This window comes from Streptomyces sp. CB02056 (assembly GCF_001905545.1).
Taxonomy (GTDB): Bacteria; Actinomycetota; Actinomycetes; order Streptomycetales; family Streptomycetaceae; genus Kitasatospora.
Genome location: NZ_LIPD01000010.1, coordinates 282,245 through 338,140 on the forward strand (window position 1 = coordinate 282,245; position 55,896 = coordinate 338,140).

At 73.7% G+C, this 55,896-nt stretch carries 45 protein-coding genes (1 of these 45 running past the window's edge); 26 read left to right on the forward strand and 19 right to left on the reverse strand.

Going from position 1 to position 55,896, the window contains the following annotated elements; all coding sequences use genetic code 11:
- From AMK13_RS28215 to AMK13_RS28235, 5 genes are all read left to right on the forward strand, one after another.
- Nucleotides 1–263: the 3' portion of a hypothetical protein gene (locus tag AMK13_RS28215; RefSeq protein WP_074004610.1), read on the forward strand. Its footprint begins 187 nt before the window's first position; 263 of the gene's 450 nt are visible here — the last part of the coding sequence; its start codon lies off the left edge, out of view; its stop codon occupies nucleotides 261–263.
- Between the two features lie 209 nt (nucleotides 264–472).
- Nucleotides 473–1,987, forward strand: a complete 1,515-nt coding sequence (locus AMK13_RS28220; protein ID WP_198959444.1) for a TIGR02677 family protein — start codon at nucleotides 473–475, stop codon at nucleotides 1,985–1,987.
- Between the two features lie 19 nt (nucleotides 1,988–2,006).
- Nucleotides 2,007–3,221: a TIGR02678 family protein gene (locus tag AMK13_RS28225; protein ID WP_049649843.1), complete on the forward strand. Its 1,215-nt coding sequence runs from the start codon at nucleotides 2,007–2,009 to the stop codon at nucleotides 3,219–3,221.
- Nucleotides 3,222–3,237: 16 nt separating this feature from the next.
- Nucleotides 3,238–7,323, forward strand: coding sequence for a TIGR02680 family protein (locus AMK13_RS28230; protein ID WP_074004612.1), 4,086 nt, complete (start codon nucleotides 3,238–3,240; stop codon nucleotides 7,321–7,323).
- A complete protein-coding gene (locus tag AMK13_RS28235) occupies nucleotides 7,320–8,546 on the forward strand; it encodes a TIGR02679 family protein (protein ID WP_074004613.1) in 1,227 nt (408 codons plus the stop codon). Before AMK13_RS28230 ends, AMK13_RS28235 begins: the two co-directional genes overlap by 4 nt.
- Before the next feature lie 124 nt (nucleotides 8,547–8,670).
- Here the strand turns inward: AMK13_RS28235 and AMK13_RS28240 are convergent, their stop codons facing one another.
- From AMK13_RS28240 to AMK13_RS28250, 3 genes are all read right to left on the reverse strand, one after another.
- Entirely contained in the window at nucleotides 8,671–9,897 is a 1,227-nt protein-coding gene (locus tag AMK13_RS28240) for an alpha/beta hydrolase (protein ID WP_074004614.1), read from the reverse strand.
- Between the two features lie 258 nt (nucleotides 9,898–10,155).
- The gene (locus AMK13_RS28245) at nucleotides 10,156–10,830 is read right to left on the reverse strand and encodes a response regulator (RefSeq protein ID WP_074004615.1); all 675 of its coding nucleotides are present in this window, start codon (nucleotides 10,828–10,830) and stop codon (nucleotides 10,156–10,158) included.
- Nucleotides 10,827–12,077 (reverse strand): sensor histidine kinase, encoded by a 1,251-nt coding sequence (locus tag AMK13_RS28250; protein WP_074004616.1) that lies wholly within the window; start codon nucleotides 12,075–12,077, stop codon nucleotides 10,827–10,829. The genes AMK13_RS28245 and AMK13_RS28250 overlap by 4 nt, the downstream gene beginning before the upstream one ends.
- A gap of 867 nt (nucleotides 12,078–12,944) precedes the next feature.
- Between AMK13_RS28250 and AMK13_RS46070 the strand changes: the two genes are divergently transcribed.
- On the forward strand, nucleotides 12,945–17,069 hold the full coding sequence (locus AMK13_RS46070) for a DUF7507 domain-containing protein (protein WP_074004617.1): 4,125 nt from the start codon (nucleotides 12,945–12,947) through the stop codon (nucleotides 17,067–17,069).
- A gap of 86 nt (nucleotides 17,070–17,155) precedes the next feature.
- Here the strand turns inward: AMK13_RS46070 and AMK13_RS28260 are convergent, their stop codons facing one another.
- The 3 genes from AMK13_RS28260 to AMK13_RS46475 form a co-directional block, all read right to left on the reverse strand.
- Complete coding sequence (locus AMK13_RS28260; protein ID WP_074004618.1) at nucleotides 17,156–18,346, reverse strand: CapA family protein; 1,191 nt, start codon at nucleotides 18,344–18,346, stop codon at nucleotides 17,156–17,158.
- Nucleotides 18,347–18,550: 204 nt separating this feature from the next.
- On the reverse strand, nucleotides 18,551–19,606 hold the full coding sequence (locus tag AMK13_RS28265; protein ID WP_107418868.1) for a YncE family protein: 1,056 nt from the start codon (nucleotides 19,604–19,606) through the stop codon (nucleotides 18,551–18,553).
- 378 nt (nucleotides 19,607–19,984) lie between these two features.
- Nucleotides 19,985–20,116, reverse strand: a complete 132-nt coding sequence (locus tag AMK13_RS46475) for a hypothetical protein (protein ID WP_375875341.1) — start codon at nucleotides 20,114–20,116, stop codon at nucleotides 19,985–19,987.
- Between the two features lie 517 nt (nucleotides 20,117–20,633).
- Between AMK13_RS46475 and AMK13_RS28275 the strand changes: the two genes are divergently transcribed.
- A complete protein-coding gene (locus AMK13_RS28275) occupies nucleotides 20,634–20,837 on the forward strand; it encodes a cold-shock protein (RefSeq protein ID WP_049649849.1) in 204 nt (67 codons plus the stop codon).
- A 15-nt stretch (nucleotides 20,838–20,852) separates the two neighbouring features.
- Here the strand turns inward: AMK13_RS28275 and AMK13_RS28280 are convergent, their stop codons facing one another.
- Nucleotides 20,853–21,797 (reverse strand): helix-turn-helix domain-containing protein, encoded by a 945-nt coding sequence (locus tag AMK13_RS28280; protein WP_079272536.1) that lies wholly within the window; start codon nucleotides 21,795–21,797, stop codon nucleotides 20,853–20,855.
- Between the two features lie 186 nt (nucleotides 21,798–21,983).
- Between AMK13_RS28280 and AMK13_RS28285 the strand changes: the two genes are divergently transcribed.
- Together AMK13_RS28285 and AMK13_RS28290 are read left to right on the forward strand one after the other, a co-directional pair.
- Nucleotides 21,984–22,946, forward strand: coding sequence for an MBL fold metallo-hydrolase (locus AMK13_RS28285; protein ID WP_074004621.1), 963 nt, complete (start codon nucleotides 21,984–21,986; stop codon nucleotides 22,944–22,946).
- Nucleotides 22,947–23,049: 103 nt separating this feature from the next.
- Nucleotides 23,050–24,492 carry a carboxylesterase/lipase family protein gene (locus AMK13_RS28290; protein ID WP_074004622.1) on the forward strand — a complete coding sequence of 481 codons (1,443 nt, stop codon included), beginning with the start codon at nucleotides 23,050–23,052 and terminating at the stop codon, nucleotides 24,490–24,492.
- Nucleotides 24,493–24,598: 106 nt separating this feature from the next.
- Here the strand turns inward: AMK13_RS28290 and AMK13_RS28295 are convergent, their stop codons facing one another.
- The 6 genes from AMK13_RS28295 to AMK13_RS28320 form a co-directional block, all read right to left on the reverse strand.
- Nucleotides 24,599–25,726, reverse strand: coding sequence for an NADH:flavin oxidoreductase (locus AMK13_RS28295; protein WP_074004623.1), 1,128 nt, complete (start codon nucleotides 25,724–25,726; stop codon nucleotides 24,599–24,601).
- 181 nt (nucleotides 25,727–25,907) lie between these two features.
- A complete protein-coding gene (locus AMK13_RS28300) occupies nucleotides 25,908–26,612 on the reverse strand; it encodes a cytochrome P450 (protein WP_074004624.1) in 705 nt (234 codons plus the stop codon).
- Nucleotides 26,543–26,944 carry a cytochrome P450 gene (locus AMK13_RS45250; protein ID WP_074004625.1) on the reverse strand — a complete coding sequence of 134 codons (402 nt, stop codon included), beginning with the start codon at nucleotides 26,942–26,944 and terminating at the stop codon, nucleotides 26,543–26,545. The genes AMK13_RS28300 and AMK13_RS45250 overlap by 70 nt, the downstream gene beginning before the upstream one ends.
- Before the next feature lie 193 nt (nucleotides 26,945–27,137).
- The gene (locus tag AMK13_RS28310; protein WP_074004626.1) at nucleotides 27,138–28,847 is read right to left on the reverse strand and encodes an urease subunit alpha; all 1,710 of its coding nucleotides are present in this window, start codon (nucleotides 28,845–28,847) and stop codon (nucleotides 27,138–27,140) included.
- Nucleotides 28,844–29,611, reverse strand: coding sequence for an urease subunit gamma (gene ureA, locus AMK13_RS28315; protein ID WP_079272537.1), 768 nt, complete (start codon nucleotides 29,609–29,611; stop codon nucleotides 28,844–28,846). Before ureA ends, AMK13_RS28310 begins: the two co-directional genes overlap by 4 nt.
- Before the next feature lie 37 nt (nucleotides 29,612–29,648).
- Nucleotides 29,649–30,854, reverse strand: a complete 1,206-nt coding sequence (locus AMK13_RS28320) for an agmatine deiminase family protein (RefSeq protein WP_074004627.1) — start codon at nucleotides 30,852–30,854, stop codon at nucleotides 29,649–29,651.
- A gap of 264 nt (nucleotides 30,855–31,118) precedes the next feature.
- Here AMK13_RS28320 and tatA point away from each other — a divergent pair, with 264 nt between their 5' ends.
- Nucleotides 31,119–31,439, forward strand: coding sequence for a Sec-independent protein translocase subunit TatA (tatA, locus tag AMK13_RS28325; protein WP_074004628.1), 321 nt, complete (start codon nucleotides 31,119–31,121; stop codon nucleotides 31,437–31,439).
- 79 nt (nucleotides 31,440–31,518) lie between these two features.
- On the opposite strand, the gene AMK13_RS44220 is transcribed toward tatA, so the two are convergent.
- On the reverse strand, nucleotides 31,519–33,258 hold the full coding sequence (locus AMK13_RS44220; RefSeq protein WP_074004629.1) for a serine/threonine-protein kinase: 1,740 nt from the start codon (nucleotides 33,256–33,258) through the stop codon (nucleotides 31,519–31,521).
- Between the two features lie 233 nt (nucleotides 33,259–33,491).
- Nucleotides 33,492–34,067, reverse strand: a complete 576-nt coding sequence (locus AMK13_RS28335; RefSeq protein ID WP_074004630.1) for a TetR/AcrR family transcriptional regulator — start codon at nucleotides 34,065–34,067, stop codon at nucleotides 33,492–33,494.
- Between the two features lie 256 nt (nucleotides 34,068–34,323).
- Here AMK13_RS28335 and AMK13_RS28340 point away from each other — a divergent pair, with 256 nt between their 5' ends.
- From AMK13_RS28340 to AMK13_RS28375, 8 genes are all read left to right on the forward strand, one after another.
- Nucleotides 34,324–35,328 (forward strand): agmatine deiminase family protein, encoded by a 1,005-nt coding sequence (locus AMK13_RS28340; protein WP_241853060.1) that lies wholly within the window; start codon nucleotides 34,324–34,326, stop codon nucleotides 35,326–35,328.
- Between the two features lie 30 nt (nucleotides 35,329–35,358).
- Nucleotides 35,359–37,008 carry an ABC transporter substrate-binding protein gene (locus AMK13_RS28345; RefSeq protein ID WP_074004632.1) on the forward strand — a complete coding sequence of 550 codons (1,650 nt, stop codon included), beginning with the start codon at nucleotides 35,359–35,361 and terminating at the stop codon, nucleotides 37,006–37,008.
- Nucleotides 37,005–37,964 carry an ABC transporter permease gene (locus tag AMK13_RS28350; RefSeq protein WP_079272556.1) on the forward strand — a complete coding sequence of 320 codons (960 nt, stop codon included), beginning with the start codon at nucleotides 37,005–37,007 and terminating at the stop codon, nucleotides 37,962–37,964. The genes AMK13_RS28345 and AMK13_RS28350 overlap by 4 nt, the downstream gene beginning before the upstream one ends.
- A complete protein-coding gene (locus AMK13_RS28355) occupies nucleotides 37,961–38,815 on the forward strand; it encodes an ABC transporter permease (protein WP_074004633.1) in 855 nt (284 codons plus the stop codon). Before AMK13_RS28350 ends, AMK13_RS28355 begins: the two co-directional genes overlap by 4 nt.
- On the forward strand, nucleotides 38,812–39,855 hold the full coding sequence (locus AMK13_RS28360) for an ABC transporter ATP-binding protein (protein ID WP_079272539.1): 1,044 nt from the start codon (nucleotides 38,812–38,814) through the stop codon (nucleotides 39,853–39,855). The genes AMK13_RS28355 and AMK13_RS28360 overlap by 4 nt, the downstream gene beginning before the upstream one ends.
- Nucleotides 39,848–40,645: an ABC transporter ATP-binding protein gene (locus AMK13_RS28365; RefSeq protein WP_074004634.1), complete on the forward strand. Its 798-nt coding sequence runs from the start codon at nucleotides 39,848–39,850 to the stop codon at nucleotides 40,643–40,645. Before AMK13_RS28360 ends, AMK13_RS28365 begins: the two co-directional genes overlap by 8 nt.
- A gap of 122 nt (nucleotides 40,646–40,767) precedes the next feature.
- Complete coding sequence (locus AMK13_RS28370; RefSeq protein ID WP_074004635.1) at nucleotides 40,768–41,691, forward strand: DUF4436 family protein; 924 nt, start codon at nucleotides 40,768–40,770, stop codon at nucleotides 41,689–41,691.
- Between the two features lie 127 nt (nucleotides 41,692–41,818).
- A complete protein-coding gene (locus tag AMK13_RS28375; protein WP_074004636.1) occupies nucleotides 41,819–43,000 on the forward strand; it encodes an agmatine deiminase family protein in 1,182 nt (393 codons plus the stop codon).
- 23 nt (nucleotides 43,001–43,023) lie between these two features.
- On the opposite strand, the gene AMK13_RS28380 is transcribed toward AMK13_RS28375, so the two are convergent.
- Complete coding sequence (locus tag AMK13_RS28380; protein ID WP_158077750.1) at nucleotides 43,024–43,680, reverse strand: TetR/AcrR family transcriptional regulator; 657 nt, start codon at nucleotides 43,678–43,680, stop codon at nucleotides 43,024–43,026.
- Between the two features lie 142 nt (nucleotides 43,681–43,822).
- Between AMK13_RS28380 and AMK13_RS28385 the strand changes: the two genes are divergently transcribed.
- Nucleotides 43,823–45,001: an agmatine deiminase family protein gene (locus tag AMK13_RS28385; RefSeq protein WP_074004638.1), complete on the forward strand. Its 1,179-nt coding sequence runs from the start codon at nucleotides 43,823–43,825 to the stop codon at nucleotides 44,999–45,001.
- A gap of 87 nt (nucleotides 45,002–45,088) precedes the next feature.
- Here the strand turns inward: AMK13_RS28385 and AMK13_RS28390 are convergent, their stop codons facing one another.
- From AMK13_RS28390 to AMK13_RS28400, 3 genes are all read right to left on the reverse strand, one after another.
- Nucleotides 45,089–46,252, reverse strand: a complete 1,164-nt coding sequence (locus AMK13_RS28390) for an agmatine deiminase family protein (protein WP_074004639.1) — start codon at nucleotides 46,250–46,252, stop codon at nucleotides 45,089–45,091.
- Nucleotides 46,253–46,311: 59 nt separating this feature from the next.
- Nucleotides 46,312–47,349, reverse strand: coding sequence for an agmatine deiminase family protein (locus AMK13_RS28395; RefSeq protein WP_074004640.1), 1,038 nt, complete (start codon nucleotides 47,347–47,349; stop codon nucleotides 46,312–46,314).
- Between the two features lie 227 nt (nucleotides 47,350–47,576).
- A complete protein-coding gene (locus tag AMK13_RS28400) occupies nucleotides 47,577–48,155 on the reverse strand; it encodes a TetR/AcrR family transcriptional regulator (protein ID WP_049650856.1) in 579 nt (192 codons plus the stop codon).
- 144 nt (nucleotides 48,156–48,299) lie between these two features.
- On the opposite strand from AMK13_RS28400, the gene AMK13_RS28405 reads away from it, so the two are divergent.
- From AMK13_RS28405 to AMK13_RS28435, 7 genes are all read left to right on the forward strand, one after another.
- Nucleotides 48,300–48,860, forward strand: a complete 561-nt coding sequence (locus AMK13_RS28405) for an RNA polymerase sigma factor (RefSeq protein WP_181970890.1) — start codon at nucleotides 48,300–48,302, stop codon at nucleotides 48,858–48,860.
- Nucleotides 48,857–49,684, forward strand: a complete 828-nt coding sequence (locus AMK13_RS28410; RefSeq protein ID WP_074004641.1) for a zf-HC2 domain-containing protein — start codon at nucleotides 48,857–48,859, stop codon at nucleotides 49,682–49,684. Before AMK13_RS28405 ends, AMK13_RS28410 begins: the two co-directional genes overlap by 4 nt.
- Nucleotides 49,685–49,725: 41 nt before the next feature.
- Nucleotides 49,726–50,535 carry an ABC transporter ATP-binding protein gene (locus AMK13_RS28415; RefSeq protein ID WP_107418869.1) on the forward strand — a complete coding sequence of 270 codons (810 nt, stop codon included), beginning with the start codon at nucleotides 49,726–49,728 and terminating at the stop codon, nucleotides 50,533–50,535.
- A complete protein-coding gene (locus AMK13_RS28420; RefSeq protein ID WP_074004643.1) occupies nucleotides 50,532–51,932 on the forward strand; it encodes a hypothetical protein in 1,401 nt (466 codons plus the stop codon). The genes AMK13_RS28415 and AMK13_RS28420 overlap by 4 nt, the downstream gene beginning before the upstream one ends.
- Nucleotides 51,929–52,519, forward strand: coding sequence for a hypothetical protein (locus tag AMK13_RS28425; RefSeq protein ID WP_074004644.1), 591 nt, complete (start codon nucleotides 51,929–51,931; stop codon nucleotides 52,517–52,519). Before AMK13_RS28420 ends, AMK13_RS28425 begins: the two co-directional genes overlap by 4 nt.
- Nucleotides 52,520–52,736: 217 nt before the next feature.
- The gene (locus AMK13_RS28430; RefSeq protein ID WP_143204651.1) at nucleotides 52,737–54,107 is read left to right on the forward strand and encodes a (5-formylfuran-3-yl)methyl phosphate synthase; all 1,371 of its coding nucleotides are present in this window, start codon (nucleotides 52,737–52,739) and stop codon (nucleotides 54,105–54,107) included.
- 146 nt (nucleotides 54,108–54,253) lie between these two features.
- A complete protein-coding gene (locus tag AMK13_RS28435) occupies nucleotides 54,254–55,243 on the forward strand; it encodes a phospholipase D (RefSeq protein WP_049650863.1) in 990 nt (329 codons plus the stop codon).
- The last annotated feature ends 653 nt before the right edge of the window (nucleotides 55,244–55,896 follow it).

The window sequence follows — 55,896 nt, forward strand, 5'->3', positions numbered from 1 at the left end:
AACTGCTCGTTCTCCTCGGCCTGCTCGGTGCCCTGGTGCCCGGACACGAGGACCGCGCCGACGGTGTGGTGGCCGACCTCGGCGACGGCGAGCGGGCCAAGGGGGTCATGTCGCTCGTACCGCCGGAGGTCGCTTCCGATCCGGCCCGCCTGCGGGACATGCGCGACCGGCTTGACGCCGCCGAGGGCCGGCGGGCGAGCGACCGCGCGACGGTCGAGGGAATCGCGGAGGTGAGCGGGATGGCGGGGACGGAAGAGAACTGATCCGAGCGCGTTCAGCTCTGTGAAACCTCACCGGCGGTTGCCGGAGCCGGGACACAGGCCTCCCCGGAGGCCCGGGCGCACCTGCACCAGCTGTACCTGCCGCACGCGACCTGGCCGGTCGACAACCGCGTCGTCGGGCGTCGGCGCGTCCGCGTACTGTGGTGCCCGGAAGACGGGGAGGGCAGCCGTTGCGCAGGGTGCCGCCGGAGATGTTCCGGTTCACGACGGGGGAGAAGGCCGAACTCTACGGTGCGATCCTTCAGGCCTTCGGAGCGGCCAACGAGCGGCTGGAGACCGCGCTCGGGCTGGACGAGGTCCGCACCCGGCTGCGGACGGTGGGCTGGCTCGACGCGGTCCATGACGACGACCTCCAGGAGGCGCTGCGCAAGCTCAGGGAGTGGCAGCTGCTGGACGTCGTCCAGAACCACGCGGAGAACTACCGCACCGCCGAGGAGTACGAGCGCCGCAACCTCCAGTACTCGCTGACCCGACGCGGTGAGGCCGCGTCCGCCGGGGTCGAGCACGCCCTGTTCGTCCTCGCCTCGACGGGGGCGCTCCAGACGGCGGTGCTGGAGGCGATCACGGACCGGCTCGACGAGCTGTACGTCCTGCTGGGCGACTCCGCGTCCTCGGACCGTCGGGTCTTCACCACGCTGCAGGAGCTGGAGGGCCACCTGGAGGCGCTGCTGGCCAACACCAAGGCGTTCAACGGCGAGTTGCAGCGCCTGCTGCGCGCCGAAGGTGCGGACCTGGCGACCTTCCGCGAGGTGAAGGCCGCGACGGTGGCCTATCTCCAGGAGTTCCTCGTCAACCTCGACCAGCGGGGCCAGGCGGTCGCCACCGCCGTCGAGCGTGTGGAGCGGCTCGGGGTGAGCCTGCTGCACGCGCGGGCGCTGCGGGGCGCCGAGCTGCCGCCGGTCGCCGACGGCGATCCCGCGCCGGCCTGGCTGGAGCGGCGCCGGGCGCGCTGGGAGGGGCTCCGGTCCTGGTTCCGGCCGGCCGACGGGGCACGGCCCCGCGTGGAGCAGCTGCACGACGTGGCGCGGCGGGCGATCGTGACGCTCCTTCAGGTTCTCGACCGGATCACCGAGTCACGGCGCCGCTCCTCCAGCGCCGTCCAGGACTTCCGGGAGCTGGCCCGCTGGTTCGCCGCCGCGCCCACCGAGGACGACCTGCACCGCCTCTGGTCGGCCGCCTTCGGTCTGGGGTCGGCCCGTCACGCCCATCTCGCCCACCCCGACCCGGAGTTGGTGCCCTCCTCGGGCAGCTGGGCCGAGACCCCGCCGGTGGAGGTCTCGGCGCTGCTGCGCACCAGCGGCCGCACCGAGCGGTTCACCCGCACCGGGAAGGTGCGCGACATCGGAGGCATCAAGGCGGCCCGGGCCGAGCGGGCCCGGAAGGAGCGGGCCGAACTCGAAGCGGCCTGGGACGTTCTGGGAACCGACGGCCCGGTGCGGCTCTCCGACCTGCACGTGCTGGACCACACCGTCTTCGAGCGGCTGCTCGACCTCCTCGGCCGGGCGCTGGCCGTACGACCGGACGCCGGCGGGGCACGTCGGGCGGTCACCTCGGACGGCCGCGTGGAGATCGTGCTCCGGCCTTCTCCCGAGGGCGGACGGGCCGTCCTGCGGACCTCCCACGGCCGGTTCGAAGGGCCCGACTACCTGGTGGAGATCCGGAGCCCGAGCGCACTGCGGGCGGTCGTCCGGGAGGACAGCGCATGAACACCACCAGGAGCGGCACATGAGCACCCTCGCCAACCAGCTGGTCCTGGCCGAGCGGCAGGACATAGCCCGAGGCATCAGACTGCTCCTCGGCCTGCCGCTGATCACCGAGCGTGGTGACCCGCCCGCCTTCGAGCTGATCCGCCGCCGTCAGGATCCGCTGACGAAGTGGTTCGACTACAACTGCGGCTGGCAGCTGGTGGTGGAGCCGCGCCTGGGGTATGCGCGTCTGCTCAAGATCCGGACCGTGCCCGACGCCTCGCGCCCCGCCCGTCGGCTGCGGTCCGGCAAGGCCCCGTTCGACCGCCGCCGTTACACGCTGCTGTGCGTCGTCGCGGCCGAGCTGCTTCCGGTCCCGGTCACGACGGTCGGCCTGCTCGCCGACCGGGTCGTCCACGCCTGTGCCACCGACGAGGCACTGCCGCCCTTCGACACGGCGAGCAGGTCCGAGCGCATGGCGTTCGTGGACGTGCTCAAGCTGTTGGAGGCCTACGGCGCGCTCCTCACCGTGGACGGCGTCACGGAGAGCTTCGTCGACTCGGCGAAGGCCAAGGTCCTCTACCGCGTGGACGCCACCGTCCTGATGCGCCTGCTCGCCGCGCCCGTCGGCCCGTCCCGGCTGGCCGTTCCGGCGCAGGACGTGCCGCTGCGCTTCGAGGAACTCCTGCGGGGCACGGTGCGCGAGAGCCGGTACGGCGGGGCCGACGCCTCCGACGCGCAGCGCAACCTCCGGCTCCGGCACTCGGTGCTCCGGCGGCTCCTCGACGATCCCGTCCTGCACCACGACGAACTCGGCGCCGACGAACTGGCCTACCTGGCCTCACCGACGGGGCGCCAGATCGTCAAGCGCGCCGCCGAGCAGGGCGGCTTCGTGCTGGAGGAACGGGCCGACGGCCTGCTGCTCGTGGACCCGGAGGCCATCGCCACCGACAGCCGCTTCCCGGACGACTCCGCGACGGCCCGCGTCGCCGCCCTGCTCCTGCTGGAACCGCTGACGGCAGCCCCGGACGGGCTGACACCGGAACAGCTCGAGGCCGAGGCGAACACGCTGCTGCGGCGCTTCCCGCGGTGGGCGAAGGGCTACCAGTCCGAGGACGGCGCCCAGCGGCTCACGGCCGACGCCCTTCGTGTCCTCGACGACTTCGGCCTGGCCCGCCGGATCGGCGACCGCACCGTTCCCCGGCCCGCGGCGTTCCGGTACCGCACCACCGTGACCGACGGTCCCGCAACCTGACCAGGGAAGACCTCCGATGACCGTGACACAGCCACCGCAGAGCCCCGTGCCCCCGACGGCGGCCGCAGCCGTGCGATGGCGGCCCGCCAGGGCGGGCATCCTCAACGTCTGGCGCTACTACGACGAGACCTTCACCTTCCACAAGGGCCGGCTGCTCCTGCGGGGGCAGAACGGCACCGGCAAGTCGAAGGCGCTGGAGGTGCTCCTGCCGTTCCTGTTCGACGCGAGCCTGCGACCCAACCGGCTGTCCACCTTCGGCGGCTCCGAGCGCACCATGCACTGGAACCTGATGGGGGAGGGCACCACGGGCAAGACCCGTGTCGGGTACGTGTGGCTGGAGTTCGTCCGCGGTGACGGCGATCCCGGGTGGTTCACCTGCGGCGCCAGGCTCCAGGCCAGCGTGCACACCCCCGGTGTCACCGTCGACTACTTCACCACCGGCGCGCGGATCGACCGCCCAGGCGGTCTCTCCCTGGTCAACGACGCGGGCCAGCCGCTCACCCGCGCCGCCCTGGCCGATGCCCTGCACGGCCGGGGCGAGTTGCACGGGGCACCCACCGACTACCGCAACACGGTCCGCAGCACGCTCTTCCCCGGGCTGAGCGAGCAGCGCTTCGACGCCCTGATCACCGCGCTGCTCCAGCTCCGCACCCCCAAGCTCTCGGAGCGCCTGGATCCGTCGCTGCTGTCCTCGCTGCTCTCGCGGGCGCTGCCCCCGCTCGGCCAGGGCGAGATCACCGAACTGGCCGAGGGTTTCGAGCGCCTCGACCGCCAGCGCGAACACCTGAAGACACTGGACGACGAGGTGGCCGCGGCCACCGCCGTCGCGAACCAGCAACGCGGCTACGCCCAGCGCGTCCTGCGTGCCGGAGCAGCCGGTCTCATCTCCGCGACGACCGAGATGGACAACCTCGCCCGCCTCGCGAGGGAGAGCGGGGAGGCGCACGCGGGAGCCGTGCGTGAGCGCGACGAGAGCAACCGGACGCAACAGGAACTCGAACACGGGCGGCAGGAGATCGAGGGCGCCATCGAGGGGCTGCTCGACTCCGAGGTCTACCGGCAGGGGCAGGAGCTCGACCAGCTCCGTCGTAGGAGCGAGCAGGCCGACCAGACCGCCGCCCGGGCCCGTACCGCCGCCGACCGGAAGGTTCGGGCGGCCGACGAGGACGCGGGGCGTGCCGACGATGCGCGGCTGCGTTCCGAACAGCGGGCCGAACAGACCCGGGCCGCTCGCGAGGAGGCACGTGGCGCGGCGCGGCGAGCAGCCATGGAGTCCGTCTGCGCCGAGGTGCAGACGGTGCTCGGCACCGCACCGGGTCCGTCGGGGGAGAACGAGGAGCAGGGGCGTACGGCGCGCCGTCTGCTGCGCGGTGCGGTCGTCTCGCGGCACCACCAGATCGCCGACGTCCGAGCCGCCGTCGAGCGCCACGAGCGGTCCCTCGCGGGCCGGACGACGGCGGAGCAGCACCTCGATTCGGCGCGCGAACGGCTGACCGGGGCGACCGCGAAGCGCGAGGGGAACGCCCGCGCCTACCAGGCCGCCGTCGACGCCCACGCCGCCCTGTTGCGTCGTTGGGCGAGGGAGGACTGCGCGGAACTCTCGATCGACGACGCCGAGGAACTCGCGTCCCGTGCCGCCGTCGAGACTGATGTCCTCGTGCTGGTCGAAGCCGCGGCCCGGGCGGCGGAGAGCTCCATCACCGCCGACGAGACGACCGCCCGCGCCGGCCGGGACGACGCCCGCGCCGGGCGTGACCGGGTCCTCCGGGAACTGGAACGCATCGCGGCCGCGGCCGATCTCCCGCCGGTTCCACCACGGACTCGCACGGCCGACCGGTCGGTCCTGCCGGGGGCGCCACTGTGGCGTCTGCTGGCCTTCCGGCCGGACGTTCCGCCCGCCGATCAGGCCGGCGTCGAAGCGGCCCTCGAAGCGGCCGGCCTGCTCGACGCCTGGATGACCCCCGACGGCGGTCTCGTCGTCGCAGGGCACGACGTCCTGGCCGATCCGGCAGCGGCCGCGCCCGCACCCGGCCCCTCGCTGCTCGACGTCCTGGCTCCGGAACCCGACGGCCCGGTGCCGCCCGCCCGGGTGCGGCGGCTGCTTGCCGGTGTCGCCTACGGCCCCGCACTGACGACGGACCACCCGGCCGTCGTGGGCGCCGACGGAAGCTGGCGGCTGGCGATGGCGGTCGGCTCCTGGGCCAAGGAGGAGTCCAGCCACATCGGCGCCGCGGCCCGGGAACGCGCCAGGCAGCGGCGGATCGCGGAACTCACCACCGAACTGGCCGAGGCCGACACCGCCGTCGTCGGCTACGAGACGCGGCTGCACGCCCTCGCCGACCGCCGGACGCGCCTCGAAGCCGACCTCCGCTCCCGGCCGCACCACCGGGACGTGGAGGAGGCCAAGGGCGGCTGGGACCGGGCCGAGTCCCAAGTGGGCGCTCGGGAGGACGCCGTGCGGGAGGCCGTCGAACAGCTCGCGCGGCAGGAGAAGGCGGTCGCGGACGCGCTGCGCACACTCGCCGTCGCCTCCGCCGAGCATGCCCTGCCGACCGAACGCGCCGCCCTGGACAAGACCGCCGCGGCCGTCGAAGCGCTGCGCGAACAGGCCGACGTCTGGCTCGACGCCCATCTCGCCTGGATAGCCGCCCACCAGGCCTGGAACTCCGCGCGCGGCCATGCCGAGGCATCGAGGGGGGCTGCGACCGAGGGCCTGGCGGAGGCCGAGACCGCCGAGGCCGCCGCCCGCGGGCTCCGCTCCACGCTCCGGGCGGTCGAGAGCACCGTCGGTGAGGACTACCGCGAAGTGGCCGCCCGCATCAGTGACTTCCGGAAGTCCCTCGACCGCGTTCGCCGCGACCTCGAATCCGGCACCCAGGCACTTCTCGCGCTCGAAGGCCGCATCGGCGCGCTCGGCGCCACCGCGGCCCAGGACGAGGCCCTGCACGACAGGGCCGTCGAGGCCCGGAACGAGGCCGCCCATGGCTTCCGGCGCCTGTGCGTCCTCGGATTCCCCGAGGACGCGGGCCTCGGGCTCGTCCTCACCTCCGCGGACGGCACCCGCGCCACCCTCGAAGCGGCGCGCGAGACCGCTGCCGCGTGGCCCGACCTGCCGCACGGCACCAGGAACCTCGGTGACTCCCTGAACCGTCTCTCCGAGGCCGTCCACCGAGCCCGCCAGAGCCTCAGCAGCCGCGCTGACCTCGAGCTCGAAGCGGAGGAGGACGTCCAGGTCCTCACCGCCACCGTCGACGGCATCCGGGTCGGCGCGACCGGCCTCCTCGTCATCCTCACCGGTGAGCGTGACCGCGGTCAGGACGACATCACCGCAGCCGAACGCGGCCTCTTCGACCGGACCCTCACCGGCGACACGCGCCGCCACCTCGCCTCCCGGATCCGTCAGGCCGGTGAACTCGTCGAGCGGATGAACGGCCACCTCGAAGGGATCCGCACTGCCTCACGGGTGGCCGTCCGTCTGGTGTGGCAGATCCACCCCGACCTGCCCGCCGGTACCCGGACGGCCCGTGAGCTGCTGCTCAAGGACCCGGCGCGGATCACCGAAGCCGACCGCGAGGCCCTCCACGCCTTCTTCCGGGGCCGGATCGAGGAAGCGAAGACCCGCAACACGGCGGCGACCTGGGAGGAGCAGCTCGCCGAGGTCCTCGACTACACGGCCTGGCACCAGTTCGTCGTCAAACTGGACCGCGCCAACGGCTCCGGGTGGCAGCTGCTCACCAAGAAGCTCCACGGCGCGCTCTCGGGCGGCGAGAAGGCCATCGCCCTCCACCTGCCGCTGTTCGCCGCCGTGGCCGCCCATTACGAGGCGGTGCCGGAGTCTCCGCGGCTGATCCTGCTCGACGAGGTCTTCGTCGGCGTCGACACCGTCAACCGCGGGCAGGTCTTCGGCCTCCTCGCGGCACTCGACCTCGACCTGGTGCTCACCTCGGACCACGAATGGTGCACCTACCGGGAGCTCTCCGGCATCGCCGTCCACCAGTTGATCACCGGAGGTGACGGCGACGACGCCGTCACCAGTGCCCGTTTCACCTGGACGGGCACCGACCTGCTGCCCGACGAAGCCGACACGGAAGAACCGGCATGACGGACCGCCACCCCCTCGACCTCCCCGAGCTCCGACCCCTGTGGTCGGCCGTTCACGGCCGTCTCTCGACCGGTCGCCCCGTCAGCCGGGTACGGTCCGGACCACTCGACGAGGCGGGCCGGGAGGCACTGGCCGACCTCCTCGGGCTCGACCGGCTCCCCGGCGCCGAACCGACGATCCCCCTCGCCGGGCTCGACAGTGCCGTGCTGGACGCCTGCGGCCGACCCGTCCGGGACGTGGTGACCGCGATCCTCGGCCCGATCCACGACCGGGCCGCCGAGCGCCACCACAGGACCGGCCAACGCGAGGCCCTGTGGGCGTGGTTGGCCGGCCACGAGGTGGTCACCGTCCAGCCGGCCCTGCTGGACTGGGTCGGCCACCTGCGGGCCGGCGGCCTCGTCGACGGCTCTCCCGACCGGACCCGAGGCCTGCTGACCGCCGCGCTGACCGTCCTTCACGCACTCCCAGCCGACGGTGAGCCACTACCGGTCCTCGCCGCCCGTCTCCTCGACGGCGACTCCCACGCCCTCGACGACGGGACCCGGCTGTCCTCGCTCGTCCTGCGTGCGCTGGCGGTGCTGTACGGCACCGACATGCCAGACGCCGCCGAGGGACGACGCGCGCTGTGGAGCCGAGCCGGCGTGGCCGACGACGAGCTGTCCGCCGCCGTGCTCGCCGCGGGTCTCCGCCCCGTGGGAGAAGGGCCGGTTGCCATGATCTCCCGCATCTGCGCCGGAGCCGGCCACCCCGTCAGCCTCACCCTCGCCCAACTGCGCACACCCGGTGAGTTCACCGGTCCCGCAGGACCCGTGCACATCACCGAGAACCCCAGCGTGCTCGCTCTGGCCCTGCGCCGCTTCGGCTCGCACTGCCCGCCGCTGGTCTGTACCTCCGGCTGGCCCAACACCGCCGTGATCCACCTGCTGCGCCGACTCGCCGACGACGGCGCGTCCCTGCACTACCACGGCGACTTCGACGGCGAGGGCATCCGCATCGCGGCGCACGTCATGGCCAGAACCGGTGCCGCACCCTGGCGGATGACAGCCGACGACTACCGGGCCGCCGCACCGCGGGTTCCCTTCGGCCCTGACCCGGGTCGCTTGACGCCGGCGCCGTGGGACCGCTCGCTCATCGACTCCATGACCGAGTCGCGCACCGCAGTGGTCGAGGAAGTGGTTGCCGATCTCCTCCTCGACGACTTGGCAGCGCACCTGCACGGATAGGACGACGGCCCGTCCGACGGGCCGAGGGCTACCACCGGCGCTTCGGCCTCGTCCATGCCGGTCGAGCGGGCCGGGGCTCCCCGCCGGCCGGCGGGGAGCCCCGGGGCCAACGCGGTCAACGCGGTCAGCGCGGGTCGGCGAGGAGGAAGTCGAGCAGGATCCGGCGGCTCGTCTGGGAGGTGAGACTGCCGTACACGTCGTCGAAGGCGTGGTCGGCGAAGGGCAGTTCCTCCACCTCGACGTCGACGCCCTGCTTCCTCAGCGCGTCGCCGAGGGCGGTGACGGTCTCGGGGCGGGCGCTGCGGTCGCGGTCCCCGACGACGAGTAGGGTGCGGGGCAGGCCGGGGCGGACGTCGGAGGTGGGGGACACCTCGCGGTAGCGGTCCGGGTACTGCTGCGGGGTGCCGCCGGTGTACATCTGCGCCGCCTCGCGGGTGCCGGCCACGTCGTCCGCCCACATCTGCGCGACGTCGGTGCCGGGGTAGAAGCCGATCACGGAGGCCGGGGGCGCGGGGGTGGCGCCCTCGACGGCCTTGATGGTGCCGTTGTGGAGGCGGTAGGCGGTGTTCATCGCCAGGGTGCCGCCCGCCGACATGCCGCCGAGCGAGATCCGCGCGCCGTCGACGCCGTACGCGTCGGCGTTGCGCTGCACCCAGCCCATGGCGGAGAGGAGGTCCTGCGGGGCCTTGTCCCAGGTGGGACGGTCGGGACCGGCCAGGCGGTAGTCGACGGCGAAGACGGCGACGCCGTGGTCGGCGAGCCAGCGGCCGGTGCCGCGCAGGTCGCTCCTGTCGAAGGTGTGGAAGCCGCCGGCGTGGGCGAGCACGACGGCCGGGGTCCGCTGGCCCGGGACCTTCGCGGGCAGGTACGCGTCCACCCGCAGCGGCTCGCCCTCGGGGCTCGCGAACGTCTCGGTCGTGTCCGGCTTCGCCGCGGGGTAGCCGAGTTCGGTGAACACCTGGCCCAGGGAGACGTCGGCGCCGGCCTCCCGGGCGGCCTGGAACTGGATGCCGCCGATGACCAGCGCGCCCACGGTGCACAGCGTCGAGACCACGGTGACCACGCGTCCCCAGCGCACCAGGCCGGCCCGCCAGGCCAGCGCGGCCAGGCCGGCGGCGACGAGGGCCAGCAGGGCGATGTGGAACGGGTACTGCCCGCCCAGCACCGGGCCGATCACGCCCGCCTTGGGTATCGAGGGGACGTACGCGCCGAGCACGACGGCGGCGGCCAGGAACGCGAGGAACGACGCCAGGACGGCGGAGGCGGCCCGCAGGATCCGGACGGGCCGTCCGGGACGGGCAGGCCGGGCGGGCCGTCCGGGCGACGCGGCGGAGCTTCGGGGTGTGGTCATGGCTGTACTCCTGCGATGGTGCGCGGGACGGTCGCCGCCGCCCGCGGAACGTGTCGGGAGCCGCGAGGCCCTCGCCACCGCACACGGGGGAGGCGAGGACCGGCTCGTACGAGAACGCTAGGAATCCGGCACCCGCACGGGCCTCCCACCACGGAGCCATTTCCCGGAGCGGCTCTCAGGTAGGGGTCGGACGGGGACGTCCGGGCCGGTGCCGCCGCACCACGGCGGGATCACCACCGAGGGATCACGGACGCGGGATCACAGACCGGTGCGGCCGGGAACGACCAGTCCCGTCTCGTAGGCGAGGACGGCGGCCTGGGTGCGGTCCCGCAACTGGAGCTTCTGCAGGATGCTGCCCATGTGCGTCTTGACGGTCTGCTCGGCGACGACGAGTTCGGCGGCGATCTCCGCGTTGGACAGGCCCCGGGCCACCAGCGTGAGCACCTCGGTCTCGCGGTTGGTGAGGATGTCGATCCGCACCCGGGCGGACGGCTTCGCCGAGCCGCCCAGCCGGGCGAACTCCTCGATGAGCCGCTTGGTGAGCCCGGGTGACAACAGCGCGTCCCCGGCGGCCACGACGCGTACCGCCTCGGCCAGTTGGACCCCGGAGGCGTCCTTGAGGAGGAACCCGCCGGCGCCGGCGCGCAGCGCCTCGTACACGTACTCGTCGAGGTCGAAGGTGGTCAGGACGAGGACCCTGGTCGACAGGCCGGCCTGCCCGGTGATCCGGCGGGTGGCCTCGATGCCGTTCAGCCCGGGCATCCGGATGTCCATCACGATCACGTCGGGGCGCAGCTCCTCGGCCTTGGCCACCGCGTCCAGGCCGTCCACGGCGGTCGCGATCACCTCGATGCCGGGCTGGGCGCCGAGGAGCACCGAGAAGGCCTCACGGACCATCGCCTGGTCGTCGGCGATCATCACTCGGATCGTCATGCGGTCTGTTCCCTGTCTGTCCGGACGGCCGGGGCGGCGGGCACCGGCAGCAGCGCGGCGACCTCGTAGCCGCCGTCGGGGGCGGGGCCGGCGGAGAACTCCCCGCCGAGCATCGCGGCACGTTCGCGCATGCCCAGGAGGCCGTGCCCGGCTCCCGGCGAGGGCCCGGCGGCCGAGGTGCCGGGCCCGTTGCGGATCCGCAGCCGCAGGGCGGTTTCGGTGTACGCCAGCTCGACGCGGGCCGAGCCGCCCGGGGCGTGGCGCAGCGTGTTGCTGAGCGCCTCCTGCACGATGCGGTAGGCCGACAGCTCCACGCCCTCGGGCAGCGGGCGGCGTGTCCCGGAGACCACCGCCCGCACGTCGAGCCCGGCCGCGCGCACCCCGGCGAGCAGGTCGTCGAGCCGCTCCAGGGTGGGCTGCGGAGCCTCGGGAGCACGCCCGCCGGGGTGGTCCTCGGACCGCAGCACGCCGAGGAGGCGGCGCAGCTCGGTCAGTCCCTCCAGGGCGCCCGCGCGGATGTCGGCCAGCGCCGCGACGAGTTCCCGGGGCGGGGCCGCGACCCGGTACGGCGCGGCCTCGGCCTGGATGGAGATGACGGACATGTGGTGGGCGACCACGTCGTGCAACTCGCGCGCGATACGGGCGCGCTCCTCCAGGACGGTGCGGTGCGCCCGTTCCTGGGCGAGGGCCCGCTCCTGCTCCGCGAGCCGGACGCGGACCTCCCGCGTCCGGCGCACCCCGGTCGCGGCGGCCGCGACGAGGGCGAACAGCACCAGCACGATCACCGTGAAGTACCAGGGCCCGATCCGCCCGCCCGCCAGCTGCAGACCCAGCAGCAGCGCGGTGCTCAGCCCCACCGTCTCGGCCGTCACCCGCGGCGGGTTGCGCAGCGCGACCAGGAACGACAGTCCGGCCTGCACGGCCCACGCCCATCCCGTGTAGGGCGCGAATGGCGGGTACAGCGAGAAGACCGGCAGCGTCACCAGCGAGAGCCACCAGGCCGGCAGCGGTCGGCGCAGCGCCGGTACGAGAAGCGCGGCGTGGAGCATCCCGAGCGGCCGCAGCGGGATGTCCTCGGTGGCGGAGACGGCCGCGAAGACCGCCACCATGACGACCGCACCGTGCGGCAGCCACCTCAGCGGTCCCGGCCCGCTCATGGGCGGCATGGGCTGCGGGGCCAGGGTGAACAGATCCTTCCGCACGGTGCGCAGCGCCGCGCGCACCGGCCGCCGCCCAGTCCTGTCCATGCGGACAGTATTGTCCGGTTCGTCCACCGGACGGCCGCGGCCGGGGTGCTCAGCGGTTCGGACGCTCACGGTGCCTTCCTCGGCCGGGGTGCATTCGGTCACCAGGCTACGGAGCGGACCGGCCGACCGGCCTCCCGCTGCGGAGCCGTCCTCGGCCTGGCTCTCAGGTATGAGGCGGCACCCGCGCCGACCGCGCCCGCCGGTGCCGAAGGCCGCCGGACACCGGGAAGCGGGGCAACCCCGTGGGCGCGGACCAGACGTGGCGCCCTACCGGGCGGCGGCTCCCCGTCTCCGGTAGGGCATGCGACTGATTTCCCGGCCCTTCCGCGTCTGCCTGTCGGGCGTGTGCCCGTCGGCGGGTGAGCGTGGGGCCGTCGTGACTCATCGACCGATCGACGTTCCAGGGGCCACCCGGTCCGATCGGCCGGGACGGAGGGCTGGTTCGCCATGGTTCGGACGTGGTCGGAATTTCGACGGAGACGGTGCGCGCCCTTCGTGGCCGCACTGCTGACCTGGGGACTGGTGGCGCTGGCCGCGCCGCCGGTGGCCGCGGCCGATCCGGGCCCGGCCGACCGGACACCCGCGGCTGCCCGGGCCGCGTCGCCCGCGCCGGTTGCGCAGGCTTCGCCGCAGACGGTCCCGGCCGCGTTGCCCGCGTCCGTGCCGCCGACGGTTCCGTCCGCGTCGTCCGCGTCGCCCGCGGCCGTGTCTCCCGCGTCCGTGCCGCCGACCGTTCCGGCCGTGTCTCCCGCGTCCGCGTCTCCGGCGTCCGTGCCGCAGGCGGTTCCGTCCGTGCCGTCCGCGTCCGTGTCCCCCGCGTCCGCGCCGGTGGCACCGCGGACGGATCGCGCCGCGGACGTCGTCGACGTGACGACCAACATCGCCGGGCCGACCAGCGGGTACGCGGGCCAGGAGTTTACCTACACGGTGACCATGAGCAACAACACGCTGACCGCGGCCGACGGAGCGCCGTTCACCGTGACGCTGCCGGCCGCCGCGACGCATGTGGCGGCGAGCTGCTCGGCCGCCGCCGGTGCCGCCTGCCCCGGCTCGCTGGCCGTGTCGGACAGCCAGGTCTCGGGCACGGCGGTGAGCCTGCCGCACCTCGGGGTGCTGACGCTGACCGTGACCGGCCGCTTCGGCGCCCCCTCGCCGTCGTCGGTGACGGCGTCCTCCCACATCGACCCGCCGCCGGGGGCCACGGACTCGGACCCGAGCTCCAACGACAGCTCGGTCAGCACGACGATCAGCAACCAGATGAGCCTGCGGGTCACCAAGTCCCAGTCGGCGACCACGATCCTGCCGGGCCAGCCGAACACCTACACGGTGACGTTCGGCAACGAGGGCAGGGGCTGGGCGGACGGCTCGACGATCCGCGACTACATGAGCGCGTCGAAGTCGCTGTACACGTCGTACGCCGTGCACATCGTGTCCTGCGACGGCACCGGCGGTGCGAGCTGCCCGTCGTTCATCACGGACACCACGGCCAACAACAGCACCATGATCTTCTCCGGCGTGATCGGTGCGTTCCCGCCGGGCGCGACGCTGACGGTGGTGATGACGGTGGACCCGTCCGGTCCGGTGCCGGCATGCTCCTCGTCACAGACCGCCGACATCGTCGGCAACACCGCCAACATCTTCGCGCCGAACGGTGTGACCAACACCCTGTCCAACCAGGCGTACGTCTCGGCGACCGGCCTCACCCCGGGCCAGTGCCCGCAGACGAACATCTCCGTCACCAAGACGCAGAGCAACCCGCAGATCCTGCCGGGCATGCCCAACACGTACACGGTCACCTACCAGAACAACGGCCCGATCGCGGCGGACGGCGCGACCATCCGCGACTACCTGACCTCGTTGAACCAGTACTTCACCTCCTACGCCGTGCACATCGTGTCCTGTGACGGCACCGGTGGGGTGAGCTGCCCGTCGTTCGTCCAGGACACCACGGCCGGCAACAACACGATGGTCTACTCCGGAGCGTTGGGAGCGTTCCCGCCCGGAGCCAAGCTGACCATCGTCATGACGGTCGACCCGTCGGGTACGCCCACCACGTGCAGCAGCAATCCGACGGCCGACATCGTCGGCAACACCGCACAGCTGTTCACCGTCTCCCCCCTGGTCAACACCGGCAACAACACGGCGACGACCAGCGCGACCGGGCTGACACCCGAGCCCTGTCCGCGGACGAGCATCTCCGTCACCAAGACGCAGGCGAACACGGTGATCCTGCCGGGCAAGCCCAACACGTACACGATCACGTACGAGAACAGGGGCCCGAACCCGGCGGACGGGTCCTTGATCCGGGACTACCTCAGTTCGTCGACGACCCTCTTCCGCTCGTACGCCGTGCACATCGTGTCCTGCGACGGCACCGGAGGCGCGTCCTGCCCGTCGTTCATCACCGACACCACGATCGCCTACAACGCGCCGGTCTACTCCGGCACGGTGGGCGCGTTCCCGCCCGGTGCCAGGCTGACCGTCGTCCTGACCCTGGACCCGGCCGACCCGACCCCGTTGGCGGCCTGCCCGAGCACCGCGACGATCGTCGCCAACAACGCGGACTTCTTCGTCGCGTCGCCGCTGGTCAACACCGGCAACAGCTCCGCCTCCACCACGGCGACGGCTCCGTGCGCGGACATCGCCGTCAACAAGGCGGTGGAGCCGGCCGCGGTGCAGGCCGGGCAGGCCGTCACCTACACGATCAAGGTCTCCAACGCGTCACCGCAGACGGCGAGGTCGGTGGAGTTCTCCGACCCGCTGCCCCCGGCCACCGCCTTCGAGTACGGCTCGGCGACCTGCGTGGCGAACTCCGCCGCCTCGGCGTGCGGCCCGGTGGTGTTCGACCCGGCGACCCGCACCGTGACGTCCACGATCCCGCAGATCAGCGGCGGCGGGGACTACGTCACCATCACCGTCACCGGCACCGCCGGACCGGTCCCCGGCACCTACCCCAACACCGCGACGGCCCGGTCCTCCACTGGCCCCGACGCGTTCCTCGACGCCATCCCCGCCTCGAACGAGAGCACCGTCTCGCTCCAGGTCTTCAACACGGCCTCCACCATCACCGTCGTCAAGCAGCTCACGGGCCTGCCCGCCGGCGGCCTGCCGTCGCCGCTCACCTTCAGCGGAACGGTCACCTGCGGTACCCAGGAACCGCAGACCTGGTCGGTCACCGTCCCGGCCGGAGCGACCGCCGCCACCGCCGCGCCGCTCGCCTTCTACGACGGCCAGCGGTGCACCATCACCGAGAACCCGCCGCCGACCCCGCCCGGCGGCCTGCACTACACCGGCCCGACGGTGATCAACCCCTCCGTCATCGACAGCCTCGGACCGCAGGCCGACCAGCGGGTCGTCAGCTCCACCCCGCTGGGCACCAACGCCGAACTGAGCCTCAGCAAGCAGGTCGACCGGGCCACCGCGACCACCGGAGACACCGTCACCTACACCTACGAGGTCGCCAACACCGGCACCGTCCCGGTCACCGGCGTGACGGTCGACGAGAGCGTCTTCACGGGCAGCGGCACCAAACCCGTCCCCATCTGCCGGAGCACCGACCTCGCCCCCGCCGCCACCACGACCTGCACGGCCACCTACACCGTCACCGCGCAGGACGTGACCGCCGGATCGATCACCAACACCGCCACCGCGACGGCCACCGCGGCCACCGGACCGGACCCGGTGAGCAACGAGGCCACCGCCACCGTGCGCACCGTCACCGCGCCCGGCGTCACGCTCGCCAAGAGCGTCACCCCGGGCACCGTCGACCGGGCCGGCACCGCCGTGTCCTACTCCTTCACCGTCACCAACACCGGTGGCGTCCCCCTCACCGACGTGCACGTCGACGAGACCGCGTTCACCGGCTCCGGCGGCGCGCCACTGGTCGACTGCCCGGCCGCCGCGCTCACCCTGGCACCGGGCGGCTCCGTGGTCTGCACCGCCGCCTACACCACCACCCAGGCCGACATCGACGCCGGCCGGATCACCAACGCCGCCACCGCCACCGGCCGGGCGCCCGCCGGGTTCGACAGCCCCGTCTCCGCCGAGGCCCGCGCCACCGTCACCGCACCAGCCGCTCCCGCGCTCACCCTCACCAAGACCGCGGGCCCCGCCGACACGCCGCTGGCCGAAGGCGCCACGGTGACCTACCGGTTCCTCGCCACCAACACCGGCAACGTCACCCTCACCGGACTCGACGTCCAGGAGACCGCGTTCGACGGCCACGGCACCCCGCCCACCGCCTCCTGCCCGCCCGAGGCCGGCTCCGTCGCCCCGGGCGTCGCCATCGCCTGCACCGCCACCTACACCGTCACCGCGGCCGACGTCGACGCCGGCCGGATCACCAACACCGCCACCGCGAGCGCCACCGACCCCGGCGGCCGGACCGTGCGCGCCGAAGCCGCCACCGCCGTCTTCCCGGCCCGGGCCACCCCGGCCCTGACCCTGGTGAAGACCGCTTCCCCGGCCGTCGTCCACCAGGCGGGCGACACCGTCCACTACACCTTCACCACCACCAACACCGGCAACGTCGCCCTCACCGACGTGACCGTGACCGAAACCGCGTTCGACGGCCACGGCACCCCGCTGACACCCGACTGCCCGCCGGCCGACACCGCCCGACTGCTCCCCGGCGGGCAGGTGACCTGCACCGCTGACTACACCGTCACCGAGGACGACCTGCGGGAGAACCTGATCGAGAACACCGCGACCGCCTCCGGCCACGCGCCCGGCGGTGCGACCGTCACCTCGCCCGAGTCGACCGCCCAGGTGGCCGTGGAGCCGACCGGCGCCGTCCCGCCCGCACCGCCGACTCCGCCGAAGCCCGGCCCGCACCACCCCCGGCCGCACCACCCCCGGCCGCACCACCCCGGGCCGCACCACCCCGAACTCGCGCAGTCCGGCACGGCCACCGTGTCCGTGCTCGGGTACGCGGCACTGATCCTGCTCGCCGGAACCTCCCTGGTCCTGTCGGTGAGAAGGCGCCGCCGCTGACGACGGCCGTCCCGCAGGCCACGGCGCCCGCCCCGTTCCGGGGCGGGCGCCGTCGTTTCGCCGTCACCGTCGGACCCGCCGTCCCTTCAGGGGGCCATGGTGAGCCCGGCCGAGGCGCCGTCGCGGCTCAGGACGACCGACCGGATGTGGTCGAGGGCCCGGGTGTAGTCGGCGCGGTCCGGGGCGTGGCGGAGGGCCTCGGTCAGGTCGAGGACCCGGTAGGGCGGGCCGAGGTCGGTCAGCTGCGGGAGGAACTCGGCCTTGGTGACGGTCCATCGTTGCCCGGGCCCGGGCGGCGGGGAGAAGGTGAAGCGGGCGATCGAGCTCCAGTTCCCCCGGGGGTCCTCCGCGCCGGTGGGGTTGAACATGTGGCCGGCGAGCTGGTCGCCCATGCCGTAGACCGTCCAGGTGTCGTTGATCTTCTCGTAGGCCTGCGGGATGTGAGCGTGGGTGCCGAGGACCAGGTCGATGTCGGGCCGGCCGGGGCTCTGCTCGGCGGCCAGGTCGCGGGCGAGCGCGAGCTGCCGCTCGTCCGGGGTGTCCTGCCACTCGGTGCCCCAGTGGAGGCTCACCACCACGATGTCCGCGCCGCGCTCGCGGGCGGCCCGGGCGTCGGTGAGGATCCGCTCCCGGTCGATGAGGTTGACCGCCCAGGGCCGGTCCTTCGGCAGGGGGATGCCGTTGGTGCCGTAGGTGTAGGCGAGCTGGGCCACCGTGGCGCCGCCCGCCGTGAGCGTCGTGGGGCTGCCCGCCTCGTCGGCGCTGCGCGCGGAGCCCGTGTGCTTCAGGCCGACGGCGTCCATGGCGTCGAGCGTGCGCCGGATGCCGTCCGGGCCGCCGTCGAGCGTGTGGTTGGAGGCGGTGTCGCAGGAGGTGTAGCCGGTGTCCTTGAGCGCCTGGGCGACCTGGGGTGGCGAGATGAACGACGGGTAGCCGGTGAACGGCCCGCCGTCGGCGCCGTACACCGTCTCCATGTGGCAGATGGCCAGGTCGGCGGCGCTGATGACGGGTTTGACCCCGGCGAGCATCCGGGTGAAGTCGTAACCGCTGCCCCCGGCGTCCTCCCTGGCCTGCTGGATGATCTCCGTGTGCGGCAGGACGTCCCCGGTCGCGACGAGGGTGAACGCCCGCGGCCCCGCCGGGGTGGGCGCGGCCGGGGAGCTCGGATCGCGGGGGGTCGACGGCGCGGGCTGCCGTTCCTGCGGTGACCCGCAGCCGGTGAGGGAGAGCAGCAGGGCGGTGGCGGCTGTGAGGATCTCTCGGCAGGCAAATCGCATGGTCGGCTCGTCCCACGATCGGCGGGTATGACGAATCCGACTATGCGAGTCGTGGACGGGCCGCCGTGGAACCCGCGCCCTGGGATCACCCGACGGGGCCACCGACCCGTCGGCGGGCACGGACGGGCGCGGAGGGGCGCGGACGGGCGTGGACGGGCGGGTGCGCGGGGTGGCGCGGGGCCGCGCACCCGCTCGGCGGGCGGGTCAGAAGGTGACGGCCTTCAGGTAGCTGCTTTCGCCGCGCGGACCGGCCAGGTAGAGGGTGTGGCCGTCGGGGCCGAGGGCGGCGGTGCCGACGCCGTCCAGGCCGAAGCCGGTGAGGTCGGCGGCCGGGAGGGCGGTGTTGGTGGCGGTGTCGTAGGCCAGCACGGTGGCGGAGGGCTTCCAGCCGTCCTTGAGGACGAACAGGCGGCCGCCGTCCGGGGAGACCGCCACCAGGTGGGTGTCGGCGGAGGTGGCCGGGCCACCGAGGGTGAAGGCGGTGCGGGACGTGTCGGTGAACGGGTCGAGCTCGTAGCCGGAGCCCTGGGCGGCCCGGCTGCCGAGGGCGTAGAGGCGGGTGCCCTCCGGGGAGGCGGTGACCTCGGTCGCGGCGGCGAGCGGCTGGACGGTGCGGGTGACGGTCGGGACGGGAGAGGTCAGGTCGAGGTGGACGACGCCCGCGCCGGTGGCGACGTAGGCGTCGGCGCCGCCGTTGTGGAGGGCGATCCCGTCGACGTCGGGGTCGCCCAGCGGGACGGCGCCGGTGAAGGAACGGGTGAAGGTGTCGAAGACCAGCACCCGGCCGGGGCCGGCGGTGCCCTGCTGGGTCACGAACACCCGGGAGCCGTCGGCGCTGACGGCGAGTGCGCGCGGGCGGTCGACGGGCGTGCGGGACAGCACGGTGTTCGTGGCGAGGTCGACGACCAGCAGCTGCTCGGCGGCGAGGACGTAGATCCGGTTGCCGTCGGGGCTGAGGGCGGGCCGGCCGGCGGTGCCGTCCTGGCTGAGCAGGGTCTGCGCCACGACCGTGCGGGTGCGGGTGTCGACGGTGCGCAGGAGGGTGGGGTAGCCGGTGCCGACGTGGTCCTCGGCGACGACGTAGGCGCGGTTGCCGTCGGAGCTGACGGCGATGCCGAGCGCCCGCCAGCCGACGGCGGTGTCGGCGGTGTGGGCGGTGCCGGTGGTGCCGGCCGTGGCGCCGGCCGGCACGGCGCACAGGAGCGTGACTGATGCCGCGAGGGCGGTGGTCCAACGAGCCGTACCCGTAAGCGAGTTCATGGAGATCTCCCCGGACGGTGTCCTCGCGCTGTGCGAGGCGTGGACACGCTACGGGGGAGGGGAGGGCGCGTGGACGGGGCGTGGAGGAGTTGACCGGATCGGTATTGGTCTAGTCCAAAATCCGAAGCCGTCCGCGGGGCCGTGCGGGTGGCCGGGGCCGCCGGGTGGCCGCGTCACGGGTGCGGGCGCGGGTGCGGGTGCGGTGCGGACAGGGCGCGGGCATGGCCCGGGCGTGGTGCGGAACCGGGCTGCGGGCCGGGCGCGTCGACGCATCACGAAACGCCTGGCGTCCGGCCGGGTGGCCGGACCCAGGTGAGCGGCCGATCGGGCTCCGGCATGCGCCCCGGAGCGGTGACGGTAGGGCCGCGGGTGTGCCGGTCAGAGTGTGAACAAGGCGGCGTACGGTGGGGCGATCCGCTCCTGTCGGGTGCCGAAGTCGACGAGGACGGCCGCGTAGGCTCCGTCCTCCACCGCGAGGACGCGGCCGAGACCATACTTGTCGTGGCTCACGCGGTCGCCCACCGCGAATAGCTTGGGCGGTGCGTCGGGCCGGGGTTTGAAGGGGCTGGTGGGCAGGGGGCGTCGGACTGCCGGTGTTTTCCTCATCCCGGTCAGTATGCTCCGAAAATCGACGGAACGGGCCGTTCCGGAGGGTGTGAATCCGTTGCCGGGTGTCCCCGGGGCGACTCGCCCCCTGGGCGTGGCGAAAAAATCATGACCGGGGCGGCGCGGGGTCCGGTGTCGCCAACTCTGGTGCGGGAATCGATCGTTGCTGTCGCTTTCGGGGTGAGACGGTCGTGCCCGGGAGGGCGGGAAAAAAATAGACGAGTGAAAATCCGCGCCGGCGGGCCGGAGTCTGCTAAGCTCTTCTTAGTTGCAGTTGTGGTTCCCATGAACTTTGTGTGCGCCTGCTTATTGTTGCGGGCGCATTTTTTGTTTTACCGGCTCTTTCCGGCGGGTTCTCATCGCGGCGACTCGAATGTCTGCATGGTGCAGACTTCGCACAGTCTCTCGAAGGAGATTTCTCATGGCTACTGGCACCGTGAAGTGGTTCAACGCGGAAAAGGGCTTCGGCTTCATCGAGCAGGAGGGCGGCGGCGCTGACGTGTTCGCCCACTACTCGAACATCGTCGCCCAGGGCTTCCGCGAGCTGCTCGAGGGTCAGAAGGTCGAGTTCGACGTCACGCAGGGCCAGAAGGGCCCGCAGGCCGAGAACATCCGCCCGCTGTAATTTCCCTGCCGCGCTTTAGCCCGGCAGACAGGGGCCCGCACCGTGCGTCACGCACGGTGCGGGCCCTTTGCCGTTCCGGGGCGGACCGCTGCTCCGCGGAACCCCGCCGCCGACGCCGGCCCGGGCGAGGAGGGCGAGGGCCGCCTCGGAGGGGGAGCCGGCGGGGGCGGTGCAGACGACGAGCACCTGATCGGGTGAGCGGGCGATCGACAGCATCTGCTGCGTCACGGTGAGCGCGCCGACGACGGGGTGGTGCAGCCGGTAGGAGCGGGTGTCGCACGGCGCCACCCGGTGGTCGCCCCACAGCGCGACGAACTCCGGGCTCTTCATGGTCAGTTCGCCGATCAGCTCGGCCAGCAGCGGGTCCTCGGGGTGCCTGCCGACGGTGGCGCGCAGGCTGCCGACCACCGTGCGCGCCTTGTGCTGCCAGTCCGTGTACAGCTCCCGGGTGTGCCCGTCCAGGAACAGCATCCGGCTCAGGTTCGGGCGTCGCGCCGGGTCGTCCGGGCCGTGGAAGTCCACGTGGCCGGCCAGCAGGGCGTGCCCGAGGGCGTTCCAGGCCAGCACGTCCGTACGGCGGCCGAGCACCACGGCCGGGACGCCGTCGACCGCGCGGAGCAGGTCGCGGGTCTCGTCCGCCAGCCGCTCGGGTCGCGGTCGGCGCACCCGGGGGGTGTGGCGGGCGGCGACGGCGAGCCGGTCGAGGTGCTCGCGCTCGTGGTCGCCGAGCAGGAGCGCGCGGGCGATCGCGTCGAGCACCTCGGCCGACGCCCCGCGGGACAGGCCCTGCTCCAGCCGGGTGTAGTACGAGACGCTGACGCCCGCCAGCTGGGCCACCTCCTCGCGCCGGAGCCCGGCCACCCGACGGCGGGGCCCGAGTTCGCGCAGGCCGACGTCCTCGGGGTGCAGCCGCGTCCGTCGGGCTCTGAGGAAGGTGCCGAGCGGGCCGGGTCCGTTCATGCCCCCCAGTATTCGGCGCCCGGAGCGGTCCCAGCCACACCCTGTGAGGGGTAGGACGGGCCGGGGTAGGACGAGCGGGGGCTGGTCGGTGCCGCTCGGAGGGGCCAGGCTCGGTCCCGACCGGAAACGGTCGGGAGCGGTCGGCGGACGGTCGACCGCGTGCCCCGGACCCGAGGAGGGGAGCCCATGCGGCGGAACCCGGAGCAGATCACCATCGGTGACGTCACCGTCACCCGGATCAAGGAGTTCTACGGCTCGGCCGGGCTGTCCCCGGGCCGGTTCTTCCCGGACGGCCCGAACGGCGCCGACGGCCCGGACAGCACGGCCGCTCCCGACGGCCACGACGGCTCGTGGGAGCGGCACCGCGACTGGCTGGCGCCCGACTTCTGGGACCCGGCGACGGACGAGTGCCGTACCGCGGTCCAGTCCTGGCTGCTGCGCAGCGAGGGGCGCACGATCCTGGTCGACACCGGGGCGGGCAACCACAAGGACCGGCCCCACGCGCCGGTCTGGAACCACCTGGACACGGACTACCTCGACAACCTCGCCGCCGCCGGGGTGCGGCCCGAGGACGTCGACCTCGTCGTCAACACCCACCTGCACGTCGACCACGTCGGCTGGAACACCCGCCTCGACGGCCGGACCTGGGTGCCGACCTTCCCCAACGCCCGGTACCTGATGACCCGGCGGGACTTCGAGTTCTGGGACCCGGCCAACGGGCACCGCAGCGTGCTCGGCCGCGGGAACCAGAACGTCTTCGAGGACAGCGTCGCGCCGGTCCACCGGGCGGGACTGACGCGGCTGTGGGAGGGCACGTACCGGATCGACCGGAACCTGCGGCTCGACCTCGCGCCCGGGCACACCCCCGGCTCGTCCGTGCTCACCCTGGAGTCCGGCGGTGAGCAGGCCCTGTTCGTCGGGGACCTGGTGCACAGCCCGTTCCAGATCGCCGAACCGGACACCAACTCCTGCTTCTGCGAGGACCCGGCGCTGTCCCGCGCCACCCGGCACCGGCTGCTCGGCCAGGCCGCCGAGCGCCGTGCGCTGCTCTTCCCGGCGCACTTCGGCGGCCGGGGCGCGGTGGAGGTCGCGCGCAACGGGTCGAAGTTCGCGATCAGGGAGTGGGCGGGCTTCTCCCGCATCTCCTGATGATCCGGTCATCCGCCTGATCCGCCGACGCGCCCGCTCCGCCGGTACGTCGGCCCCAGCACCGCCAGAGAGCTCCAGAACCGTCAGAGAGGAATCGTTTCCCATGCCCCGACAGGCAGATCCGGTCGTCGAAACCCCGGCAGGAGCCGTGCGCGGCGTCCGGGACGGCTCCGGCGAGCGTTACCGCGCCCTGCCGTACGCGGCGGCACCGACCGGCGCCGGCCGCTTCGCCCCGCCCGTACCGCACCCGGGCTGGTCCGGCGTCCGCGACGGCACGCGGCCCTCGCCGACGGCCCCGCAGCCGGTCCGCGCCTTCGACCGGCTCGACGTGAGCCCCTACTTCGGGCCCGGCTGGGCGCCCGGTGCGGAGTACCTGACCGTCGACGTCCACACGCCCGCGGCCGACGGCGGCAGGCGCCCGGTCATGGTGTTCGTGCACGGCGGCGGGTTCATCACCGGCTCGAACCGCGCCGCCCTCTACGACGGCGGCGCGTTCGCCCGCGACGGCGTCGTCCTGGTGACGGTGAACTACCGCCTCGGCATCCCCGGGTTCCTCGACCTGCCGGGCGCCCCGGCCAACCGGGGGCTGCTCGACGTGCTCGCCGCACTCGGCTGGGTGCGGGACACGATCGCGGCGTTCGGCGGCGACCCGGGGAACGTCACCGTCTTCGGGGAGTCCGCGGGCGCGACGCTGGTCTGCGCGCTGCTGGCGGCGCCGGAGGCCGACGGGCTGTTCCGGCGGGCGATCGTGCAGAGCGGCAGCGGCACCGGCGCGTTCACCCCGGAGCAGGCGGGGCGGGTCACCGCCGTCGCGGCCGCCGCGCTGGGCGTCGAAGCGACCGCCGCGGCGTTCTCCCCGATCCCGGACGAGCGGTTGCTGACGGTCCTGCCCGCGCTGCTCGGCCTCGACCTGCGGACGGACACCGCCACCGACCCGCTGGTCGGGCTCAGCCCGCTCGGCCTCGTCCTGCCGGTCCAGCCCGCGGACGCCCTCGCGGACGGACCGGCCCACGATGTCGACCTGCTCATCGGCACCAACACCGAGGAGGCGAACCTCTACCTCGTGCCGGAGGGGGAGCTGGAGTCCACCACGGAGGCCGGCCTCCACGCCGTCGCCGCCGGACTGCTGGCGGATCCGGCGGCCGTCCTCCCTGCCCTGCGGGCGGCGCGGCCGGGCGCCACGCCGGGCGAACTCCGCTCCGCCGTGCTCGCGCACGCCCTGTTCGAGGCCGGGACGACGCGCATGGCGGAGGCCCACGCCCGGATCTCGGGCGGCCGCCGCACGTACCGCTACTCGTTCGGGTACCGCTCGACGGCCCTGGACGGGCGGCTCGGCGCCGCCCACACCGTCGAGCTGCCCTTCGTGTTCGACCTCGCCGACGAGCCCTGGCTGCACGGGGACACCGGCCTGCTCGGCCCCGACCCCGCCCCGGCCGGACTCGCCGCCCGGGTGCACGGCACCTGGGTCGCCTTCGCCGGGACCGGGGACCCGGGCTGGGCCGCCTACGACCCGCGGCAGCCCGTGGCGGAGGCCCTCGGCGGCTGAGCGGGGCACGGAGGTCCGACCACCTGTAGCCAGCCCGCCCGCCGACCCGACCGGGCCCGGCCCGCACCGCGAGCGCAGCGGTACGGGCCCGGTCGGCCCGTGGCGGTCAGCTCAGGGTGCGGCTCGCGGCGGCGTCGTACGGGAGCAGGTCGGCGAAGCGGCCGGAGAGGACCTTGGCGGCCCACTGCGGGTCCTGGAGGAGGGCGCGGCCGACGGCGACCAGGTCGAACTCGTCGCGCTCCAGCCGGTCGAGCAGGTTGTCGAGGCCCTGGACCCCGGAGCCCTGGCCCGCGAAGGCGCGCATGAAGTCGCCGTCGAGGCCGACCGAGCCGACGGTGATGGCGGGGCGGCCGGTGAGCTTCCTGGTCCAGCCGGCCAGGTTGAGGTCCGAGTCGTCGAACTCGGGGACCCAGTAGCGGCGGGTCGAGGCGTGGAAGGCGTCGACGCCGGCCTCCGCGAGCGGGGTGAGGATCGCCTCCAGTTCCTGCGGGGTCTCGGCGAGGCGGGCGTCGTAGTTCTCCAGCTTCCACTGCGAGTAGCGGAAGATCACCGGGAAACCGGGGGAGACGGCCTCGCGTACGGCGGCGACGAGCTCGGTGGTGAACCTCGTCCGGGCGACCGGGTCGCCGCCGTAGGCGTCGGTGCGGCGGTTGGTGCCGGCCCACAGGAACTGGTCGAGCAGGTAGCCGTGGGCGCCGTGCAGCTCGACGCCGTCGAAGCCGATCCGCTCGGCGGCCGCGGCGGCCTCGGCGAACGCCCCGATGACGGCGTCGAGGTCGGCCCGCGTCATCGCCCGCCCCGTTCCCTCGGTGCCGTCCAGCCGTATGCCGGACGGGCCGATGGCGGGGGCGTCGGCGAACGGCGGGTCGCCCTGCTTGCGCGCCATGCCGATGTGCCAGAGCTGCGGCACGATGGTGCCGCCCGCCGCGTGGACGTCCTCGGCGACGCGGGCCCACCCGGCCAGCTGCTCCTCGCCGTGGAAGCGCGGGATGGCGTCGCTCTGGCCGGCGGACTCGTGGCCGACGTACGTCCCCTCGGTGACGATCAGGCCGACGCCCGCGGCGGCGCGGCGGGCGTAGTACGAGCGCACGTCCTCGCCGGGCACGCCGCCCGGGGAGAACGAGCGCGTCATCGGCGCCATCACGATCCGGTTGGGCACGGTCAGCCCGTTGATCGTGACGGGCCGGGACAGGAGGTCGGCCGCGCGGGAGGCGGCGGGCTCGGTGACGGTCATGAGGATTCCTCGCGGTCGGCGGTGGCGGTGGCGGGCGCCAGGGCGGTGACGGTGATCGTTCGCCCGTGCCAACCGCCTTGGCGGCTCCCGCATTTCACCGTCCGCGCGAAGTCCGCTGTGATCCGCGCCACGGTCCGCCGCGGGCCCCGGGACGGGGTCTCTCGACGGCTCCCGGCACCGGTCAGGGCCCGGCCGGGCGGTTCCCGGACGGGTCCGTGCGCGGTTCCGCCGTCATCAGGAGGTTCTCGGGACGGTTGGTGCTGGTCATGACGCCCCGTACCCGCGCTCCCGGGACGGGCGCCAGCCGCCAGCGGCCCGCGATAGCCGCGACCACGGTCATCATCTCGGTGCGGGCGAAGGACTCGCCGATGCACAGGTGGCTGCCGGCGCCGAAGGGGACGAACGCGCCGCGCGGGACGGGGGGCCGGTCGGGCAGCCAGTGGTCGGGGTCGAACCGCAGGGGGTGGGGGAAGTAGCGAGGGTTCCGGTGGAGGATCAGGGCGCTGAAGATGAACTCGGTGCCTCGGGGGAGGCGGTAGCCGCCGAGTTCGACGTCGGTGGTCGCGCGGCGGATCGTGATGCCGCCGGGGTTGCGGACGCGCAGCGCCTCGTCGACGACGCGGCGCGTGTACTCCAGCCGGGCCAGCCGCTCGGGGCCGAGGGGAAGGGCGACGTGGTCCCGCAGTTCCTGGTGGAGCCGCTGGTCGACGAGCGGGTGCCGGCCCAGCTCGTGGAAGAGCCAGGCGAGCCCGCCTGCGGCGGTCTCCGTGCCGGCGACCAGCAGGGTGATGAGTTCGTCGTGGAGCTGGCGGTCGGTCATGGCCTCGCCGCTGTCGGCGTCCCGGGCCTGGAGGAGCGTCGACAGCAGGTCCGGCCGCTCGCCCATGTCGTCGGTGTTGTCGGAGGTGGAGGGGGCCCTGGGAGGTGGAGGGGGCCCTGGGAGGTGGCCAGTCCGTTCCCGAGGTAGGGGCGGAGCTTGTCGAAGGAGCGGCCCTTGGCGAAGCTCGCCGCGTCGGTGACCAGTACGCGGTGGACCAGCTCCGGGCTGGTCAGTACGTAGCTCGGCTTCGGGCCGAGGTGGGCGGCCACGATCCGGTCGTAGGCGGTGAGGCTGCCGAGGAACTCCAGCGGACGCCGCCACAGTTCCAGGGCGTGGCCGATCAGCGGGAGCCGCCCGGGAGCGACGGGAGGGGCCGGCGGACGGCTGGCGGTGGGCATCGTCGTTCCTCCGGTGCGGGGTCGGGACACAGTCTGCGGCCCGGTGCACCTCCTGCGAACCCTTCGCGCCGGGGCGCGCTGGTGGACTGCGCGGCGCACGGGGCCGGAGGCCGGCTCGCCCCGGTGGGCCGCGCGCGGACCGGCGAGGAGTCCACCGGCCCGCCCCGGTCGACGGGCAGAGGAATCAGAGGAATCAGAGGAAGTACAGGCGGTTCAGCGGGACCTCCTCGGCGGGGTCGGACCGCAGGGGGGTGCCGTCGAGGGTGACGAGGCCTTCGCGCGGGTCGACGAGGACCTCGCCGAGGCGGCTGTTGCGGACCATGTCGCCCGGGCCGATGCCGCGGGTGTGGCGGACGGCGACGCGGCGTCGGCGGGTGGTCATGGTGTCGTACGGGCGGGCGTGGGTGCCGGACTCGGCGGCGGCGCGGCTGGTGAAGGCGACGGAGAGGTCCGCGGGGGTGGCGCCGTGGGCGCCGAACAGGGGCCCCATGACGAGGGGTTGGCAGGTCTCGGTTGCGGCGTTGGGGTCGCCGGTGACGCCGTAGGCGGGGAAGCCCGCCTTGAGGACCAGCTGGGGCTTGGCGCCGAAGGACGCCGGGCGCCACAGGACGAGGTCGGCGAGTTTCCCGACCTCGATCGAGCCGACCTCGTGGGAGAGGCCGTGGGCGATGGCCGGGTTGATGGTGAGCTTGGCGATGTAGCGCAGCACGCGCTGGTTGTCGTCGTCCGGGCCGTCGCCCTCCAGCGGGCCGCGTTCGGCCTTCATCTTGCCCGCCACCGCGAAGGTGCGGCGCACCGTCTCGCCGGCCCGGCCCATGCCCTGGGCGTCGGAGGAGGTGATGCCGATGGCCCCGAGGTCGTGCAGCACGTCCTCGGCGCCCATGGTGCCGGCCCGGATGCGGTCGCGGGCCATCGCGGCGTCGCCGGGCAGGTCGGTCTTGAGCCCGTGGACGGAGACGATCATGCCGTAGTGCTCGGCGACCGCGTCCCGGCCGAAGGGGAGGGTGGGGTTGGTGGAGGAGCCGATGACGTTCGGCACGCCCGCCATCTTGAGGACGTTGGGGACGTGTCCGCCGCCGCAGCCCTCGATGTGGAAGGCGTGGATGGTCCGGCCTTCGAGGACCTTCAGGGTGTCCTCGACCGAGAGGCACTCGTTCAACCCGTCGGTGTGCAGGGCCACTTGGACGTCGTGGGCCTCGGCGACGGACAGCGCGGTGTCCAGGGCGCGGGTGTGCGCGCCCATGTCCTCGTGCACCTTGAAGCCGCAGGCTCCGCCCTCGGCGAGGGCCTCGACGAGCGGGGCGGGGTGGGAGGACGAACCGCGGCCCAGGAAGCCGATGTTGACGGGCCAGGCGTCGAAGGAGTTGAAGGCGTGCCGCAGCGCCCAGGGCGAGTTGACGCCGACGCCCCAGACCGGGCCGAACTCCTGGCCGATGATGGTGGTGACGCCGGAGGCCAGCGAGGCCTCCATGATCCGCGGGGACATCAGGTGCACGTGGGTGTCGATGGCGCCGGCGGTGACGATCAGGCCCTCGCCGGAGACGATGGCCGTCCCGGTGCCGACCACCACGTCCACGCCGTCCAGGGTGTCCGGGTTGCCGGCCCGCCCGATCGAGGCGATCCGGCCCTCCCGGATGCCGATCGAGGTCTTGCGGATGCCCTGGATCGCGTCGATCACCAGGACGTTGCTGATCACCACGTCGCAGGTGTCCCGGACGGCGGCGGCCTTGAGGTGCAGGCCGTCCCGGGCGGTCTTGCCGAAGCCGGCCAGGAACTCGTCGCCCGGCCGCTGGGAGTCGGACTCGACCCGGACGACCAGGCCGCTGTCGCCGAGCCGGACCCGGTCCCCGGCGCGCGGGCCGTGCACGGCCGTGTACTCGGACGCGTCGATGCTGCTGCTCACGGGTGCTGCTCCTGTCCTTCGCCGCTTGTTCCTGCGCCGGCCGCTCCGCCGTCGACCGTTCCCGCGCCGGCCAGTCCTTCGTCGGCCGCTCCGAGGTAGCCCTGTTCGGCGGCCCGGCGCAGCGCCTCGCGCCGCACCCGGGGCGAGTCCAGCGGCCCGTCGACCAGCCCGGCGAAGCCGATCGCGACCCGCTCGCCGCCGATCGGCACCAGGCCGACCTCGACGGTGGCGCCCGGGTCGAAGCGCACCGAGGAGCCAGCCGGCACGGCCAGGTGCATCCCGTAGGCGGCGGCCCGGTCGAAGGCCAGCCGCGGGTTGGCCTCGAAGAAGTGGAAGTGCGAGGTGACCGAGACCGGTACGCCGGAGGTGTTGCGCACGGCGAGGGTGCGGACGGGTTCCGGTCCGGTCGCGGCGTCGCCGTCGGTGAGGACGGCGCCGGGTGCGGCCTCGCCGAGGGCGCCGCCGCCGAACGGGTCGGCGATGACGGCGAGCCGGGTGCCGTCCTCGAACACGGCCTCGACGTGGATCTCGGTGACGAGGTCCGCCACGCCGGGCAGGACGTCGGCGGGGGAGAGGACGGAGCGGCCGCGCGCGACGGCCTCGGCCAGGCGCAGCCCGTCGCGGGCGGCCTCGCAGACGGTGTCCGAGACGAGCGCGGTGGCCTCGGGGACGTTGAGCCGCAGGCCGCGGGCGCGGCGGGCGCGGGCGAGTTCGGCTGCTGTGAAGATCAGCAGCCGGTCGCGTTCGGTGGGGGTCAGCTGCACGGGGGTTCCCTTCTCCCTCGGTGCGGGGCGGCGGGGGTCAGCCGGCCGGCTGGTCGTGGGTGGAGCAGTGGATGCCGCCCCCGCCGGAGGCGATGGTGTCGATCTTCACGGGGACGATCTCGCGGTCCGGGAACTGCTCCCGGAAGACCTCCTGGGCGTGGCCGTCGGCCTTGGCGTCGCCGAAGAGCGGCAGGTAGACGCCCTTGTTGCCGATGTAGAAGTTCATGTACGAGGAGACGAAGGCGTCGCCGCGGCCGGTGATCCGGTCCGGGTCGGGCTGGCCGATCTCGACGACCTTGAGCTTCCCGCCGGTCGCGTCGGTGGCCTCGGCGAGGACGGTGCGGGCCTGGTCGGCGGAGCGGGACCAGACGTCGGGCGGGGTGCCGGGGAAGGCGCGGTCCAGGAAGACGACGCCGGGGGCGGCGAAGCGGGCGAGGCAGTCGACGTGGGCGTCGGTGATGTCCTTGCCCTTGACGCCCGCCAGCCAGATCACCTTGGTGAGGCCCAGCGTCCGCTTGAGCTCCGCCTCGACCTCGTCGCGGGTGCGGCCCGGGTTGCGGTTGTCGTTGACCACGGAGCTCTCGGTGACCAGCAGGGTGCCCTGGCCGTCGGTCTCGAAGGAGCCGCCCTCGGCGGTGAGCGGGGTCTCCAGCCGCTCGATCCCGTACTTCTCCAGGACGGTGCGGGCGATCCGGGCGTCGTTGGCGTGCTCCTGCTTCCCGCCCCAGCCGCTGAAGTTGAAGTCGACGCCCTTGACCTTTCCGCCCTCCTCGACGAAGACCGGCAAGGTGTCGCGGGCCCACAGGTCGTCCACCGGGACGGCGAGCAGCTCGACGTCCGAGCCGCAGGCGTTGCGGGCCGAGGCCTCCTGGCCGGGGCGGACGAGCAGGACCACCGGTTCGCGCTGTCCGATGGCCCGGGCCACGGTGGCGATGTCCCTGCGGACGGCGCCGAGCTGCTCGCCCCAGACGTTCTCGGAGGCGGGCCAGGCCATGAAGGTCCGCTCGTGCTTCTCCCACTCGCCGCCGAGCCGCCGGCCGCGGGCGGGGGCGGGCGCGGGGGTGGGATCGGAGGCGGGCGCCGGGGGCTGCGCGGCGGGCTGTCCGGGGGTGCCGGAGGCCGGGGCCGCGGGGCCGGCCGGCTCGTCGCCGGCGGTGGCGCAGGCCGTCGCGCCGAGGGCGATCGCACCGGCTCCGGCGAGGGAGCGCAGCACCGTGCGGCGGGCGAGGGGGGACTGGGACACGGTGGACTCCGGTGGGGCTGGGGGGTGGATCCGGCGCGGCGGGGAGGGCGGGCTCCGGGGGAGCGGCCCACGCGGCGATGGTCGGCGGCGGACGAGGAGGTCGTCCGGGAGGACGAGGTCGGTCGGCAGCGCCGGGACCGACTCTCGCATTGACTGAAAAATCAGTCAAGCTTTACGGTGAAGTCACCCAAACCACCCCGAGACGACCGGGGGCGCCGTACGAGCGGCCCAGGTCACGACGATGAAAGGCCGGGTGAGGCGGCGATGCTGCGCAATGGTCTGGAGCCCTGGCACGTGCTGGTCACGGTGGCCGTGCTGGTGCTGCTGTTCGGCTCCAAGAAGCTGCCCGAGATGGCGCGCGGACTGGGGAAGTCGATGCGGATCCTGAAGTCCGAGACGGCGGCCCTGCGGGAGGACGGGGCGCCCGGCGGGGCGGTCACCGAGCCGCCGGGTGGAGCAACCGCGGGTTCGCCCGGCGGAGCGACGGCCGGTTCACCTGGCGGAGCGACGCCGGGTGTGCCCGGTGGAGCCGTCACCGAGCCGCCCGCGGCCCCGCAGGCCAGGCCGGTGAAGCGGCCGCTCTGACCGGCGGGCCCGTACGCGAGCCCGCCGCCGACGTCGGGAGCCGTCGTCCCCCCGCCGCCCGACGGGGGAACGACGGCTCTCAGCCGTTGCGGCGGTAGTGGTCCAGGGACACCCGGACCGGCCCGTCCGGGCCCGCGGTCGACAGCACGCGGACGACCGCGAGGTCCCGGCCGTCCGCGGACCGGACGCAGAAGGCGCCGCGCGGCCCGACGGCGGCGAACGGGATCCGCCCGGCCGGGCGGCTGCCGAGGCCCTTGAGGCACTCGGCCGGGCCCAGTCCGGCGTCCCGGCCGATGAAGGAGTCGGCGTTCTCCGGCACCAGGAACTCGCCCTCGCCGCGGCCGACGTACCAGGTCGCGCTGTCGGTCGGGACCACGGTGCCGGTGGCGAGGTCGAACTCGTAACCGGCGTCCGACGAGGTCAGCTCGACCGCGCGGTAGGCCGGGGCGTACTCGGGGGCGGGGGCGGACGGCGGTGCGGCGCCCGGCGCGACGGGGACGGACCGGGTGGGCGACGGCGACCCGGCGGGCGTCGGGGCGGCGGTCGGGGCGCCGGGCTCGGCGGCACCGGACACCGGGGCCTCGGCGGCCGAGGCCTCCCCCGACTCCTGGTCGTCGAGCAGCAGGGCCGTCGCGGCGGCGGCGCCGACGGCCAGGGCGACGGCGGCGGTCAGCGCGGTGCGCCCGAGGGCGCGTCTGCGGCCGCCCGCGCGCGGGGCCTGACGGCCTGCCGACACCTGCGACCCGGCGGGCAGCGGCCCGGCGGGTGCCGGGGCGGTTCCGGTCGCAGGCGCCGGCGCGAGCACCGTCGGCGTCGGCGCGGTGGTCGGGGCGAGGACCGTACGCGCCGAGTCCCACCCGGGCCCGGCGGCCCCGGGCCCCTCGGCCGGCACCCGCGGCAGCTCGGCGTGCCGGGTGATCTGGCTGGTCAGCGGGTGCGGCAGCCAGTCGTCGCCGAACCTGAGCCGCCCGCCCACGGCCGGGTGGCTCCGGGCGGCGGCGATCACCTCGGCGGTGGTCGGACGGTCCTCGGGCCGCTTGGCCAGGCACCGCAGCAGCAGCGCGCGCAGGCTCTCCGGGACCCGGCCGAGGTCGGGCTCCTCGTGGACGGTCCGGTAGAGCGCCGCCGGGTCCGGGCCGTCCCCGAACGGCGGAGCGCCGCCGGCGACGTGGACGGCCAGGGCGCCCAGCGAGTACACGTCGGTGGCCGGGGTCGCGGCCCGGCCCACGGCCTGCTCGGGCGCCATGTAGGCGGGCGAGCCGATCCGCAGGCCGGTGCCGGTCAGCGCGCTGGCGTCGGCCGCGCGGGCGATGCCGAAGTCGATCACCCGGGGGCCGTCGGAGGCGATCAGCACGTTGCCGGGTTTGAGGTCCCGGTGGACCACCCCGGTGGCGTGGATCGCCTGCAGCGCCTCGGCGATGCCGGCCATCAGCAGCAGGACGGTCCGTTCCGGGAGCGGGCCGTGGCGCTGCACCACCTCCTGGAGCGAGGGGCCCGGCACGTAGGTGGTGGCCAGCCAGGGGGTGGCGGCGTCCACGCCCGCGTCGACCACCTGGGCCGTGTACAGCCCGTGGATGCGCCGGGCGCTGGCCACCTCCTGGGCGAACCGGGCCCGGAACTCCGGGTCCCCGGCCAGTTCGGGCCGCACCACCTTGAGCGCCACCGGCCGGCCGCCGGGGGTGTACGAGAGGTAGACCCGGCCCATGCCGCCGGCGCCGAGCCGGGCGGCCAGCAGGTGGCCGCCGACCTCGCGCGGGTCGTCGTCGGCCAGCTCCTGGAAGACCGGCTGGAGGGCGAAGGGGGACCGGTCAGCGGACATGCGGGCTGCCTCTCTCGGCGGTCAGGGGGCGGCACGGGGGCCGGACGGGCCGGACGGGCCGGAAGCGGGCGTACGGCACACGCGGCACACGCGGCACACGCGGCACGCACGGCACGCACGGCACGCACGGCGCCGCAGAGTTTAGAGGTTTTATCAGGATCGGCCGAATCGGCCCCGGCGAGGGGTGTCCGACGCGGGAGCCCGACGGGAACGGTCCGCCCGCAGGGGCCCGGCTAGTCGCGCGCCAGCTCCGCCTCGACGGCCCCGCACAGCAGCCGGCGGGCGTGGTCGAGCGGCAGCGAGCCGCTCAGCCAGCGCACGCTCAGGCCCTCGACGAGGGCGGTGAGCCGTTCGGCGGCGGCCGCGTGCGCCGGGGCGGTCCCGCACGGATCGGCCCGGGCGAGCAGTTCGGCGATGTCGTGCACCCAGGTGTGGGTGGTCCGCGCCAGGTCCTCGCGCAGGTGCGGTTCGAAGACCGCGGTGGCTCTCAACTCGCCCCAGGCGGTGCTGTTCTCCCGGACGTCCGGGCTGTCCTGGAGCTCCCGGAGCAGTACGCGTTCGAGGTCGGCCCGGGGGCTCTCGGCGCGGGCCGGGGCGGGCTCCTCGTCGGCGGTGTAGTGGTCCGCGCGGTCGCTGATGTGCGCCAGCGTCTCCCGGAGGATCCCGGCCCGGTCGGTGAAGTGGTAGTAGATCAGCGAGGTGGACACCCCGGCCTCGGCGGCGAGTTCGTTCACGCGCAGTCCGCGTACGCCGCGCCGGGCGATCACCCGGGTCGCGGCCTTGAGTATTTCCGTCCGACGGTCCGACATGGGCGCCCACTCTACCGGGCTTCCCGGCTGGTCAGACAGGTTCCTGATGATCGTTTCAGGGGTTTCCATCAGCTTTGCCTCCAAGTCTTGACTGAATTTTCAGTACGGTAGAGGATGCGGGGCAACCCCCACGCCTCCCGCATCAGCCAGGGAGCGCCCCGTAGACCCCCACCCCCTCCCGGACACCACCGACGGCCACGTCGCTGCCCGGCGCGCCGCGCCGCGCCCGGAGGGGCCCGAACAGAAGAGGTTTCCCGTGACGTACCGAATGCCCGCGGAGTGGACCGAGCACGAGGGCTGCCTGATGGCCTGGCCCGTCCGCCCGGACCTGTGGGGCGACACCCTCGACGAGGTGAAGGGCGAGTACGCGGCCGTCGCCCGCGCCATCGCGCAGTTCGAACCGGTCACCATGGTCGCGCCGCCCGGCCACGGCGAGGAGGCCCGGGCCCGGTGCGGCGAGGGCATCACCGTGGTCGAGCTGCCGACGGACGACTCCTGGTTCCGCGACTCCGCGCCGATCTTCGTCCTCGACGGGGACGGCCGCCGGGCCGGCGTGGACTTCCGCTTCAACGCCTGGGGCCGCAAGCACAGCCCCTGGGACGCCGACGACCGGATCAGCGGCCTGCTGCTGGAGCACCTCGGCACCCCGGCGATCCGCTCCGAGATGATCCTCGAGGGCGGCGCGATCACCGTCGACGGCGAGGGCACGCTGATCACCACGGAGCAGTGCCTGCTGCACCCCAACCGCAACCCGGAGATGACCCGGCAGGAGATCGAGGCCGAACTGAAGGCGCGCCTCGGCGTCACCAAGGTGGTCTGGCTGCCGTACGGCGGGGCCCTGGACACCGAGACCGACGGGCACGTGGACGGCGTCTGCGCGTTCGTGGCCCCCGGCAAGGTCGTGGTGCAGCTCCCGGCCGACCCCGCGCACCCGGACCACGCCCGGATGCGGGCCAACCGCGCCGTGCTGGAGCACTCCACGGACGCCCAGGGCCGGCCCTTCGAGATCGTCGACCTGCCGCAGGCCGCCTTCGTCGAGGTCGACGACCGCGAGGTCGAGGTCGGCTACCTGAACTTCTACCTCGCCAACGGCGGCGTCGTCGTGCCGGTCGCCGACCACCCCGAGGACGCGGGCGCCCTGGCCGTGCTCGCCGCCGCCTACCCGGACCGGAAGGTCGTCGGCGTGCGCGCCCGGGTGATCGCCTACGGCGGCGGCGGCGTCCACTGCATCACCCAGCAGATCCCGGCCGCCCACGCCTGACCCTCGCCAGCGAACGGAGACCCCACCCTCATGACTCCCACCGCGCCCGCGAGGGGCGCCGGAGCCCGCGGCCGGCTCGTCCTCGCCACCGCCCTGCTCTCGGCGGCGGCCCTGGTCGCCGCCTGCTCCGGCCCGCCCCGCGGCGGCGCCGACCAGGCGGCGGTCCGGCTCTCCGCCGACACCCCGCCCGCCAAGGGCGAGCTCGACTCGTTCACCTGGGCCACCTACGCCGAGCCGCCCACCCTGGACTACCTCCAGGCCTTCGACTACCCGCAGAACACGGTGCTCTCCAACGTCTGCGAGAGCCTGATGCGCTGGACCCCCCAGCTCACCCTGGCCCCCGGCCTGGCCGAGAAGGCCTCCAACCCCGACCCGGCGACCTGGGTCTACGACCTGCGCTCCGGCGTCCACTTCCACGACGGCACGGTGATGACCGCCGACGACGTCGTCTACAGCCTCGGCCGGCAGATGAACCCGGACAACGCGGCGGCTTGGGCGCAGGTGTTCCAGAACGTCGAGTCCGTCACCAGGACCGGCCCGCTCCAGGTCACCGTCAAGCTCAAGCAGCCCGACTCCCAGTTCCCGCAGTACATGGCGACCGCCGCCGGCGTCGTCGCCGCCAAGGCGGGGGTGGAGGCCGCGGGCAAGGACTACGGCACCAGCGGCGGCCTCGACTGCACCGGCCCCTTCACGCTGGGCACCTGGGCCAAGGGCCAGTCGATCGAGCTCCAGCGCTTCGACGGCTACTGGGGCGCCAAGGCCAAGTCGAAGAAGGTCGTGTTCAGCTTCCTCACCGACGCGTCCGCCCGCACCAACGCGATGCTCACCGGCGACGTCGACGGCGGCTACCTGATCCCCACCGAGAGCTACGACCGGCTGAAGCGCGAGGGCCCGGGCACGCTCTACTTCGGCGAGGGCCTGAGCACCGTCAACCTCAACGTCACCAGCATGAACGGCCCGCTCGGCGACCTGCGGGTCCGCCAGGCGCTCTCGCTGGCCCTGGACCGCTCCGGCTTCGTCCGGACCGGCCTGGCCGGCGCCGGCACCGTCACCGGCTCCCTCACCACCAGGGCCGCCTGGGCCGGCGCCCCCGAGGACGTCCGGAAGGCGGCCTTCGACCACCTCACCCCCACCGCCCCGGACATCGACCGGGCCAAGGCCCTGGTCAAGGAGGCCGGCGCCGAGGGCAGGACGCTCACCGTCGCCACCAGCACCATCGGCCAGGACGTCTCGCTGCTCGCCACCGCTGTCCAGGCCGCCGGAGCGAAGATCGGCCTGAACGTCCAGCTGAAGACGATCGCCCCGAACGCCTTCACCGCGCTGTTCACCGACGCCAAGGCGCGCGAGGGCATCGACCTGTTCCCGGAGACGTACTACGACTCCGTCACCGACCCGCTCGACCTGCTCGCCAACTTCCGGACCGGCGCCTACCAGAACTACGCCGGCTTCAGCGACAAGGCCTACGACGACCTCGTCGACCAGGCCACCGCCGAGTACGACCCGGCCAGGCGCGGCGCGATCGAGGCCAGGCTCCAGCAGACCGCCTCCGAGCAGCTGCTGTGGATCCCGGTCGCCGAGTGGCCCACCTCCGTCTTCCTCAACAAGCGCGTCACCGGCGCCCCCACCACCATCTCGTACATGTACTACCCGTGGGCCGCCGACGTGGGGGCCGCCCGGTGAACTTCCTGAGATTCGCCGCCCGGCGGCTGGCCGAGATGGCCGCCACCCTGCTCGGCGCGTCCTTCGTGGTCTTCGGCGCGATGTACCTGGCACCGGGCAACCCGGCGAGCTTCCTGCTGTCCGGCCGGTCGGCCTCCCCGGCCGCCCTGCAGGCGATCAACGAGCAGTACCACCTCGACGACCCGTTCCTGGTGCGGTACTTCCGCTGGCTCGGCCAGGTGCTGCAGGGCGACTTCGGACGCTCCATCACCTACCGCACCGACGTGTCCCGGCTGCTCGCCGACCGGCTGCCCGCGACCCTGACCCTGGTGGTCATGGCCCTGCTCGTGGTCGCCGTCCTCGGCCTGGCCCTCGGCTGGATCGGCGCGGTGCGCGGCGGCGCGACCGACTCGGCGGTCCTGCTCTCCACCACGCTCGCGGTCGGCACCCCCTCCTTCGTCGCGGCCGTCCTGCTGCAGGGCCTGTTCGCGGTCAAGCTGGGCTGGTTCCCGACCAGCGGCACCGGCGACGGCTTCGGCGACCTGCTGTGGCACCTCACCCTGCCGGCGGTCGCCCTCGCGCTGTACCTGATCGGGATGCTCGCCCGGGTCACCCGCTCGGCGATGCTGGACGCCCTGGAGGGCGAGCACGTCGCCGTCGCCCGCAGCCGCGGCGTGCCCGAGCGCGAGGTGATCCGCCGCCACGTGTTCCGCAACTCGCTGGGCACCGTGCTGACCACCGGCGGCCTGATCGTCTCCACCCTGCTGGTCTGCACGATCCTGGTGGAGTCCGCGTTCAGCATCGGCGGCATCGGCCAGCTCCTCGAACTGTCCACCACCACCAAGGACTTCCCCACCGTCCAGGCCATCTCGCTGCTGATCGTCGCCCTGTTCATGACCGTGAACCTGGTCGTCGACCTGCTCCACCCGCTGGTCGACCCCCGGGTCGCCCTCGGTTCGAGGAGGGCCGACGCATGAGTGTCGCCCTCACCCGCCGGCCCGGCCTCGGCCGTCTCAGGGCCGCCCGCGCCCCGCTCCACCTGGCCTGCCTCGGCCTCGTCGCCCTGGTGGTGCTCGCCGCCCTGTTCGCCCCCTGGATCGCGCCGGACGACCCGAACGCCGTCGACCTCGGCAACGCCCTCGCCGGCCCCTCGTCCGACCACCTGCTCGGCGTCGACGCCGCCGGCCGCGACACCCTCTCCCGGCTCCTGCTCGGGGCCCGCACCTCCCTGCTCGGCCCGCTCGGCGTGGTCGCCTTCTCCACCGTCGCCGGCGTCCTGGTCGGCCTGGTCGCCGGCTGGCGGGGCGGCTGGCTCGACTCCGTCCTCTCCCGCGGCACCGAACTGGTCTTCGCCTTCCCGGGCATGCTGCTCGCCATCCTGATCGTCTCGGTGTACGGGGAGGGCCTCCTCGCCCCCGTCGTCGCCCTCGCGATCGCCTACCTGCCGTACGTCTCGCGGCTGACCCGCTCCCTGGTGCTGGCCGAACGCGAACGCCCCTACGTCGCCGCGTACCAGGTCCAGGGCCACTCCGCCGCGCAGATCTGCCTGCGGCACGTCCTGCCCAACATCGCCCCGATCGTCCTGGCGCAGTCCACCATCAACTTCGGCTACGCCCTCATGGACCTCGCCGGCCTCTCCTTCCTCGGCCTCGGCGTCCCCGCGCTCACCCCCGACTGGGGGCGGATGGTCTTCGACGGCCAGACGGCGATCCAGCACGGCTACCCGCTCTCCGCGATCCTGCCGTGCGTCCTCCTCGTGCTCACCGTCGTCGCGTTCAACGTCGTCGGCGAGCGCTGGGCCGACCGCGTCGCCCGGAGGAGCCGATGAGCCGGGAGAACGACGAGCCGGAGAACGACGAGCCGGAGAACGACGAACCGGGGGACCCGACGAACCGGCGCAGCCCCGAACCGGAGGACCGCGTGAACGCCCTCGACATCCGGGGCCTGCGGCTCCGCCTGCCCGGCACCGCCCGGCCCGTCCTCGACGGGGTCGACCTCGCCGTGGGCCCCGGGGAGACTGTGGCCCTGGTCGGCGAGTCCGGCTCCGGCAAGAGCCTCACCTCCCGCAGCGCCCTCGGCCTGCTGCCGCCCGGCGCCACCGCCGAGGGCAGCGTCCTGGTCGACGGCGAGGACGTCCTGACGATGGGCCCCGACCGGCTGCGCGCCCTGCGCACCGGCCGGGCCGCCATGGTCTTCCAGGACCCCAGGGCCGCGATCAACCCGCTGCGCCGCGTCGGCGACTTCCTCACCGAGGGCGTCCGTCTCGGCGGCCGGACGAGCCGGGAGGACGCCGAGCGGCGCGCGGTCGAACTGCTCGACGCCGTGGGCCTCGGCCCGGAACTGCTGCGCCGCTACCCCGGCCAGCTGTCCGGCGGCATGCTCCAACGCGTCATGATCGCCGCCGCGCTGATGGGCGACCCGGTCCTGCTGCTCGCCGACGAGCCCACCACCGCGCTCGACGTCACCAGCCAGGCCGAGGTGGTCGCGCTCCTCGACCGGCTGCGCCAACGCTTCGGCACCGGCCTGCTGTTCGTCACCCACGACCTCGGTCTCGCCGCCGCCATCAGCGACCGGGTCCACGTCATGTACGCCGGGCGGATCGTCGAGAGCGGCCCCGCCGAGGCGCTCTTCGCCCGGCCCCGCCACCCCTACACCGCCGCGCTGCTGGCCGCCACCCCGGGGCTGGACTCCGGGAGCGGCCGACTCGCCGCCATCGACGGCCAACCACCGGACCTGCGCGAGGAGTTGACGGGCTGCGCGTTCGCCCCCCGGTGCCCCCGGGCGACCGCCCTGTGCCGCGAGGAGACCCCGGCGCCGGGCCCGGTCGCCTGCCACCACCCGCTCGAAGGGAGCCGCGCCGATGCCTGAGGCCGTACTGGAGGTCACCGGACTGTGCCGGACCTTCGGCACCGTACGGGCGGTGGACGACGTCTCCTTCACCCTCCCGGCCGGCGGATCGCTCGGCATCGTGGGCGAGTCCGGCTCCGGCAAGACGACCACCGCCCGGATCGTCGTCGGCCTCGAACAGGCCGACGACGGGCGGGTCGCCGTCCGGGGCCGGGCCCGCGCCGGCCGGGTGCGGGGGAGGGCCGGGCGGCTGGCCCGCGCCCGTGAGGTCCAGATGGTCTTCCAGGACCCGTACCTCTCCCTGGACCCGCGCACCAGCGTCGAGGCCGTGCTCCGCGAGACCCTGCGGCTGCACTTCCCCGGCACCGACCACGCGGCCCGGATCCGCGAACTCCTCGACCAGGTCGGCCTCGGCAGCCGGGCGGCCGACGCGCTGCCCCGGCAGCTCTCCGGCGGCCAGCGTCAACGCGTCGCCATCGCACGGGCGTTGGCCGTCCAACCGGCCGTCCTGGTGTTGGACGAGGCGGTCGCCGCGCTGGACGTCTCCGTGCAGGCGCAGGTCCTCAACCTGCTCGCCGACATCCGCGAACGGACCGGCATCGGCTACCTGTTCATCACCCACGACCTCGGCGTCGTCCGCTGCGTCACCGACGAGGTCGTCGTGATGCGCCACGGACGGATCGTCGAATCCGGCCCCACCGCCCATGTCCTGGACTCCCCGCAGCACGCCTACACCCGGCTGCTGCTGGAGTCCGTCCCCCGGCCCGGCTGGGATCCCGACCGGATCGCCGCCGCGCGCCGCGCCTTGTAAGACGGCTCCGGCCCGGCAGGTGGTGGGACCTGCCGGGCCGGAGCGACCGAGCAACACCGGCGGGCGACGCCGGGCAGCAGCGACCCTGCCGGCCCGGCGCCACCGCCGCAGGAAGGACGACCGTGCAGGTCACCACCGACGACACCAGCGCGACCGACCGGGCCGCGCACCGATCCCCCCGCCGCCGTTGGCGGTTCGCCGCCGTCCTGGCGGTGGTCGTCACCCTCTGCGGGTCGGGCATCGGGCTGTACCTCAACGAGCGCGACACCCGCGAACAGACCAGGGAGCTGGCGGTCCCCTCGACGCCCGACTGGATCGAACTGGACGTCACCGCCCAGGACGTGGACCCGACCGCCCAGCAGCTGACCCTCTACGTCACCCCCGTCCCGCACGGCAGGTTCGCCGCCGGGCCGGACTCCCAGACCTTCGCCCGCCCCGTCGAGATCACCGTCACCGGCACCCCCAGGGTGACCATCCGGGCGGCCGAGGGGGAGGCCGCGGCGTCCCAGCTCGTCCAGGTGGGGACGTACGACGGCACCAAGACGGACTACCCGTTCGACCGCTACCGCGCCGAGGCCGGCTTCACCGCCACCAGCGGGGGCGCGGCCGTGCCGGTCGGCCTGGTCCTCACCGACACCGACCCGTTCTTCGTACTGCGCCCGCAGGCCACCACCGCGAGCTCCGGTGCGGTGACCCTGGATACGCGGATCACCCGGTCCCGCAGCACCTTCATCCTCTCCTGGTTCATGATCGCGGCCATGTGGGCCATCGCCCTGGCCGTCCTCGGCGCCGCCGAGGTGCTGTACCGCAAGCGCGAGGGGCTGGTCTGGCCCTCCCTGGGCTGGATGGCGGCGAGCCTGTTCGCCCTGATCGGCATGCGCAACGCGGCCCCCGGGGCGCCGCCGATCGGATCCCTGATCGACTACGTGGCGTTCTTCTGGGCCGAGGGCCTCATCGCCGCCAGCCTGGCCTGCACCGCCTGGTCCGGCATCCGCACCGAGCACCGGCTGCGCCGCGAGCGGGAGGCGGTGACCGAGGCGGCGTGAGCCGAGGGGCGGTGAGCGGGGGCGGTGAGCGGATTCCCCCGAACGGCGGGTGCGTGCCGCACCGGAATCTGACCTTCCGATCAGTAGCCTGCGGAGCCGAACCCGACCCCAACCGGAACGAGGCCCCATGGCTCACCCCCGGCCGTCCCGCCGTTCACTCCTGCAGTCCGGGGCCGCGCTCGCCGCGCTGGCCCTGACCGGTGGCTGCTCCTCCGACAGCGGATCGGGGGAGCAGTCCGGTCAGAGCGGTACGGCCTCGGGGGCGGCCGGGTCGGGGAGCCCGGCGGCCGGCGGGTGGGCCATGCCGGCCGAGTCCGGCCCGCACACCCGCACCTTCATGGCCTGGCCGGCGCTGGAGGAGGTGTGGGGCGACCAACTGCCGGCCGTCCGGCAGGACATCGCCGGGCTGGCCCAGGCCATCGCCGGCTTCGAGCCGGTCGTCCTGCTGGCCCGCCCCGACCAGGCCGACCAGGCCCGGCAGGCCTGCGGCTCCTCGGTCGAGGTGCTGGAACTGAAGGTCGACGACCTGTGGGCCCGGGACACCGGCCCGACCTTCGTCACGGGCCCGAAGGGGCTCGCCGGGGTCGACTTCAACTTCAACGGCTGGGGCGGCAAGCAGACCCACGCCAACGACGCCCTGGTCGCCCGCTACCTCCTGGACCACTACGGCATCACCCGCGTCCAGGCGCCGGTCACCGGGGAGGGCGGCGGCATCGAGGTGGACGGTGAGGGCACCCTGATGGCCACCGAGAGCTCCTGGGTCAACGACAACCGCAACCCCGGCAAGTCCCGCGACGAGATCGAGGCGAGCCTCAAGGGCCTGCTCGGCGTCGAGAAGGTGATCTGGTTCAAGGGCGTCGCCGGGCAGGACATCACCGACTGCCACGTCGACGCCCTCGCCCGCTTCGCCGAGCCGGGCACCGTGGTGCTGCACCGGCCCGCCGCCGACACCCCGCCGGACGTCTGGACCACCGCCTCCGCGCAGGCCGTCCAGGTGCTCCAGTCCGAGACCGACGCCAAGGGCCGCGCGTTCACCGTGGTCGACCTGCCCGAGCCCGACGTCACCCTGATCCAGGGCGCGGGCAAGGACTTCCTCGCCACCTACATCAACTACTACGTCTGCAACGGCGGCGTCATCGTCCCGCGCTTCGGCGACCAGGCCACCGACGACCGGGCGGCCGGCATCATCGGCGACCTCCACCCGGGGCGCAAGGTCACCCAGGTCGGCATCAACCACATCGCCGCGGGCGGCGGGGGCATCCACTGCGCCACCCAGCAGCAGCCCGTCGCACCCGGGTCCACCGGGTGACGCGGGGTCAGATAGTGGGACCGTCAGGCGCCGGACGGCCGGGCAGCGGCGGAGGAGAGCGAGTCCAGCAGCGTCCGCAGCACCCGCTCGGCGTCCACCGTCCCGTCCAGCGACCCGATGGCGGCGAGCCCGTCCACAGCGGCGGCGAAGGCCTCGCCGAGCGGCACCGGGTCGGCGCCGTCGCCGCGCTCGTCCAGCAGGCAGCGGAACAGGCCGACGAAGGAGGACCGCCAGCGCGCGTACTCGGCCTCCAGGCTGGCGCGGACGCGTTCGTCGTTGAGGGCGAGCCAGTGCAGGGCCGCGTGCAGGCGGGCGAGGTCGGGGCTCTCGGGCCGGGTGAGCAGTGCCAGGACCCGCTCGGAGCGCTCGGCGTAGCCGCCGGGGCCGGCGACCGCCTCCTCCAGCGGCGTGATCCACTCGGGCCGGATGTCCTCGACCACCGCGACGATCAGGTCGGTGCGGTCCGCGAAGTGGTAGTGGCACATCCCGTGCGAGACCCCGCACAGCGCGGCCACGTTGCGGGTGGTGAACCGCCCCGCGCCGTCGCCGGCGAGCAGGGTGCGGGCCGCGGCGATCAGCCGGGCCCGGGTCTGCTCGCCCTTGGCGGAAGCGCGCGCCCGGCCGGTGCCGCCGGGGCCGGGGGCCGTACGCGGGGCTGCGCCCGTCGCCTGTGTCGCCATGGCCGCCACTGTAACGACTGCGGGGGAGCGGCAGGGGCGCATCGGCACCGATCTCTGCGCAAAGTATTGACCGAGCGCTTGGTCAGTTTTACCTTTTCGGTCAACTGCCGGACAGGCAGCGCACTTTGACAGGGAGGTAGTGATGGAGGGCAGCTTCAGATCCCATCCGGCGATCGACGGAGGGCTCGGCCGACGCCGGTTCCTGACGGCGGCTGGGCTCGCCGTCGCGGGCACCGCGCTGACCGCGGCGAGCGGTGGGCAGGCCCGGGCCGCGCAACCCCGCACCGCCGCCGCGGGCCCGGCCGTCGCCGCCGGCCTCCGGGTGCCGCTGGACACCGTCCGGCACACCCGCACCTGGATGGCCTGGCCGGACAGCAGCACCATCTGGCGGAACAAGCTCGGCGGTGTCCAGTCGAACATCGCCCTGATCGCGAAGACCATCGCGAAGTACGAGCCGGTGACCATGTGCGCCAACCCGGCGAGCGTCGCCAAGGCGCGCTCGATGTGCGGTTCGGCCGTCACCGTCATCGGGGACATCCCGGTCGACGACTGCTGGATGCGTGACACCGGTCCGGTCTTCCGCACCGACGGCGCCGGCGGCCTCGACACGATCGGCCTCAACTTCAACGGCTGGGGCAACCACCAGAACCCGCACGGCAACGACGCCCTGGTCGCCGGGCGCGTCGCCGCCTACCTCGGCCTGCCGTTCACCGCCGCCGGGCTGGTCGCCGAGGGCGGCGCCATCGAGACCGACGCGGCCGGCACGCTGATGGCCACCCGCAGCAGCATCCTCAACGCCAACCGCAACCCCGGCATGTCCCAGGCCGCGGTCGAGAGCGCGATGTGCGCGGCCTACGGCGCCAGCACGGTGATCTGGTTCAACGGTGTGGCCGGCCAGGACATCACCGACGACCACGTGGACGCCACCTCCCGCTTCCTCGACGCGGGGACGGCCGTGGTCCAGATGCCGCTGGCGAGCGACACCGACGCCTGGTCGAACGACGCACGGCAGCAGTACCGGATCCTGACCACCACCACCGGTGCCCAGGGCACCCCGTTCGCGGTCAGCCGGATCCAGGGGCCCGACTACAACCTGATCCGCTCGACCGACCCCAACTTCGTCGGCTCCTACGCCAACTACTACCTGTGCAACAACGCGGTGATCGCGGCGCAGTTCGGCGACACCAAGGCCGACAGCGCCGCCAGGACGGCCCTCGCCCGGCTGTTCCCCGGCCGCACCGTCGAGCAGCTCAACATCGACTCCCTCGGGGCGGGCGGCGGCGGGATCCACTGCGTCACCCAGCAGCAGCCCGCGGCGTGAACCCGCCGGGGCCGGGTCCGGCCCGCCGACCGGACCCGGCCCCGAACGGAGGCCGGCCCGGGGTCACCCCCGGCCCGGCCGGTCCGGTCAGCCCAGGGCGGGGATGTCGTGGGTGGCGCAGTGGATGCCGCCACCGCCGGCCGCGATCGCGTCGATCTTGACCGGCACGATCTCGCGGCCCGGGAAGTACTGCTTCATGAGCTGCTGGGCCCGGTCGTCGGCCCTGGCGTCGCCGAACTTCGGCAGGTAGACGCCCTTGGTGCCGATGTAGAAGTTCATGTACGAGGAGACGAAGGCGTCGCCGCGCCCGGTGATCTTGTCGGGGTCGGGCTGCTGGAGCTCCACCACCTGGAGCTTCCGGCCGGTCGCGTCGGTGGCGTCCTTCAGGACGGACCGGGCCTGGTCGGCCGAGCGGGACCAGACGTCCGCCGGGGTGCCGGGGAAGGCCTGGTCGAGCAGGACCACACCGGGGGCGACGAAGCGGGTCAGGCAGTCGACGTGGGCGTCGGTGATGTCCTTGCCCTTGACGCCGGCCAGCCAGATCACCTTGGTCACGCCGAGGACCTTCTTCAGCTCGGCCTCGACCGCGTCCCGGCTCATGCCCGGGTTGCGGTTGTCGTTGACGACGGAGCTCTCGGTGACCATCAGGGTGCCCTGGCCGTCGGTCTCGAAGGAGCCGCCCTCGGCGACCAGCCGGGTCTCGATCCGTTCGACGCCGTACTTGGCCAGCACCGTCCGGGCGACCTTGGAGTCGTTGCCGCGCTGCTGCTTGCCGCCCCAGCCGTTGAAGTTGAAGTCGACGCCCTTGACCGTGCCGCCCTCCTCGACGAACACCGGCAGGGTGTCCCGGGCCCACAGGTCGTCGACCGCGATCGGGACGACCTCGACCGCCGAGCCGCAGGCCTTCCGGGCGGCGTCCGCCTGTTCGGGCCGGGCCATCAGGACGACGGGTTCGCGGGCGGCGATGGCCTGGGCCAGGCCGGCGACGTCCCGGCGGACGTCCGCGAGCTGGTCGCCCCAGACGTTCTCGGAGGCGGGCCAGGACATCACCGTGCGCAGGTGCTTGTCCCACTCGGCGCCGAAGCGGCGCACACCGGGGGTGCCGCCGGGCCGCGTGGGCGGTACGGCGCCGTCGAGGTCCTTCAGGTCGTTGGGGTCGCAGGCGGTGAGGCCGAGGGTGAGGGCGCCGACTCCGGCGCCGACGCCGGCGAGCCTGCGGATCAGGGTACGGCGGGACAGGGCGTTGGTCATGCGGGAACTCCAGCTGAGGGTCTGGGTGGTGGTGGAGGAGAGTGCGCGGGGCGGCCGGGCTACGGCAGCGGTTCGTGCATGGTCGAGCAGTGGATGCCGCCGCCCCCGGCCATCAGGCGGTCGACGTCGATCTGCACCACCTCACGGCCGGGGAAGGCCGCGGCGAGCGCGTCCCGGGCGGCGGCGTCCTTGTACGCGTCGCCGAACTGGGCGGTGATGACGCCCCCGTTGACGACGTGGAAGTTGAGGTAGGAGTCGACGAACTTGGAGCTGCGGGAGCGGACGGTGTCCGGGCCGTGCACCGGGACGACCTGCAGGCGGCGCCCCCGGGCGTCGGTGGCGGCGGAGAGGATCGCGAACTGCTCGCGGGCGTCCCGGGCCCAGGCGTCGTTGCGGTCGGCCGGCGGCAGCTGCACCATCACCGTGCCGGGGCGGACGAACCGGGAGTTGACGTCCACGTGGTCGTCGGTGATGTCCTGGCCCTTGATCCCGGGCAGCCAGATCATCGTGTCGGCGCCGTAGGCCTCCAGGACGGCCTCCTCGATCTCGTCCCGGCTCATGCCGCGGTTGCGGTTCTTGTTCACCAGGCTGCTCTCGGTGGCCATCACGGTGCCGTCGCCGTCGGTCTCGATCGCGCCGCCCTCGCCGACGAAGTCCGCGAAGGTGTGGCGCAGGCCGCGGCGGGTGGCGACGAGCTCGGCGACCCGGGCGTCGTCGTGGTGCACCTGCTTGTTGCCCCAGCCGTTGAAGTTGAGGACCACGGCGTCCAGGCCGCCGTACCCGTCCCGGCGGAACACCGGCGCGGTGTCGCGCATCCACAGGTCGTCGGTGGGGATCGCGGTGATCACCTCGACTCCGGAGCCGCACCAGGACTGGGCCTTGCCCGCCGTCCAGTCGTCGGGGGCGCACATCACCACCGGCTCGAACTCGGCGATCGTGCGGGCGATCAGGGCGATGTCCTCCTGGACGCCGCCCAGCCGCAGTCCCCACACGCCCCGGCGGGAGGGCCAGGACATCCAGGTCCGCGCGTGCGGGACGTCGTCCGCCGGCACCCAGGGGTAGGGCTCGGTGGAGCGGTCATCGCGGTAGTGGGTCATGAGGGCCTCCAGATCGTGCGACGGTGCCGGGAGGGGTGCCGGGGGCCGCCGACTCCACTCTTCGCGCCGCGCCGGGGCGGCGCACGTGGGGACGGACGGGCGGCAGCACCCTGCCGCGGGTTCAGGCTCGCACTGACTGAAAAGTCAGTCAAACTCGCGGTCGTGCCCTAACGCATCCTTGACGGGCTCCGTGCGCAGAGTGAGGCCCCCCGTGCGGTCCGTACGGATCAGGACCCGAGCCGGGCCACCTCGGCGTCGACCGCGTCGGCCATGAGCGTGCGGGCGTGCGCCAGCGGCAGGCTGCCGCTCAGCCAGCGCGTGCTCAGCCCCTCCAGCAGCGCGGTCAGCCGCTCCGCCGCCCCGGCCAGCGCGACCGCCGAGGACATCGGCCGTACGGTGCCGAGCAGTTCGGCGACCTCCTGCACCCAGATCCGGGTGGCCCGCGCCAGGTCCTCGCGCAGCGTCTCGTCGAACACCGCGCTCGCCCGCAGCTCGCCCCAGGCGGTGCTGTTCTCCCGCACCTCGGCGGTGTCCTGGAGCTCCAGCAGCAGGGTCTGCTCCAGCTCCTCGCGGGGCGTCAGCGGCGGGGCGTCCTCGGCGCGCTCGGTCGTGTACCGCTCCGCCCGGTCGTTGATGAACTCCATCGTCTGCCGGAGGATCCCCGTCCGGTCCTTGAAGTGGTAGTAGATCAGCGCGGTGGACACACCCGCCTCGGCGGCGAGCTCCTCCACCCGCAGCCCGCGCACCCCGCGTCGCGCGATCACCCGCGCCGCTGCTTCCAAGATCGACGTTTTACGACTGGCCACGATCCGCCACCTTACCGGGGCGCGGGCGCCGGCCCCGTGCGGTTGCTGAAAGGCCGGTCAGCGGAGGTCGGCCGATTCCCCCCGGATGTGACACAGGTCACCTCCGATGCAGAACCCGCACGCCGCATCGGGCGTCTGGCTGGTGTGAGATCACGCAGGAGAACACTGGACGACCTGGACGAGGAACGCCTCCTCCGGCTGGTGGCCAAGGGCGACCGCGGGGCCTTCGACGAGCTGTACCGGCGGACGTCGCCCTGGCTCGCCGTACGGCTGCGCCGCCGCTGCGCGGACGAGCAGATCGTCGCCGAAGTCATGCAGGAGACCTACCTCGCGGTCTGGCGCGCCGCCGGCGCGTTCGCCGGCAGCGCGGTCGGCGGGACGGCCGTCGGCTGGCTGTGGACGATCGCGGCACGCCGCCTCGTCGACGCGTTCCGGCGCCGGGCCCACCACGCCGAACCGCCGGTCGCCGCCGCCGAGCGCGCGGTGGTGCCCGCGGCGGAGGAGGAGGCGCTCGCCGGCACCGTCGGCGGCGACGTCGGGGACGCCCTGCGCCGGCTGGCGCCGGAACTCCGAGAGGTACTGCAGGCCACGGTGCTCGACGGGCTCTCCGTCCGGGAGACCGCCGTCCTGCTCAGACTGCCCGAAGGCACGGTCAAGACCCGTGCCCGTCGGGCCCGGATCGCGATGCGGGAGGCGCTGGCATGAGTGGGGAACACGCGACCAGGCAGTTGATCGACGACTACGCACGTGGCGTCACGACGATGGCGGCGGACACGGTCTGGGCGCTGGAGGCCCACCTGGAGACGTGCGCGCCCTGCCGGAGCCTGCTGGCGGCCTCCGTCGCCACCGGGGCACCCGACATCGCCGCGCTCGTCGACACCGTCCGGGCGGGCCTGGAACCGCGGTTGGACGCGGTGGGCGCGGTGCCCCCGCGGTGGCGCCGGCCGAGGTGGGTGTCGTCCTGGCTGACGCCGGCCATGACCCCGTGGCTGGCCATGACCGCCGTCGTCACCCTGGTGGCGCTGCTGCTCGACGCGACCGCCCCGGCGGAGGTCTTCGGCAGCTCCTCACCGGTCTCGCTGATCGCGCCGGTGCTGCCGCTGTGCGGCGTCGCCGCGTCCTGGTCCAGCGGCCTGGACCCGGCCCACGAACTGACCGCCTCCACCGCCCGGGCCGGCCTGCCCCTGCTGCTCAGGCGCACCACCTCGGTCCTCGTGGTGGTCCTGCCCGTCCTCCTGCTGGGGGGATGGCTGACCGGGAGCACGACGGCCGCGCAGTGGCTGCTGCCCTCCCTGGCCTTCACCTCCACCGCCCTGGCGCTGGGCAGCGTGGTCGGGGTGACCCGCGCCGCCCTCGGGCTGGCGGCCGGGTGGGGCCTCGTGGTCGTGGCCCCCACCTCGATCACCGGCCGGGTCCCCGCCTTCCTCCAACTGGCTCTGCAGCGCGACCAGTTGCCCGTCTGGGGGCTGCTCCTCGCGCTCGGCGTCTGCGCCGTGATCGCCCGCCGGGACACGTACTCGACGTTGTGAAACCCATGTCCACCCTGTCCGTCCTCGAAAGGGACCATCGCATGACGTATACGGCGAGCGCGGCCGACACCGCGCCGAAGACCTACCCCTGGGAGATCCGGGCCAGCGGCCTGAAGGTCCGCGTCGGACGGAGCAAGATGGCCGTCGACGGCCTCGACCTCTCGCTGGGCATCGGTGCCCACGGCCTCCTCGGGCCCAACGGAGCGGGCAAGACCACCCTGATCCGGACGCTGGCCACCGTGCTGCGCCCCACCGAGGGCGAGCTGGAGATGCTCGGCACCTCCCTCGGCAGGGTGGGCGACCACCGGGCCCTGCGCCGCCGCATCGGCTACCTGCCGCAGGACTTCGGCTACTACAAGCGGTTCACCGTACGCGAGTTCGTCGAGTACATGGCCTGGCTGAAGGAGGTCCCGAAGCGGGACGTCCCCGACGCCGTCCAGCGCGCCGTCGAACGGGTGGGCCTGGCGGACCGCGCCGACCACCGGATGAAGACCCTGTCCGGCGGCATGGTGCGGCGGGCCGGCATCGCCCAGGCCATCGTCAACTCCCCGGCGGTGCTGCTGCTGGACGAGCCGACGGCCGGCCTCGACCCGGCCCAGCGGCTGCGCTTCCGCGAACTGCTGACCGACCTGGGCCGCGACACCTGCGTGGTCGTCTCCACCCACCTGGTCGAGGACGTCGCGGCCGCCTGCTCCGACGTGGTGCTCTTCGCCGACGGCCGCCTCGTCTTCCAGGGCACGCCGGACGAGCTGGGCGCGGCGGGCAGCGCCGAGCACCCCGGCGACAGCCCCCTGGAACGCGGCTACTCGGCGCTGCTCCGCACCTCCGGCCAGCAGGGGAGCGCCTGGTGAACGCACGCGTGCTGCGAACCGAGCTGAAGCGCTCGGCCGCCCCCTGGGCCGGAGTCGTCGTCCTGGGCGGCAGCCTGGCGGTCTTCCTCCCGTTCGACGCGTTCTGGTGGCACGGCACCGCGGGGTGGACGGCCCAGTGGACCACCATGGCGTTCTGGACCCGGTCCCTGCTGACCTTCTGGTGGCCCTTCGTGATCGGCGTCGGGGCGGTGTACGGGCTGCGCGAACCCCGCTCGCGGATGACCGAGCTGCTGACGACCACGCCGCGGCCGGCCTGGCGCCGTGCGGCGCTGCCGGCCGGTGCGATCGGGCTCGCGCTGGCGGCGGGCTTCGGCCTGCTGGTCCTGGTGGGCGGAGTCCAGGTGGCGTCCGGTCCGACCACCTACACCCCCCTCGGCTGGCTGCCGATCTCGCTGGTGGCGGCACTGGCCCTGGTCGCGGGCGCCGTGTTCGGCATGGGCGTCGCGCGGGCGCTGCCCTCCGTCCTCACCCCGCCGGCCCTGGTGGTGATCGTCTTCGTCGGGACGGGCCTGTTCCTGCGGATGAACAACGAAGGGGCGGTACCGACGGGCCGGGTGGCGAACCGGTTCGCCCTGCTGTCCCCGGCGACCCCGGAGCCGCGGCAGATGCTGCTGACCCTGTCCGGCTCCGTCCACCTCGGCCAGACGCTCTGGCTGCTCGGCCTGCTCGCCACCGGCGTCGCGCTGCTGGCGGCCGCGACCCGGCGGGCCCGGCTGCTCGCGGTGACTCCCGCCCTGGCCGGCCTGGCCCTGGCCCTGCTGGTCCTCCCGTCCGCCGCACGCGACGTCTACGTCGTCGACAAGGCCGCCGCGGCGCTGGTGTGCGACGGGCCGGTGTGCGTGACCCAGGCGAGCCGCTCCCACCTGGCCGAGCTCACCCAGCGCAGCAAGGACGCGCTGCGCGTGCTGCACGAGGTCCTGGGCGACCGGGCGCCGACCTCGGTGCGGGAGGACACCGCGCTGCACGAGCTCGCCGAGGCGCGCGAACTCTCCGCGGACGTGCTGCTGGTCGACTTCAGCGAACGGCTGCTCGCCGACGCGACGGGCGAGCAGCCGACCCGCGCGCTGATCGCCAAGGGCCTGGCACCGAGCTGCTACCCGGACAACGACAAGGAGGGCGGCGGGCACGTCGCCATCCCCGCCCAGAGCATCGCCGTGAGCTGGGCGCTCCACGACCCCCAGCTCCAGCCGCTGGCGCCGAAGGGCACCACCGCGTACGAGGTCGAGACCTGGGCGGCGGCCGACACCGCGTGGCAGAAGCTGACGGCACTGCCGCCGGCGGAGCAGCGCTCGCGGATCGTCGCGCTGCACGCCGCCTCCCTGTCCTGCGCGCGGCAGGACCAGATTCCGGTGCTGGCCGGGGAGGTGTCGCAGTGAGGTGGCTGACGCTGTACGCGCGTTCACGGCAGGTGCCCACGTCGGCGGCCGCGGTCGCGCTCACCGCCCTGGTGGTGTGGGCCTTCAACCGGGGTGGCGGCACGGGCGCGGTGGAGGCGGACGCGATCAACCCGATCGTGTACTTCGTGCTCGCCGCGGGCGTGGCGGCCGGCTCCGTCGGGCTCGGCGGGCAGGACTCCGCACTGGACCGGACGGCCGCGATCCGGTGGGCGCCCCGCCGGGCGGCGCACGCGCTGTTGATCGGCGTGGTCGTCGGCGCCGCGGTGCTGGCGGTCCAGGCCGCGGGGCCGAGGTTCGCCCCCACCGAGGTCGTCCTCCGGGACACCGCGGGCCTGGCCGGCCTGGCCGCGCTCGGGGCGGTGCTCTGCGGAGCGCACCTCGCCTGGATCCTGCCGATCGGCTGGCTCGGCTTCACCATCCTCGTCCCCCCGCTGCCGCCCACCACCGTGGGGAAGGCGATCGGCTGGATGACCTGTCCGGCCGGGACGGGGGTGTCCACCTGGACCGCGGTGGCCCTGCTGGTGACCGGCGGCGCGCTGTACGCGGTGGCCGGCCCGCGACGGTGACGGGCCCGTGACGGTGACGGGCCCGTGGGCGCCGACGGAGCACCCGGAGGCGCCCGCGGACCGGCCGCGTGCCGGGGCGGCATCGCCGCCTGGTCACCCTGCTGTCAAGTGATCTCACTCCTTCGAGTGAGGATCGGTCGCCGATCGGTCGGTGGAGCACCTCTCGCGGTCAAGACTGACCCCCGAACGAACACAGTCAGTTCTCGGAGGGGGAACGGTGTCGACCATCGGAATGTCCGGCATACCCGGCGAGGTCGGGGCGGATCGACGGCTGCTGGTCAGCGTCTTCGACCCGCAGGAGGCGCGGGAGGCGGTCCTCGGCGGCGCGCGGATCATCGACAGCGAGGATCCGCGCAGCGCGCTCGGCACGATCAAACCGCGCCGGATCATGGACATCGCGGACGCGGTGCTGGCCGCCCGGCGGGACCTCCCGGTCCAGCTGAGCACCAACATCGGCGAGGACCAGCTGCTGTACCGGCGCGCGGAGAACGGTCTGGCCCTGCCCAAGTCGGCGTACGAGCAGGTGGGCAAGGCGGCCCAGGCCGCCCTCGGCGTCGCCCTGGCGATGGGCACCCGGGTGCATCCCTGCGGGATCGTCAAGGTCGGTCTGGACGGCATGCGGACCGATGAACTGGCCGACGTGCTCGGCGAGATCACGGCGACGCTGCGCCGGACCGACCGGCTGTCGCAGACCCGGGTGATGTCCGTCCTGTTCGCCCAGGACCTCGACCTGTGGGACGCCCGCAAGACGCTCCCGCAGGTGCGGCGCGCCCTGGTGGGCCTGCGGGAGTACTACCCGTGCGAGCCGTCCACGCCCGGGGCGTTCGACCTCGCCGAGTACGCGGACGCACTGCTCGACCCGCACGGCGAGCCGCTGTTCGGCGGCCGGCGGCCGGAGCCGGCCGAGCTGAGGGCCTCCGGCGCCCTGCCGACGGGCACGACCGGCGGTTTCGTGGCCGTCAACGAGCCGTTCTCCCACGCGGGTTACGGTCTCACGACGGCCCGTCGCACCGATCGGGAGGCGATCCGCGCGATGGTCGAGGCCAGCGCGGCGGCCGGCGCCGACGCGATCATGGTGGACACCAGCATCCTGCTGAAGGTCGCCCGGATCGGACTGGTCTCCACCGCCGGCAGCCCGGAGCTCGCCGACCTCGACCGCCACGACACCGACCGGCACGGCCTGGCCAGGGCCGGCATCCTCTCGCTGGAGGAGATCCGGTTCCTCGTGGAGCTGTGCCACGCCCACGGCCTGGAGGTGAACCTGGCCGGGTCGGTGCAGAGCCACCACGCCCAGCAGGTCTGGCGGCTCGTCCCGGAGCTCGACCAGCTCTCCGCCCGCGGTGGCGTCAGCGCCCTGGCCCGCGACCCGTACGGCGGCACCGGCCGTGGTACCCGGCACGAGCGGACCGTGCGCCGCGCCCTGGTGGGCGGCCTGGTCCCGCCGGAGCAGGGCGGCCGGCTGGTGCTGCCGCGGCGGATGACGGAGCAGCCCGGGGCGCTCGACGACCTGGCGGGCCTGCTCAAGCGCCACCCCGACCTCGCCGCGTACTCCTCCGACGCTTACGGGGTACTGGCGCCGCTCGGCTGAGCGGTGGCGCCCGCGAGACCGCAGGTATCGCTCATTCACCGTACGGCGACGCGGAGTCGGTGATATCGGTTGTCCGAGTACGTCCGACTACGTCCGAGCACGCGTGAGTACGGACCACTTCGAGCACCAGCGAGAAGGAGCACCTCTTGACCACTCACCACAGGCGCGGTGCCCACCTGCGGACGCTGTCGGCCCTGACGGCGGCGCTGTCCGGGATCGTCGGCGTCACCGCGCTCGGCACCACCCCGGCGGCCGCCGCCGACCAGCGTCACCCGATCTACGCCATCGCGCACCGGGTCGACACCCTGGACGGCGTGGACGCCGCGATCAACCACGGCGCCAACGCCATCGAGATCGACGTCTGCGCCTGGTGGAACCCGAACGAGTGGCGCGCCTACCACGACTGTTCCTCGGCCGGCGAGAACCGGCTCGGCCCCAGCTTCGACAGCATGCTCGACCGCATCCTCTCCAACGCCGACGCGGGCCGCCGGCTGTCGCTGGTCTGGCTGGACATCAAGGACCCCAACTACTGCGGCGAGGAGCCGAACCGCACCTGCAGCGTCGCCGGACTGCGCGACAAGGCCCAGCGGCTGACGGCCGCCGGCATCCAGGTGCTCTACGGCTTCTACGAGTACCACGGCGGCAGCACCCCGGACGTCGGCGGCCGGGGCTGGAAGAGCCTGGAGGGCAGGCTCGGCCCGCTGGAGGGCATCACCACGACCGGCACCCGCGACCAGGTGAACAGCGCCTTCAACCGGTCCGGCTCCGGCTTCCCGGCCGGCCGCCGGGCGATGGACTACGGCGACAGCGACATCACCAAGGGCTTCGGCAACTGCACGGAGGCCACCTACAACACCTGCGCGGAACTGAAGAAGGGAGCCGCCGACCGGTCCGCCGGACGACTCGCGGCCACCCTGTCCTGGACGACCACCTACAACGACCCGTGGTACGTCGACAAGCTCCTCGGTGACGCCCAGGTGGACGGCATCATCGCCGGCTACGGCGCCTTCACCGGGGTGCGCGAGTACGACAACGGCTGGCAGTGCGCCAACGCCGTCAACCTCGTCCGGGACTGGGTGAACCGCCACAGCGGGACCCACCGCATGGCCACCAGCGGCGACCGCCTGTTCAGGTAGGAGACCGTTCGTCGCGGGTAGGGGGCCCGGCCTCTCTCCCGCGGGCGCCGACCCGGAGCCCGCGGGAGAGAGGGGAGAAGGAGGGGGCCGGTGCCGTCCGGACAGGGCATTTTGTCTCGGGCACCGGGGAGGGGTAGGGTCTCCCAGTCGCTCGACTGGGAGCACCGGACACGTGTCAACGCGGACGGTCCCGGGGTGGCCAATCCTCTGAACCAACACTTCCCGGCTCGGGCTGGGGCGAATCTGTCATGCGCAGGTGCGGCCCAGTCTGTATATGGCGTGTTCGTTTTATCGGATTGCGGTCGGATTCGCTTTTCGGAGCGGGGATCGGCTAGAGTTTGAAACGTCGGACAGGGCGTCAAACCCCGGAAGACACCGGCGAGTTGGATGAACGAAGCCCCGGAAACGGAGCGGAAAACATCTGATAAGCTGGAAACACGAAAGAACGAAGCCCGGAGGGTCCGCTGGAAGGCGGTCCGAAGGAAGCGTCCGTTCCTTGAGAACTCAACAGCGTGCCAAAAGTCAACGCCAGATATGTTGACATCCCCGGCCTCGGTCATTGCGACTGGGGTTGGAGATTCCTTTTGAAACAAACACTAGCGAGGACGCAGTGCGCGGGGCCGCCCTATTCCGGTGGTTGCCGTGCCGCTCAA

What these genes read in the sequence shown, in the direction of transcription:
- AMK13_RS28220 (WP_198959444.1), top strand. Translation starts at nt 473, where the DNA reads ATGTTCCGGTTCACGACGGGGGAGAAGGCCGAACTCTACGGTGCGATC.
- AMK13_RS28225 (WP_049649843.1), top strand. Translation starts at nt 2,007, where the DNA reads ATGAGCACCCTCGCCAACCAGCTGGTCCTGGCCGAGCGGCAGGACATA.
- AMK13_RS28230 (WP_074004612.1), top strand. Translation starts at nt 3,238, where the DNA reads ATGACCGTGACACAGCCACCGCAGAGCCCCGTGCCCCCGACGGCGGCC.
- AMK13_RS28235 (WP_074004613.1), top strand. Translation starts at nt 7,320, where the DNA reads ATGACGGACCGCCACCCCCTCGACCTCCCCGAGCTCCGACCCCTGTGG.
- AMK13_RS28240 (WP_074004614.1), bottom strand. Translation starts at nt 9,897, where the DNA reads ATGACCACACCCCGAAGCTCCGCCGCGTCGCCCGGACGGCCCGCCCGG.
- AMK13_RS28245 (WP_074004615.1), bottom strand. Translation starts at nt 10,830, where the DNA reads ATGACGATCCGAGTGATGATCGCCGACGACCAGGCGATGGTCCGTGAG.
- AMK13_RS28250 (WP_074004616.1), bottom strand. Translation starts at nt 12,077, where the DNA reads ATGGACAGGACTGGGCGGCGGCCGGTGCGCGCGGCGCTGCGCACCGTG.
- AMK13_RS28260 (WP_074004618.1), bottom strand. Translation starts at nt 18,346, where the DNA reads ATGCGATTTGCCTGCCGAGAGATCCTCACAGCCGCCACCGCCCTGCTG.
- AMK13_RS28265 (WP_107418868.1), bottom strand. Translation starts at nt 19,606, where the DNA reads ATGAACTCGCTTACGGGTACGGCTCGTTGGACCACCGCCCTCGCGGCA.
- AMK13_RS28275 (WP_049649849.1), top strand. Translation starts at nt 20,634, where the DNA reads ATGGCTACTGGCACCGTGAAGTGGTTCAACGCGGAAAAGGGCTTCGGC.
- AMK13_RS28280 (WP_079272536.1), bottom strand. Translation starts at nt 21,797, where the DNA reads ATGAACGGACCCGGCCCGCTCGGCACCTTCCTCAGAGCCCGACGGACG.
- AMK13_RS28285 (WP_074004621.1), top strand. Translation starts at nt 21,984, where the DNA reads ATGCGGCGGAACCCGGAGCAGATCACCATCGGTGACGTCACCGTCACC.
- AMK13_RS28290 (WP_074004622.1), top strand. Translation starts at nt 23,050, where the DNA reads ATGCCCCGACAGGCAGATCCGGTCGTCGAAACCCCGGCAGGAGCCGTG.
- AMK13_RS28295 (WP_074004623.1), bottom strand. Translation starts at nt 25,726, where the DNA reads ATGACCGTCACCGAGCCCGCCGCCTCCCGCGCGGCCGACCTCCTGTCC.
- AMK13_RS28300 (WP_074004624.1), bottom strand. Translation starts at nt 26,612, where the DNA reads ATGGGCGAGCGGCCGGACCTGCTGTCGACGCTCCTCCAGGCCCGGGAC.
- AMK13_RS45250 (WP_074004625.1), bottom strand. Translation starts at nt 26,944, where the DNA reads ATGCCCACCGCCAGCCGTCCGCCGGCCCCTCCCGTCGCTCCCGGGCGG.
- tatA (WP_074004628.1), top strand. Translation starts at nt 31,119, where the DNA reads ATGCTGCGCAATGGTCTGGAGCCCTGGCACGTGCTGGTCACGGTGGCC.
- AMK13_RS44220 (WP_074004629.1), bottom strand. Translation starts at nt 33,258, where the DNA reads ATGTCCGCTGACCGGTCCCCCTTCGCCCTCCAGCCGGTCTTCCAGGAG.
- AMK13_RS28335 (WP_074004630.1), bottom strand. Translation starts at nt 34,067, where the DNA reads ATGTCGGACCGTCGGACGGAAATACTCAAGGCCGCGACCCGGGTGATC.
- AMK13_RS28345 (WP_074004632.1), top strand. Translation starts at nt 35,359, where the DNA reads ATGACTCCCACCGCGCCCGCGAGGGGCGCCGGAGCCCGCGGCCGGCTC.
- AMK13_RS28355 (WP_074004633.1), top strand. Translation starts at nt 37,961, where the DNA reads ATGAGTGTCGCCCTCACCCGCCGGCCCGGCCTCGGCCGTCTCAGGGCC.
- AMK13_RS28360 (WP_079272539.1), top strand. Translation starts at nt 38,812, where the DNA reads ATGAGCCGGGAGAACGACGAGCCGGAGAACGACGAGCCGGAGAACGAC.
- AMK13_RS28365 (WP_074004634.1), top strand. Translation starts at nt 39,848, where the DNA reads ATGCCTGAGGCCGTACTGGAGGTCACCGGACTGTGCCGGACCTTCGGC.
- AMK13_RS28375 (WP_074004636.1), top strand. Translation starts at nt 41,819, where the DNA reads ATGGCTCACCCCCGGCCGTCCCGCCGTTCACTCCTGCAGTCCGGGGCC.
- AMK13_RS28380 (WP_158077750.1), bottom strand. Translation starts at nt 43,680, where the DNA reads ATGGCGACACAGGCGACGGGCGCAGCCCCGCGTACGGCCCCCGGCCCC.
- AMK13_RS28385 (WP_074004638.1), top strand. Translation starts at nt 43,823, where the DNA reads ATGGAGGGCAGCTTCAGATCCCATCCGGCGATCGACGGAGGGCTCGGC.
- AMK13_RS28390 (WP_074004639.1), bottom strand. Translation starts at nt 46,252, where the DNA reads ATGACCAACGCCCTGTCCCGCCGTACCCTGATCCGCAGGCTCGCCGGC.
- AMK13_RS28395 (WP_074004640.1), bottom strand. Translation starts at nt 47,349, where the DNA reads ATGACCCACTACCGCGATGACCGCTCCACCGAGCCCTACCCCTGGGTG.
- AMK13_RS28410 (WP_074004641.1), top strand. Translation starts at nt 48,857, where the DNA reads ATGAGTGGGGAACACGCGACCAGGCAGTTGATCGACGACTACGCACGT.
- AMK13_RS28415 (WP_107418869.1), top strand. Translation starts at nt 49,726, where the DNA reads ATGACGTATACGGCGAGCGCGGCCGACACCGCGCCGAAGACCTACCCC.